The 50,060-nt window shown below is 65.0% G+C and carries 46 protein-coding genes, 1 tRNA gene and 1 pseudogene (1 of these 48 cut by a window edge); 24 read left to right on the top strand and 24 right to left on the bottom strand.

Annotation, left to right across the window (positions count from 1 at the left end):
• Positions 1-525 precede the first annotated feature (525 nt).
• A complete protein-coding gene (locus tag H9639_RS15330) occupies positions 526-1,008 on the top strand; it encodes an SRPBCC domain-containing protein (RefSeq protein WP_191808929.1) in 483 nt (160 codons plus the stop codon).
• Positions 1,009-1,018: 10 nt separating this feature from the next.
• Positions 1,019-2,392 (top strand): FAD-binding oxidoreductase, encoded by a 1,374-nt coding sequence (locus H9639_RS15325; protein ID WP_191808928.1) that lies wholly within the window; start codon positions 1,019-1,021, stop codon positions 2,390-2,392.
• A 29-nt stretch (positions 2,393-2,421) separates the two neighbouring features.
• On the opposite strand, the gene H9639_RS15320 is transcribed toward H9639_RS15325, so the two are convergent.
• Entirely contained in the window at positions 2,422-4,158 is a 1,737-nt protein-coding gene (locus tag H9639_RS15320) for a glycoside hydrolase family 13 protein (RefSeq protein WP_225219687.1), read from the bottom strand.
• Positions 4,159-4,435: 277 nt separating this feature from the next.
• Here H9639_RS15320 and H9639_RS15315 point away from each other — a divergent pair, with 277 nt between their 5' ends.
• Positions 4,436-5,224 carry a DUF4190 domain-containing protein gene (locus tag H9639_RS15315; RefSeq protein WP_191808927.1) on the top strand — a complete coding sequence of 263 codons (789 nt, stop codon included), beginning with the start codon at positions 4,436-4,438 and terminating at the stop codon, positions 5,222-5,224.
• 82 nt (positions 5,225-5,306) lie between these two features.
• Here the strand turns inward: H9639_RS15315 and H9639_RS15310 are convergent, their stop codons facing one another.
• From H9639_RS15310 to H9639_RS15295, 4 genes are all read right to left on the bottom strand, one after another.
• Positions 5,307-6,668 (bottom strand): DUF4032 domain-containing protein, encoded by a 1,362-nt coding sequence (locus H9639_RS15310; protein ID WP_191808926.1) that lies wholly within the window; start codon positions 6,666-6,668, stop codon positions 5,307-5,309.
• A gap of 112 nt (positions 6,669-6,780) precedes the next feature.
• Positions 6,781-7,869 carry an ABC transporter ATP-binding protein gene (locus tag H9639_RS15305; RefSeq protein WP_191808925.1) on the bottom strand — a complete coding sequence of 363 codons (1,089 nt, stop codon included), beginning with the start codon at positions 7,867-7,869 and terminating at the stop codon, positions 6,781-6,783.
• A gap of 156 nt (positions 7,870-8,025) precedes the next feature.
• A complete protein-coding gene (gene otsB / locus H9639_RS15300) occupies positions 8,026-8,799 on the bottom strand; it encodes a trehalose-phosphatase (RefSeq protein ID WP_318242119.1) in 774 nt (257 codons plus the stop codon).
• Complete coding sequence (locus tag H9639_RS15295; protein ID WP_191808924.1) at positions 8,796-10,253, bottom strand: alpha,alpha-trehalose-phosphate synthase (UDP-forming); 1,458 nt, start codon at positions 10,251-10,253, stop codon at positions 8,796-8,798. The genes otsB and H9639_RS15295 overlap by 4 nt, the downstream gene beginning before the upstream one ends.
• 165 nt (positions 10,254-10,418) lie before the next feature.
• Here H9639_RS15295 and H9639_RS15290 point away from each other — a divergent pair, with 165 nt between their 5' ends.
• The 5 genes from H9639_RS15290 to H9639_RS15270 all read left to right on the top strand — a co-directional run bounded on the left by H9639_RS15290 (position 10,419) and on the right by H9639_RS15270 (position 15,415).
• Positions 10,419-11,297 carry a DsbA family protein gene (locus H9639_RS15290; RefSeq protein WP_191808923.1) on the top strand — a complete coding sequence of 293 codons (879 nt, stop codon included), beginning with the start codon at positions 10,419-10,421 and terminating at the stop codon, positions 11,295-11,297.
• A 146-nt stretch (positions 11,298-11,443) separates the two neighbouring features.
• Positions 11,444-11,520: transfer RNA gene (locus H9639_RS15285), tRNA-Thr, on the top strand.
• A gap of 1,675 nt (positions 11,521-13,195) precedes the next feature.
• Complete coding sequence (locus H9639_RS15280; protein ID WP_191808922.1) at positions 13,196-13,564, top strand: hypothetical protein; 369 nt, start codon at positions 13,196-13,198, stop codon at positions 13,562-13,564.
• Positions 13,565-14,236: 672 nt separating this feature from the next.
• Positions 14,237-14,509: a hypothetical protein gene (locus H9639_RS15275; protein WP_191808921.1), complete on the top strand. Its 273-nt coding sequence runs from the start codon at positions 14,237-14,239 to the stop codon at positions 14,507-14,509.
• A gap of 93 nt (positions 14,510-14,602) precedes the next feature.
• Positions 14,603-15,415, top strand: a complete 813-nt coding sequence (locus H9639_RS15270) for a hypothetical protein (protein ID WP_191808920.1) — start codon at positions 14,603-14,605, stop codon at positions 15,413-15,415.
• 328 nt (positions 15,416-15,743) lie between these two features.
• Here the strand turns inward: H9639_RS15270 and H9639_RS15265 are convergent, their stop codons facing one another.
• Positions 15,744-16,625 carry a hypothetical protein gene (locus H9639_RS15265; protein ID WP_191808919.1) on the bottom strand — a complete coding sequence of 294 codons (882 nt, stop codon included), beginning with the start codon at positions 16,623-16,625 and terminating at the stop codon, positions 15,744-15,746.
• 206 nt (positions 16,626-16,831) lie between these two features.
• Between H9639_RS15265 and H9639_RS15260 the strand changes: the two genes are divergently transcribed.
• A complete protein-coding gene (locus tag H9639_RS15260; RefSeq protein WP_191808918.1) occupies positions 16,832-17,452 on the top strand; it encodes a hypothetical protein in 621 nt (206 codons plus the stop codon).
• Positions 17,453-18,074: 622 nt separating this feature from the next.
• Positions 18,075-18,209, top strand: a complete 135-nt coding sequence (locus tag H9639_RS17110) for a hypothetical protein (protein ID WP_263598564.1) — start codon at positions 18,075-18,077, stop codon at positions 18,207-18,209.
• 577 nt (positions 18,210-18,786) lie between these two features.
• Here H9639_RS17110 and H9639_RS15255 read toward each other — a convergent pair.
• From H9639_RS15255 to H9639_RS15230, 6 genes are all read right to left on the bottom strand, one after another.
• Positions 18,787-19,485: an 8-oxoguanine DNA glycosylase OGG fold protein gene (locus H9639_RS15255; RefSeq protein WP_191808917.1), complete on the bottom strand. Its 699-nt coding sequence runs from the start codon at positions 19,483-19,485 to the stop codon at positions 18,787-18,789.
• A gap of 141 nt (positions 19,486-19,626) precedes the next feature.
• Entirely contained in the window at positions 19,627-20,088 is a 462-nt protein-coding gene (locus tag H9639_RS15250) for a ribose-5-phosphate isomerase (RefSeq protein ID WP_191808916.1), read from the bottom strand.
• On the bottom strand, positions 20,085-20,918 hold the full coding sequence (locus H9639_RS15245; RefSeq protein ID WP_318242118.1) for a triose-phosphate isomerase: 834 nt from the start codon (positions 20,916-20,918) through the stop codon (positions 20,085-20,087). Before H9639_RS15245 ends, H9639_RS15250 begins: the two co-directional genes overlap by 4 nt.
• Positions 20,915-22,666 carry a dihydroxyacetone kinase family protein gene (locus tag H9639_RS15240; protein ID WP_191808915.1) on the bottom strand — a complete coding sequence of 584 codons (1,752 nt, stop codon included), beginning with the start codon at positions 22,664-22,666 and terminating at the stop codon, positions 20,915-20,917. Before H9639_RS15240 ends, H9639_RS15245 begins: the two co-directional genes overlap by 4 nt.
• An 89-nt stretch (positions 22,667-22,755) precedes the next feature.
• A complete protein-coding gene (locus tag H9639_RS15235; RefSeq protein ID WP_191808914.1) occupies positions 22,756-23,751 on the bottom strand; it encodes a 3-hydroxyacyl-CoA dehydrogenase family protein in 996 nt (331 codons plus the stop codon).
• A gap of 149 nt (positions 23,752-23,900) precedes the next feature.
• Positions 23,901-24,617, bottom strand: a complete 717-nt coding sequence (locus H9639_RS15230; RefSeq protein ID WP_225219650.1) for a GntR family transcriptional regulator — start codon at positions 24,615-24,617, stop codon at positions 23,901-23,903.
• Positions 24,618-24,850: 233 nt separating this feature from the next.
• On the opposite strand from H9639_RS15230, the gene H9639_RS15225 reads away from it, so the two are divergent.
• From H9639_RS15225 to H9639_RS15205, 5 genes are all read left to right on the top strand, one after another.
• Positions 24,851-26,269 carry a GntP family permease gene (locus H9639_RS15225; RefSeq protein WP_225219684.1) on the top strand — a complete coding sequence of 473 codons (1,419 nt, stop codon included), beginning with the start codon at positions 24,851-24,853 and terminating at the stop codon, positions 26,267-26,269.
• Between the two features lie 41 nt (positions 26,270-26,310).
• Positions 26,311-27,081 carry an SDR family NAD(P)-dependent oxidoreductase gene (locus tag H9639_RS15220; protein ID WP_191808911.1) on the top strand — a complete coding sequence of 257 codons (771 nt, stop codon included), beginning with the start codon at positions 26,311-26,313 and terminating at the stop codon, positions 27,079-27,081.
• A gap of 41 nt (positions 27,082-27,122) precedes the next feature.
• Positions 27,123-28,073, top strand: coding sequence for a sugar phosphate isomerase/epimerase family protein (locus H9639_RS15215; RefSeq protein WP_191808910.1), 951 nt, complete (start codon positions 27,123-27,125; stop codon positions 28,071-28,073).
• A gap of 185 nt (positions 28,074-28,258) precedes the next feature.
• Positions 28,259-28,756 (top strand): DUF2975 domain-containing protein, encoded by a 498-nt coding sequence (locus H9639_RS15210; RefSeq protein ID WP_191808909.1) that lies wholly within the window; start codon positions 28,259-28,261, stop codon positions 28,754-28,756.
• The gene (locus tag H9639_RS15205) at positions 28,756-29,010 is read left to right on the top strand and encodes a helix-turn-helix domain-containing protein (RefSeq protein WP_191808908.1); all 255 of its coding nucleotides are present in this window, start codon (positions 28,756-28,758) and stop codon (positions 29,008-29,010) included. Before H9639_RS15210 ends, H9639_RS15205 begins: the two co-directional genes overlap by 1 nt.
• Positions 29,011-29,020: 10 nt before the next feature.
• On the opposite strand, the gene H9639_RS15200 is transcribed toward H9639_RS15205, so the two are convergent.
• The 6 genes and pseudogenes from H9639_RS15200 to H9639_RS15175 form a co-directional block, all read right to left on the bottom strand.
• Positions 29,021-29,497, bottom strand: coding sequence for a helix-turn-helix domain-containing protein (locus tag H9639_RS15200; RefSeq protein ID WP_191808907.1), 477 nt, complete (start codon positions 29,495-29,497; stop codon positions 29,021-29,023).
• A gap of 76 nt (positions 29,498-29,573) precedes the next feature.
• Entirely contained in the window at positions 29,574-30,833 is a 1,260-nt protein-coding gene (locus H9639_RS17105) for a hypothetical protein (RefSeq protein WP_263598563.1), read from the bottom strand.
• A gap of 539 nt (positions 30,834-31,372) precedes the next feature.
• Positions 31,373-31,774: pseudogene (locus H9639_RS17305) on the bottom strand (ATP-binding protein); the annotation flags it as partial.
• A gap of 209 nt (positions 31,775-31,983) precedes the next feature.
• Positions 31,984-32,826 carry an alpha/beta fold hydrolase gene (locus tag H9639_RS15185; RefSeq protein WP_191808904.1) on the bottom strand — a complete coding sequence of 281 codons (843 nt, stop codon included), beginning with the start codon at positions 32,824-32,826 and terminating at the stop codon, positions 31,984-31,986.
• Between the two features lie 42 nt (positions 32,827-32,868).
• Positions 32,869-33,729: an alpha/beta hydrolase gene (locus tag H9639_RS15180; protein WP_191808903.1), complete on the bottom strand. Its 861-nt coding sequence runs from the start codon at positions 33,727-33,729 to the stop codon at positions 32,869-32,871.
• An 85-nt stretch (positions 33,730-33,814) separates the two neighbouring features.
• Complete coding sequence (locus H9639_RS15175) at positions 33,815-34,759, bottom strand: DMT family transporter (protein WP_404799767.1); 945 nt, start codon at positions 34,757-34,759, stop codon at positions 33,815-33,817.
• Between the two features lie 122 nt (positions 34,760-34,881).
• Between H9639_RS15175 and H9639_RS15170 the strand changes: the two genes are divergently transcribed.
• The gene (locus H9639_RS15170) at positions 34,882-36,324 is read left to right on the top strand and encodes an aminotransferase-like domain-containing protein (RefSeq protein WP_318242117.1); all 1,443 of its coding nucleotides are present in this window, start codon (positions 34,882-34,884) and stop codon (positions 36,322-36,324) included.
• On the opposite strand, the gene H9639_RS15165 is transcribed toward H9639_RS15170, so the two are convergent.
• Positions 36,314-36,796 (bottom strand): hypothetical protein, encoded by a 483-nt coding sequence (locus tag H9639_RS15165; protein ID WP_191808901.1) that lies wholly within the window; start codon positions 36,794-36,796, stop codon positions 36,314-36,316. The two genes, H9639_RS15170 and H9639_RS15165, sit on opposite strands and share 11 nt — an antisense overlap.
• A gap of 32 nt (positions 36,797-36,828) precedes the next feature.
• Positions 36,829-37,515, bottom strand: a complete 687-nt coding sequence (locus H9639_RS15160; protein ID WP_191808900.1) for a TetR/AcrR family transcriptional regulator — start codon at positions 37,513-37,515, stop codon at positions 36,829-36,831.
• A gap of 172 nt (positions 37,516-37,687) precedes the next feature.
• Here H9639_RS15160 and H9639_RS15155 point away from each other — a divergent pair, with 172 nt between their 5' ends.
• The 7 genes from H9639_RS15155 to H9639_RS15125 all read left to right on the top strand — a co-directional run bounded on the left by H9639_RS15155 (position 37,688) and on the right by H9639_RS15125 (position 47,149).
• On the top strand, positions 37,688-39,379 hold the full coding sequence (locus H9639_RS15155; protein WP_318242116.1) for an amidohydrolase: 1,692 nt from the start codon (positions 37,688-37,690) through the stop codon (positions 39,377-39,379).
• Positions 39,376-41,043, top strand: a complete 1,668-nt coding sequence (locus tag H9639_RS15150) for an ABC transporter substrate-binding protein (RefSeq protein ID WP_191808898.1) — start codon at positions 39,376-39,378, stop codon at positions 41,041-41,043. Before H9639_RS15155 ends, H9639_RS15150 begins: the two co-directional genes overlap by 4 nt.
• A gap of 1 nt (position 41,044) precedes the next feature.
• The gene (locus H9639_RS15145; RefSeq protein WP_191808897.1) at positions 41,045-42,076 is read left to right on the top strand and encodes an ABC transporter permease; all 1,032 of its coding nucleotides are present in this window, start codon (positions 41,045-41,047) and stop codon (positions 42,074-42,076) included.
• Entirely contained in the window at positions 42,073-42,933 is an 861-nt protein-coding gene (locus H9639_RS15140) for an ABC transporter permease (RefSeq protein ID WP_191808896.1), read from the top strand. The genes H9639_RS15145 and H9639_RS15140 overlap by 4 nt, the downstream gene beginning before the upstream one ends.
• The gene (locus H9639_RS15135; RefSeq protein ID WP_191808895.1) at positions 42,930-44,537 is read left to right on the top strand and encodes a dipeptide ABC transporter ATP-binding protein; all 1,608 of its coding nucleotides are present in this window, start codon (positions 42,930-42,932) and stop codon (positions 44,535-44,537) included. Before H9639_RS15140 ends, H9639_RS15135 begins: the two co-directional genes overlap by 4 nt.
• A gap of 98 nt (positions 44,538-44,635) precedes the next feature.
• A complete protein-coding gene (locus tag H9639_RS15130) occupies positions 44,636-46,054 on the top strand; it encodes an NAD(P)/FAD-dependent oxidoreductase (protein WP_191808894.1) in 1,419 nt (472 codons plus the stop codon).
• A 93-nt stretch (positions 46,055-46,147) separates the two neighbouring features.
• Positions 46,148-47,149, top strand: a complete 1,002-nt coding sequence (locus H9639_RS15125) for a hypothetical protein (protein WP_191808893.1) — start codon at positions 46,148-46,150, stop codon at positions 47,147-47,149.
• A gap of 9 nt (positions 47,150-47,158) precedes the next feature.
• On the opposite strand, the gene H9639_RS15120 is transcribed toward H9639_RS15125, so the two are convergent.
• Positions 47,159-47,992 (bottom strand): transporter substrate-binding domain-containing protein, encoded by an 834-nt coding sequence (locus H9639_RS15120; RefSeq protein ID WP_318242115.1) that lies wholly within the window; start codon positions 47,990-47,992, stop codon positions 47,159-47,161.
• Between the two features lie 150 nt (positions 47,993-48,142).
• On the bottom strand, positions 48,143-48,781 hold the full coding sequence (locus tag H9639_RS15115) for a LysE family translocator (protein ID WP_191808892.1): 639 nt from the start codon (positions 48,779-48,781) through the stop codon (positions 48,143-48,145).
• 103 nt (positions 48,782-48,884) lie between these two features.
• Between H9639_RS15115 and H9639_RS17225 the strand changes: the two genes are divergently transcribed.
• Positions 48,885-49,523, top strand: a complete 639-nt coding sequence (locus H9639_RS17225; protein WP_318242114.1) for a peptidyl-tRNA hydrolase — start codon at positions 48,885-48,887, stop codon at positions 49,521-49,523.
• Here H9639_RS17225 and H9639_RS15105 read toward each other — a convergent pair.
• Complete coding sequence (locus H9639_RS15105) at positions 49,520-49,966, bottom strand: hypothetical protein (RefSeq protein ID WP_191808890.1); 447 nt, start codon at positions 49,964-49,966, stop codon at positions 49,520-49,522. The genes H9639_RS17225 and H9639_RS15105 overlap by 4 nt on opposite strands.
• Before the next feature lie 89 nt (positions 49,967-50,055).
• Positions 50,056-50,060, bottom strand: partial view of a hypothetical protein gene (locus H9639_RS15100; RefSeq protein ID WP_191808889.1) — the final stretch only. The gene runs 748 nt beyond the window's last position; the window shows 5 of its 753 coding nt (coding positions 749-753); its start codon lies beyond the right edge, outside the window; the stop codon is at positions 50,056-50,058.

Below are 50,060 nucleotides of genomic sequence, written 5' to 3'. Positions count from 1 at the left end.
GGGTGTGGGAGAGTAGGTCACCGCCGGACAATCATTAGAAGACCAGGTTTCTTCCTGGCCCGTTTCAGGCCCCGCACTATTGGTGCGGGGCCTGAAGTGTTTAACACCCGCAACGGTTTCGTGGTTCCTGGGGTGAGTCCGGGACCGGGAATACCCGGCAACACCTGCTGGGCCTGGCGGCTGAGGGCCTGGACGGCTGACGGGCTGGGCAATGGCCTGCGCCTCCGGATCTGGCCCCGGAATCCCACGGCCGCCGACGGTCGATGTGCAGATATGGCGACCTCCGCGCGATCTTGGTCACCATACCTGCACATCCAGCGCGGGCGAGGGCGGGTGAGGTCACCATACCTGCACATCCAGCGCGGGCGAGAGCCGCGGAAGCCGCCATACCTGCACATCCAGCGCGGGCGAGGGCGGGTGAGGTCGCCAGACCTGCACACTCACCGACATGTTGTCAGCCCTGCCCCGCGCTCAGCATCGGAACCGGGTAGATTCGCCGGGCACCGGAGTACTTAGGCTTGAGGTATGACTTCCTCCTTGTTCTCCCACGCCCCGGACCCCGAGCCGCAGCAGGGCACAGCCGCCGTCGCCGACATCGTGGAATCCTGCACCGTTCCCCGTGAAACGGAGGAAGCGTTCAGCGGTTTCCACGAGTACCTGCACCTGTGGTGGCCCGCTGAGTTCAGCACCTTCGGCGAAGGGATGCACCCGGAGTTCGAGGGCGGTTCCCTGACGGAGACGAGCCTCGATGAGGAGCGCGCGCTCTGGGGGACGGTCCGGGAAATCCGCCCGGATGAGCTGTTGACCATGGACTGGTTCCTGGGACACAGCCCAGCAGTCCCAACCACTGTCGAGCTGAGGTTCGAGCCGCAGGAAAACCACACCCGTGTTTCGGTGCAGCACTCGGGCTTCGGCCGGCTCCCCGATGGCTTGGAGGTCCGTGACCGGCTGGCCGGACAATGGCGCAATGTCCTGCAACGTTACGCCCGGTTCATGGGCGCCCGGTAGCCTTCTGCATATGACCACCGATGTTCTGCACGACCTAGCGCTTGCCCTTCCCGGCGTTTCCCTGGCGACCGATTCGACCACCCTGGCAGCGTATGCCAAAGACCAGGGGCCGGTGCAGGAACTCGTAGAACCGCTGGCAGTCGTGTGGGCGGAAACCGTGGCCGATGTACAGAACATCCTGCGCTGGGCCTCGCGCACAAACACGGCCGTGGTGCCGCGCGGAGCCGGCACCGGTGTTTCGGGCGGAGCCCATGCCACCCGCAACTGCATTGTCCTGAGCCTGGAGAAGATGAACCGGATCCTGGACATTCGGGCAGGTGATGAACTCGCCGTCGTCGAACCGGGCGTGATTAATGCCGACCTCAACGAAGCCGTCCGGCCGCACGGTCTGATGTATGCGCCTGATCCGGCCAGCTACCGGATTTCCACCATCGGCGGTAACGTCGCCACCAACGCCGGCGGGCTGCGCTGCACCAAGTACGGAGTGACCCGTGACTCGGTGCTGGCGCTGGACGTGGTGCTGGCGGATGGAACGCTGATCCACACCGGGCACGCAACCTTCAAGGGTGTCGCCGGGTACGACCTGACCGGCCTGTTCACCGGGTCGGAAGGAACCCTCGGCGTCGTTGTGGGAATCACCGTCCGGCTGCGCTACCTGCCGCGGGAGGTACGGACCGTCGCGGCCTTTTTCCCTGACTTCCGGACCGCTGCGGCCGGTGTGCTCGCCGTCGGCGCGGCCAGAGTCCAGCCCGCGATCATGGAACTGCTCGACGGCGCCACGATGGCAGCGCTCGACGGCGCCCATGGCTCGGACCTCGGCACCCGGGGCGGGGCGCTGCTCCTGATCCAGACCGACGGCTTCGGCGCCGAGGCCGAAGCGGACGCCGTCCGTACCGTCCTGTCCGGACTCGGCGGAACGGTCACTTCTGCCGGGTCGGCTGAAGCCGAGCGCCTGGTGGAACTGCGCCGGCACAGCCGCGGAGACGCCGTCGACCACGAGCTGCGGGTTGGAGAAGACGTGGCTGTGCCGCGCTCCCAGCTGGTGCACTACGTGGCGGAACTCGAGCGGATGGCCCGCGATCATGGCGTCCGGCTCAAGGTTGTGGCCCACGCCGGAGACGGCAACCTGCACCCGACCTTCTGGGTCAGCACCGCGGAGGGCGCCGCAGGTGCGGCCCGCCTGGACGCAGCCCTGGACGAATCCATCACTGTTGCCCTGGGGCTGGGCGGAACCATCACCGGCGAACACGGTGTGGGACAGTTCAAGCTCCGCTGGCTGTCCCAGGAACAGCAGGCCGAGGTGCTCGAACTCCAGCGCCGGGTCAAAGCCGTCTTTGACCCGGCGGGAATCCTGAACCCGGGCAAGGCCATCCCCGGCACCTAACCGCTGGCCTCACCCGGAGGAAGCTGCCCCTAGGCTACCCGCATCCAGACCGTCCGGTTGGGGCGGAGCCGGGTGTGCTCCATGGCCCCCGGCGAGCTTTGATGCAGGATCTCGAATTCCGGCAGCTCCACGGGTTCGGTGCCCATGTTCATCGCCACCAGCACCCCGTTGTTCACGAAAGCAACAACGCCCTCGGCATCGTGCTCCGGCCACCAGGCCAGCGACCCGTGGCCCAGGCCGAGTTCCTGCCGCAGCCTGAGGGCTGTCTTATACATGTGCAGTGTGGAATCCGGGTTCCGTTCCTGGATATCCCTGGAATGGGTGCCCCAGACTTCCGGCTGCGGCAGCCAGGACTTGCCGGTGCTGCTGAACCCGTACGACGGCGCGTCCGCCACCCAGGGCAATGGCACCCGCGAGCCGTCCCGGCCCACGCGGACACCATCCGTCCGGTGGAACGTCGGATCCTGCCGGTAGGCGTGCGGAATCATGGTGTGGTCGGGCAGGCCGAGTTCCTCGCCCTGGTAGAGGTAGACCCCGCCGGGCAGGCCGAGCATCAGCAGGGTTGCCGCACGTGCCCGGGACAGTCCGAGGACGTGGTCCGGCTGGGCATCGTCGGGCCCGATCCCGTCGCCGCTGCGCAGATCATGGCTCTGCAGCCCGAACCGGGAGACGTGGCGGACGACGTCGTGGTTGGAGAGCACCCAGGTGGTGGGGGCACCGACCTTGTCGAACGCTTTGAGGGAGGTTTCGATGGTGCTGCGCAGATTCCCGGCGTCCCAGGGGTGGTGGAGGTAGGCGAAGTTAAAGGCCTGGTGCATTTCGTCGGACCGGACCCAGTCGGTGAGCCGGTCCAGCGGGTCGATGGTGGCTTCGGCGCAGAGCACGCGGTCGCCGTCGTAGTCCTCGAGGATTTTGCGCCAGGACCGGTAAATGTCGTGGATTCCGGCTTGGCCGAACATGGGTGCCTCGTGGCCGGGGAAGCCTTCGATGGAGGCGCCGTCGGCGCGGCCGCCCCAGTCCGGGAGACCGGACTTTTTGATCAGGGCGTGCGCGACGTCCACGCGGAAGCCGCCGACGCCGCGGTCGAGCCAGAAGCGCAGGATGCGTTCGAATTCCTTGTGGACGGCGGGGTTGTCCCAGTTGAAGTCGGGCTGGGTGGAGTCGAAGAGGTGCAGGTACCACTGGCCCGGGGTGCCGTCGGGGTTGGTGATGCGGGTCCAGGCGGGACCGCCGAAGTGGGACTGCCAGTTGTTTGGCGGGTTTTCGCCGTTTTCTCCGGTGCCGTCGCGGAAGATGAACATGTCCCGGGCGGGGGAGTTTTCCGGGGCGGCGAGGGCGGCCTGGAAGAGGGGATGCTGGTCGGAGCAGTGGTTGGGGACCAGGTCAACGATCACCCGGATGCTGTGTGCCTTTGCGGTGGCGACGAGGGCATCGAAGTCTTCCAGGGTGCCGAAGAGGGGGTCGACGGAGCAGTAGTCGGCGACGTCGTAGCCGGCGTCTTTCTGGGGGGATTTGTAGAACGGGGAGAGCCAGATGGCGTCGATGTCCAGTTCGGCGAGGGCGGGGATTTCGGCGGTGATGCCGGGAAGGTCACCGATGCCGTCGCCGCGGAGGTCGCGGAAGGAACGGGGGTAGATCTGGTAGATCACGCTGGAGCGCCACCACTGACGGTCGCGTTCAGCGGAAGCCTCATGGACCGGCACCAGCTGGAGCTCTGTTGAAGTTCTTGAGGTTTCGCGGAGGGCATTGTCCATGGACAGAATCATCCTTTTCACGCTGGTCAGGCTGCTTACCTATGGGTTAACGCCGGGTTCCCGGCGCCTGTGCCTAAATATGGTGGTGATTGTTCCCACAGCTGCGCGGCCCCGGTTGCACAGCCGGGCACCCGAGCCCGGAATGCACCTGGACAGGCCGCTGACGTGGGGAAGCACCCTTACGGACCCAGCCTAGCCGGAACGCTGCAGGATAGACTGGCGGCGATTGCCGGAACAGCTGCAGCTGTCCGCCGGCCAGCAACTGACGATGAGCGCCCCAGGGGGAAACATGCCAGAGAACCGCAACGACGACGCCGGTCAGGCGGCCGGCGAGCCGAACGGCTTCGCTGCGCCGGGACAGCCGCCCAACGAATCCACGCCGGGGGAGCGGAACGCCGGGTCTGCCGCACCGGCTCGCCCCAGCGCGCCGACGTCCGGCGACACCCCGACGTCCGGCAGCGCTCAGCCATCCGACAGCACACCGCCCAGCGCTGAGGCACCCACCCAGCCGCTCTACGGACAGTACGGCGAACAGGCCGGGACGCAGGAGTCTTTCGGCCAGCAGGGCCCTTACGGCGAGCCGCCCGCTTATGGTCAGCAACAGCCCTACGGTCAGCAGCAGCCCTTTAGCCAGCAGGCCCCTTATGGGCAGCCTTATGGGCAGCAGGCTCCTTATGGCCAGGGGGCTCCTGGCGGTGCGCCAAACTACGGTTACCCCGGGACGTATCAGACTCCCGCGCAGAAGCCCGGAAGGGTCCTGGGAATCGTTGGGCTGGTGCTGTCCTGCTTGATCTTCATCCCGTATGCCTCACTGGTGGGCCTGATCCTGAGCATCGTGGGCCTGGTCCAGGCACGTAAGGCCAACGAACGCAACGGTGTTGCTCTGGCCGGCATCATCGTGGGTGCCATCGTCTTCCTGATCACCCTGCTGATTACGATTTTCATTTTCGTGTTTGCCGCCGGTGCGGTTGTCAACGTTGTGGAAGTCTGTGCGGAGTACGGCACGGGGACCCACGTCGTCGACGGTATGACCTATGAGTGCAACGTCAATTCCTCGGGATTCGAACAGTCGCTCTAGGGGCTGAGACAGCTGTAACGCTGCACAACCTGTAAATCCCGCGAAAGGCCGGGCCCTCGGGCCCGGCCTTTCGCATAGGCAGCTAGGGCTGGTCCGGCGTTCCGCCGCCCTCGAGGATGCGCATGGTTTTGGTGTCCGGATTGAGCAGGATCGCAGCTTCATCCCGGCGGTGCCGCAGCTCCGTATCGAGGTAGGACTGCACCGCTTCGGCAAGGCCTACGTTCCGGTTTTCCTTTTCAGAGAGGTACCAGCGGTGTTCCAGGACCTCATGGACCACTTCTGCCTGTTCCAGTTTGCTGCCCAGCTCACGCGGCACTGACTTCACGATCGGTTCGAAAACCTGGGTGACCCAGAGGTGCGCACTGAGCTCTTCATCGAGGTCGGGATGGTTGTCCGCGCGGTAGGAGTCCAGGTCGTTCAGCAGCCGGCGGGCCTGGTTTTCCTGGGCGTCCAGCCCGGTGAGGCGGAGCAGACGGCGCTGGTGATGGCCGGCGTCGACCACCTTGGGCTGCAGCTGCACCTGGGAGCCGTCAGGGGTGGTGCGGATGGTGAGTTCGTCGACGTCGAACCCCAGATCATTCAGGCGGCGAATCCGGGCGTTGACCCGCCAGCGGTCACCGAGCTCGAAGGACTCCTGCTCGGTGAGTTCAGCCCAAAGGTTCCGGTAGCTGTCCATGATGCGTTCGCTGGTGGCCAGTGGATCGACGTCTTCCTCGATCAGGCCGCCCTCAGCCAGGTCCATAAGTTCACCGGCAATGTTCACCCGGGCTATCTCAAGGTCGTACTCGCGCTGCCCGGGCGAGAGCTCGGGATACAGTTCACCCGTTTCAGCGTCAACCAGGTAAGCCGCGAACGCCCCGGCATCGCGCCGGAAGAGCGTGTTGGAGAGCGACACATCACCCCAGTAGAAGCCCGCGAGATGCAGGCGGACCAGCAGCAGCGCCTGGGCATCGATCAACCGGGTCAACGTCACCGCGCGCAGGGTCTGTGAGAAGACCGCACGGTAGGGCAGGGAGAAGCGCAGGTGCCGGGTCACCAGCACCGGGGCGAGCTCGTCCCCGTTCAGGTCGGTGCGGCCGGTAATCACCGCCACGGGGGCAACACAGGGAATGTTGAGCCGCCGGAGCTTGCGAAGCATTTCGTACTCCCGCAGAGCCACCCGCTCGCTGGTCTCCTTGATGGCGATCAGGGAATCGCCGAGCTTGGCGAACCGGACAACGTGCCTGGAGATGCCGCGGGGGAGGGCTGCGAGGTTTTCCTTGGGCCAGTCCTCCAGCGGAATGGACCACGGCAGATCCAGCAGCGCCGGGTCCATTGAGGCGGCAGTAATGTGCAGGGAACCCAACGGGGCCTGGGATGCATTGGCCGTCTCCAGCGGGGAGGGTTTCGACTGCTCTTGGTCCGTGGGTACATCGCGCTGGTTGGCGCGCGCAGCTTCAGTCATGGGCGGTATGCCTTCTGTGGACTCTGTCTTAACCGGTTAAACCGGTGCGGTGGCCTCTCCCTGCAGTCTAGTTCAGGGGAAAGACCACCGCACGTGCACAGAGTTGCTGGAGCTACGCCTCGTCCGCGAGCCGCTTACCGGTGCTGGTGTCAAACAGGTGCACGTGGCCCGGCTTGGGGCGGACATACAGGGTGTCGCCCTTGGCCGGCGGCTTCCGGGCATCCACCCGGGCCGTGATGTCGTACTCCTGGCCGTCCAGGAAGGTGTGGCCGTAGACGAAGGCGTCTGCCCCGAGCTCCTCGACTACGTCCACTTCCACCTTCAACCCCTCACCGGGAGCAGCCACGTCCATGTCTTCGGGCCGCACTCCGAACGTGACGGTATTGCCGGCGGCCGCATCGAGGATGCTCCGCGGCACCGGGTAGACAGTGCCGCCGAAGGTGACTCCGCCTTCCGTGACCGGCAGTTCGAGCAGGTTCATAGCGGGCGAGCCCATAAAACCGGCAACGAACACGTTCATCGGCTTGTCGTAGAGGTTGCGCGGGGTATCCACCTGCTGGAGGATCCCGTCCTTGAGCACCGCCACCCGGTCACCCATGGTCATGGCCTCCACCTGGTCGTGGGTGACGTAGACAGTGGTGACACCCAGCCGGCGGGTCAGGGACGCGATCTGCGTGCGGGTCTGGACCCGGAGCTTGGCGTCAAGGTTGGAGAGCGGCTCATCCATCAGGAAGACCTGCGGGTTACGCACGATGGCGCGTCCCATGGCCACCCGCTGGCGCTGGCCACCGGAGAGCGCCTTGGGCTTGCGGTCCAGATATTCCTCGAGGTCCAGCAGCTTTGCCGCCTCGCGGACCCGGTCCAGCCGTTCTTCCTTGGGAACTCCGGCGATCTTCAGCGCGAAGCCCATGTTGTCCGCGACAGACATGTGCGGGTAGAGCGCATAGTTCTGGAACACCATGGCAATGTCGCGGTCTTTGGGCGGGACATCGGTGACGTCACGGTCACCGATGAGGATGCGTCCGGAATCAACGTCTTCCAAGCCGGCCAGCATGCGCAGGGAGGTGGATTTGCCGCAGCCGGAGGGGCCTACGAGGACCAGGAATTCGCCGTCGGCGATCTCGAGGCTGAGATTGTCGACTGCGGGGCGGTCAGTGCCCGGGTACAGCCGTGTAGCTTGGTCGAACGTTACCGTTGCCATGATGTTTCCCTTCACGGGCAGGTACGTGCCCGACGATCCGTTGTGAATGGGTGGATATGTAATTGTGAAGCAGCGTGATGGGCCCCGTGTGGCGCCCATCACGCTCAGTATGCCATGCCTGTCAAGAGGCAGAAGCAAAGGCTGCGGCCGAGAGGGTTAATCCTCCACGGCGCGGCGCAGCTGCAGCAGATGCGCCAGTGCTTCGCCGAATTCCTCGGGCGAGTCCACCCGAAAGCCGGCCGCCGTGGCACCGGGCCCCACCTTAATTCCCACATCACCGTGCTGCAGGGCAGCGAACGCGTCTTCGTCCGTGACGTCGTCGCCGGCGAAGAGCACCGCCGTCGCGCCGGTCAGTTCACGCAGCGCGCGGATCGCTTCGCCCTTGTTCGAATGCACCACCGACGCCTCGAGCACCCGCTTGCCGTCCGTGACCTGCACGCCGTCCAGCTCGCCCAGCCGGAGGCGGGCGGCATCCACCGCTGCGGAGGCGACGTCGTCCGCGGCTTCGCGGGTGTGCAGAACGACGCCGGCGGGCTTGTCCTCGAGCCGGCAGCCGGGAGAGGAATCCACCACGGACGCGACGGCCTGCCGGGCCCGGGCCAGCAGGTCCGCCTGTTCCGGCGTGAGCTGCAGCGGTTCGGCGTTGGGCCCGGTCCAGGTCTCGGCGCCGTGGCTGCCCACCAGCAGAGTTTCCGGTTCCGGGCTGGCGGCGTGGCGCAGGCTCGCCAGCGCACGCCCGGAAATCAGGGCGGTAGCCGTGTGCGGCACCTCGGCCAGGGAGCGCAGGGCGGCCGCGGACTCCGGCAGCGGGCGGGCGTCTTCCGCGCGTTTGACCAGGGGCGCCATCACGCCATCGAAGTCCGTGGCGACCAGCAGTTCATCCGCCGTGGACAGCGTGGCCAGGGCGGTGCGGAGCTCCAGAGGGATCACTGCTGCTCACCTTCCATTCGCAGGGCATTGAGGAAGTTCTGCGACCAGCGTTCGACGTCGTTCTGCAGAACCTGGCGGCGCATCAGCCGCATGCGGCGCTGGGCCTCACGCGGCGGCATGTTGATGGCATTAACAACCGCGTCCTTGAGCCGGTCGATGTCGTGCGGATTGACCAGCACCGCCTGGCGCAGCTGGTCCGCCGCGCCGGCGAATTCGCTGAGCACCAGCACGCCGGTGTTCTCGGTGCGCGCCGCCACGTACTCCTTGGCGACCAGATTCATGCCGTCGCGCAGCGCGGTGACCAGCATGACGTCGGAGGCCAGGTAGAGGGCAACCATTTCCTCCACCGGGTAGGAGTGGTGCAGGTAGCGGATGGCGGTGTTGGACATGGTGTCGTAGGTGCCGTTGATCCGGCCAACGGTGCCTTCGACTTCTTCGCGGAGCAGCCGGTACTGTTCCACGCGCTCGCGGCTGGGGCTGGCGACCTGGATCAGGGCGGCGTCCTCCACACTGATCCGGCCGTCTTCGAGAAGCTCGCCGTAGGCCTTGAGGCGGTGGCTGATGCCCTTGGTGTAGTCCAGGCGGTCCACACCGAGCAGGATGACCTTGGGGTTGCCGAGTTCGCGGCGGATCTGCTTGGACCGCTCAATGACATCCTCGCGCTTGGCGAGTTCGGTGATCTGGCTGACGTCAATGGAAATCGGGAAGGCCTCCGCGCGCGAAACGTAGCTGGACCCGTCCTCTCCGGTGACGTGCACCTGCTGCTGGCGCACGGAGTGTCCCGCGAACCGGCGGACACAGCGGAGGAAGTTCGCGGTGTCGCTGGGGCGCTGGAACCCGATCAGGTCGGCACCCAGCAGGCCGGCGATGATGTCCTTGCGCCAGGGCAGCTGGGCAAAAATCTCCAGCGGGGGGAAGGGAATGTGGTTGAAGAACCCGATCTTGAGATCCGGACGGAGATTGCGCAGCAGCTGCGGCACCAGCTGCAGCTGGTAGTCCTGCACCCAGACGGTGGCCCCTTCAGCGGCGACCTCCGCCGCGGCTTCGGCGAAGCGGCGGTTCACGGTGCGGTAGGAGTCCCACCAGGTTCGGTGGAACTCCGGGGGCGCAATGACGTCGTGGTACAGCGGCCACAGCGTGGCGTTGGAGAAACCTTCGTAGTAGAGCTCCACCTCGGAGGCACTCAGCGGTACGGGACGCAGGTGCATGTTTCCGTGGTCGAAGGGTTCCAGGGTCTCATCGGGCGCGCCATGCCAGCCAACCCAGGCGCCGTCGGCCTTGGCCATCACCGGGGCCAGGGCGGTGACCAGCCCGCCGGGGGAGCGGCGCCAGGAATCTCCGCTGGCGTCCGTGACCCGGTCCACGGGCAACCGGTTGGAGACCACAATGAAGTCGTAATCGCCGTACCCGTCCGTAGAAATCTCGGTGTTCGATTCCGCGGCAACAGCGTTCACTTTTTGCACTCCTAAGTCGACTTGTCTCTTTGCCACTCTATCCAACCCGGGAACCTTTGTACCGCTCCAAACCGTTGAGGATGGCGTGCGGGATATCGTTGTCCCTAGTGCACTGTGTTGCCCGATGCCGCCGGTACGGTGGCCGCCTGAGAGACATGAGGAAATATGAGTGACCGGAACCCCAAGCCGACCAAGGCTGACCGCCAGGCCGCGGCGCGCGAGAAGGCACGCGCCCTGCGTGAGGAGCAGCTGAAGAAGGAACGCCGCAACAAGCTCCTGACCCGCTGGGGCATTGTGGTCGGCATCGTCGCGGTTCTGGTGATCATCGCCGTCGTTGTGATCAACAGCGTCCGCGGCGGGATTCCGGATGCAGGCCCTGCGCCGGCCAACAGCAACATCAACGGCGGCATCACCCTCACCTCGTCTTCCTCGCTGGAACCGACGGAACCGCTGGAGGTGGACGTCAACAACCTGCCCGAGGCAACCACCACCAACGCCGCCGGTGAGACCGTTCCTGCCGGCGTGGAAGCTGCTGCCCCGGGCGAGCCCGTCCAGATCGTCGAATACGTGGACGTTAACTGCGTGCACTGCGCGGACTTCGCCTCCACCTACGGCGCACAGATCGAGTCGTGGCTCGACGCCGGAGAGGTCACGTACGAATACCGCACGGTTGCCTTCCTGGACCGCGGATCTCCCACGAACTACTCTTCGCGCGGCGCCAATGCGGCTGCCTGCGTGGCCGATTCCAGCCCTGAGTCCTACTGGGGCTTTATGAAGGCCATCTTCGCCCAGTACCCGAACGGGGAAATCGACAACGCTGCCCTGGTTGACATGGCCGAATCCGCCGGTGCCTCCGGGGTCGAAGACTGCATCACCGGCGACGGCTTCCGCACCTTTGTGAAGTACGCAGATTCCATGGCCCGTGCGGCCGAGGTGAGCGGCACCCCCACCGTCTACATCAACGGCTCCGAGGGCGACCTGAACACCTTCGTTGAGACGGTCCAGGCAGCGATCGATGCCAACAAGGCAGAGGCTGCGGCGTAGCTGCACCTGAGTGCCGGAGTGTCCTCCGGAACGGAACCTTGTGATGGTTTCGTTCCGGAGGCTGCTCTGGGCTAATCTTGTCTAGCGCTGTTTTGTCGTTTCGGTAAGGGACGACGACGACGGCGCGCGGCCGGTTTGCCGGCCACGCCTCCTTAGCTCAGTTGGCCAGAGCACCTGTCTTGTAAACAGGGGGTCGCCGGTTCGAATCCGGCAGGGGGCTCCACTGCTTCATCCCACACCCCTTCTGATCAGGTGAAACGCCAGATCAGGAGGGGTTTTCTCATGGGACGAAAAGGGCCCACGACACGCTTACGACACGCTTTCGCTGAAAAAGCTGTCAGCCGTCGGGGAGCGGCACGCATAGAAACCACTATGCAGAAACACAAATTAGTGGAACCGGGCTCCGGCGAAAGTCTGCCGGACCAGCTCCTGACCAGAGTTGAAGTTGCAGCCTCTGGCTGCAGGTCTCACCGAAGACGCTTGCTAACTGGAGCTCCAACGGTGTGGGACCGCGCCCACTCAAGTTGCATGGATTCGTCCGCTATGAGCGCGCGACCGTGCACGCTTGGATTTGAACGCGCTGCAAGGGACGCAGCCTGATGTCTAGGGCTGCGCTGCCGACCGCAGGCACTTGATATGGCAGCCCTTGAAGCGATACGGGCGGCCGTCAGGAATTGGCGTTCCGGGGTCTCCCGGGGCCCGCGCCCACGAGTGCTCTCGTGGCGCAGGGCGCAAATCCCGGTGTTCGCCCAGCGAACGGGTCCCCGCTTCTCTCACTGTAGATAAGCGGTTCAATCGGTTTATGTGCGCTGCTTGGACCTCATTCATTCACGTCTGGTCACCGCCGCGGCCTCGATTTGGCTCGTGTGCTGCTCACTTACGGCATCTGCCCACACAATCCTGCTCTCATCCACGACTCTGCTGTCCCCCGACGATGTCACCCTCCGTTCGATCACGCCCACAGCGGGCCTTCACCGCCCTTCGGGCAGACCCTCCCGTTGCTGCCACGCGTGCCATCAACTGCGTACGCGTCATCCATCACCGCACACGGAGGTGCTTGGGCGATGAGGCCTGCGACCGGCGGTTGGGCGCCACCAGGTTTGGGTGCCTGGGTCATGGGGCTCGGGTGGTGGTAGGGGCCGCGCCCGGGAGAGTGCCGGTCATGAGGGAAGGTTGGTGGTCGTTGGTGTGTGGCCGGGAGGAAGGCCTTCGGCCGGTGAAGAGGGATGGGAGTCGTGAACTGATGGCACGGCGAGTTCTTTGGCTCTCGTCCTGTCCGGCACGGGTGGTTCACAACGATCACATCCTGCTGAACGGACCGTTACCCGTCATGGGTTACGCAACCATGACGCCATCCCTTCCCGCCATTAGGCAGGTCAACGTCTCTCCGATGTCGGTCTCACCGCTGCGGCCTGAAGCTGTCATGGCTCGGGTCGGGGTTGTCGTCAACCCAGTTGCACACCTGAGGCAGTCACGGGACTGCCATCCGAGCACACCATCTGTGCGCTGGCGGGAGCTGTAAAGAAGAGCATTGAGGCGTCGAGAACGGCCGAGGCGGCCAGTGTCGCTATGGCCATAGGTCGAATCCTCGTTGCTGACGCGTCAGCCTTATCGTTCCGGGGCCCCCTTTACTCCTGTCCTGACCATACGGCGATCCCGACGCATGCGGGGGAATGTTTTTGCATGTTATCCCTTGTCAGAGCAACATCAGTGCATCAGCTGGGTCGTCTAATTACCCGTTATCGGAAGGCGTGTGCCATGACTGTCGAAATGAGCATCACTTTGCATGTACTAAATCATTGGGTTGAGAATTATGAAAATATGGGTTGCATTAAAAATAAATAGTGATACCGTCGCTTAGGCGTCCGAAAGATAGAGACTATCAATAGGAGGATGTCATGAATAGCATGAAGAAATATCTGGCCACTTTGGTTGCCGGACTGTTCGTCGCAATGGGACTCACATTCATTGCCGCACCGGCTCAGGCCAGCCCCGCGGACGGAAGTTACGCCCAGTGCCAAGTCGGTACGACCGTCCAAGACTGGACAGGGAAAGACCCTCGTGACTGCACGACAGGTACCTATGCACTCCTGGAGAACTGGGAAGTAGTGCTCCAGATCCAGCCCGGCCAGCGTGATGTCTGGGAGGAGATCAAGCAGGGCTATGAAGCAGCCCAGGCGTGGTGCTCTAACAACAGCTTGACATGCACTGTCGTAACTGGGATTGGCGTCGCTCTTGTCTCGCCGCTGCTGATCTCTCAGAGTTAGGCTTGGGAAGATCCTGGAGCCAAGCACACGAGTAGAATCGAGGCAAAATGTTGAATCGTAAAACGATCAATTGGATAGGTCCGTCTGTCTTGTTCCTCGTTGCCGTTTTCATTTATGCGGTAATCCTGAATGGCCCAATCAGTCTCTTGCAACTGCTCATTACCGCTCTCATTATCCTGGTCGTCTGGGCAGTCGCTGCACGTCTTATCAAACCGAAGCAGCACCGAGACACATAGGTATCGAGAACGATTTAGATGCATGCCGATCGCCCGTGCAAATGCGCGGGCGATCGGCATGCATCTAAATCGTACCGACAGGGCCGCCTGTGGTTTACCGGCCATGATCCTGTCCTGGGAGCAGGTCCGATCGACGTCTGCCGCGCTGATGGGCCGGCACCGGCGCTGCGTATGTTGAAGCAAGCAGAATAAGGGGGCCTACTCCTAGGCTGCACCGCCGGCTAGTTGTACTCAGACAGCACGTTAGTTACACGGGGTGATGGGTGCTTTGCCTCCGAGGCTGCCGTGTGGGCGTTGGCCGTTGTAGCCCGTGGGTCATGGCCTGCTGGACGATCTGAGCCGTTGATGATGACACTGAAGACAACTGCCACAGATCCAGTCACGAAGTACCTGCATAAACATATCTCTCTTTAATGACAGGGCTTACAGGCGTGGGGTGTATGCCCAGATTGAAGATCGAGATGGACTCCAACAACACCCCGCCCGCGATCGCAAGACCAAGCAGGATGCGCGTGCCTGGGCAGGATATGTCGGCACGAACCACACGACCGTACTGCGTCAGACTGAGTCACCGCTGGCCCAAAAGCTTCTCGGTGAATGGGTCAGCGCGCGGCAGCTGATCAACACCCTCAATGACCACCCGCTGATCGGTGCGGACGACGGCGACTTCGTCCTTGGCGAATCCGGCTTCAACGCAGATACTCAGTAGAGATTCAACCGGACTAGCGACTTTGTCGAACTGGCTCTGATTACAGATTTCCTGCGGATGTTCACTCCCCTCACACCAGGAGAAACACCTACGGTGAGCAGCTACACGCTGAAGCACACTGCTGAGAAGTTCCTTCGCGCTCAATGCTCCTATGTCTCCAACGGCCGCCTCATTTGGGCGGCGGCAGCGCTGGGGCTTCCGCTGGTCGCAGACGGCGGGCTGAACTTGTTGATTGGAATATCTGAGCAAGAACATGGTTACGTCAGGCGCATCGTCATTTCAGAGAGCCAGCCCAAAGCGCACCACTACCGGCCCGCGGGGTTCACACACTTGAAGACAGCCCTTGAGCAGTGTGCGGCCGGTGAGCTTGTTGTGAGTCGCTTGCAGATGCCAACGCCGTCAACGGAGGTTTATCCGTTCCACGAGTGGCTGATCCAGCCAGCAGATCGCGATGACATAGTAGGCGACCTAGCCGGCGATTACTTCGACGGAATCGAGAGCAGCTCCCACCGCATCGCTGTCAATGCTCAGGATCTGCTGGATATCCTTCGGGAGATTTCAGCCATACCGACAGCGTTTGACGCAGCGTTGGAAGCGATCGTTGAGTGGGCGAGGACCGCGCCGCCGGAGCTGATCGGGGGACATGAGTCTCCCACCGAGGACATGAGCAGTACCGAAGAGGCCGTTCCAGGTTGGGGCGTAGGTGCAGGGACGATCGAGCGTCTTGAATTTCTGTGCCCCTGTGGCCGCGGGTCCATGATCGAAGAGCATGACAACATACCTGGATTCCGCGAGCACGACGTCCACATCGCCTGCGGCAAGTGCAACCAGGCGTGGCGCGGTGTGCCAGGTCTCCCGATAAGGGGCTGGCGCGTCGAGCCGAAGCCCACCGGAGCAGGCGGCTAACACAGCGTCTGAAAGCTCGCCTCAAAACAGAACCCTCACCTGGTGGACGGAGGTGGGATTCTGTTTTGAGGCGGGTATCGCCGCGCTGAAGGCATCGTGATGTCGTTCGAGCTCTACAACGTGCCGCGGCCTCTGATCTAAGTCATCGAGATAGCCCACACCGTTCCTGAGTGCACAGCGGAGGGCCAAAGCTCCTCGTTGAGCGACGCCGCTGCAGGGCTCAGCCTCAACCCCGATGACTACCGCTGATGGCATGCCTTCGGCTAACCGGCCCTCAAACCGACTCAAAAACACGCCGGGCCGCGGGGCGCCTGGGCCAGACGGCTCCCTAGGACTGTCCGTACTCGGTTTCCCCGTAGAACTGGGCTCCTTCGATTTTCATGCTGCCGTCGGCAGTCCTGCCAACCAATGCGGTCCATTCCCCGGAGACCCGGTAGACGCTTTCAGTCTCCGGAATCTCGGAGTCCACTCGGGGGTTCGCGGCGGCGAAGTCCTTGAAAGCCTCCGGGGAGACGCGGTAGAGGACTTCGAATGCTAGGGGGACCTGGAGGTATTCGCCGTTGTCTCCGACGATCGCTGTGCCGATGCTCGGATCCATCTGAACGCGCACGGACGCAGCACGCGGCTTCCCGTCGTGGACGAGCTGGGGAATGATCGGAGGTAGCCCGTCTGCTTCAGAGGCTGTTACGAGAACCGGACTGGGGACCGCGAACAAACCGGGGTCGCCGAGCATAGCCGGACCGAAGTACTTCTCGGGAGCCCCGGATCTGCGCCACTCGTCCACCCCTTCACTGCCGGTTTCCAGGGCAACAGAGTCAAGGAGTTCAGTGACGCCGTACTCCGAAACGAGCCGAAATCCTTCCATGTACTCTTCGCGGGTCCACCCGGCTCCCTCCAAGACCCTGTAGTTCCGGTCCCATTCCGCGGCTGCACCGGTGACGTCTCCAGGTGCCAGGACAATCTTCTGGTAGGTCGACCCGTCCGGCGCCGTGACTTTATCTCCATTGATGATGTCGAAGCCGTTCTTCTCCCATTCCGCTTCCTTGTGGTCGTCGGCCGTCAATGACGGCGGAGCTGACGGAAGATGGGTCGGAATGCCGCTTCCTTCGGCCTCGGCGGGCGTGGAAGTGCACGCGCTCAATACTGCCGTGGAACCGATGAGGACTGTGATGGCCGCAAATTGACGGGCAGCTATTGAGATTTGAGACATGGCGTGGAATGTACCAGAGTTGCCCCGGCGTTCTTCGCTAATATTCGGATAACCCCAAATGTGACGTCGGGTTTGCGAAATGCAGTCGGACTTCACAGAAATAGTTTCGACAGGAACAGAATCAGTGCGGTCCTTGACGACGATCTTGGACTCATCCACGGACATCGAGGCTCAGCCCTCGGGACCGGGACCTTTACCAGTGCGAAGTGGCCATTGCAGCTGCAAGGCCACAAGCCTTCGTCTCCGGATCGGTGGGCAGAACAACCCTCAGAGAACGTCTTCGCATCGGTGTGATCCGGGGGAAAGTAGCAGCAATCGCATCTGAAGTGCTCGCCCTAAAGAACTTCTCTATGGTGTACGCAGAGCCGGCCGCAGTGAGCTTTGCCTTCTCCTCGGCAGCTGCAGCCTTGTCGACTTTGGCAGGCTCATCTGCGCCGCAAGCGGTAGCGCCGAACAGCAGGCCGGCGGACAGCACGATCGTGCTGCAGATCGCCGCGGCTGCGGCGATTGGCGCCTTAACCGGAACCTTCTGGAGCTTCTTCGGATCGCCGTACGCCCAACAGAATCGTTGGGCGATGTTCTCACGCCCCTCGTTGACCTCAACGCTGCCGCGGCCGGAGGCCTGGGGAGGATCTCATCTCTGGATTGAAGGCCAGTTCACCAGCCAGTTGAATTTCAGAGTAACGCCCACAGCGGACCTCATCGTCACCTGTGCTGTCGACGCGGCCCGTTTTGCAGCTGTGGGCTTACTTCGGCAGACGAGTTCAGCAGCCGTCTCGGAGCCACCGGCGTGGCTGTTGCTTACCAGGGACCGATGTACTCCCTAATCCCACAGAAGTGAAGATGCAGGATACCAAGACGGCTGTCGGTCTACTGGTTGCCAGTGGTGCCGCCGGCGGCGCATCCGTTCCTACTGCGGTCTCGTCTCCGCAGGAGGTGAAACTCAAAGCCGGCAGCGACCGGCCGAGGGCGAACCTCTCCATTGGGGAGAGCCCAATAACCGGTTGGCCGGCAGCCCATATCGACGGAGCAGCCATTGGACGAACGAGCAGCGGCGGTCCTTGCATGTTGTATCCAGAGGTACCCCAGGCACGTGATTTGAGATCCCCTGAGAGCCCATCCAATGATGCGGCCGGGGTCATCGACGGCAACGCGATCCTGGTTGCGGGACAGTCTGGGTTCCGGCTGGACACCGCCCCTCAGTGAGGGTCTACCGCAGGGATCCACAGGACAACCGTCGCACTGTCGCGGGATCCGTGGCTGTGACCTCGATTCAGAAGCTTGTGGCCGCGCAGGGCGGGGTGGCACCGCAGGGGCGTCTCCGACTTCAACGCACGCATTGGCGCCGAGGACCACTACGACGACTGCCTGGTCGACTTCCGGGTCAGTTGAACCTCGGCTACGGTGGTGCCTACATGGCCTACCCCAGCTAGACGGAAGGGGGATGATATGGGCGTCATCACCGGATGGCATGTCCTGGTCGTCCTGGTCGTAGCCGCGCTGATTGCCGGCGTTATCTACATCGCACGCAAGGGAGTCCCCAAGCGGTCCGTCCGCAGAGCAGCCCACCGCGACGAAGAATGAAAACGCCCCAGAACACCAATCTCCGGGGCCTTATTCATGCCCGAAGCCAGCCTGCTGAGCGTAGACGGCATCCACCACACTCCTGATGCAACGTTTTCCCGGTAAGGACACGAGACGCACTTGCTTTGCGCGACTGCGCCGGATGGGATGACTGTTGGTGGACGGACAGAGGAGTAAGACAGGCAGGGTAGTTGTGCTCCCTATATGTGTGGAAATCAGAGACCATGCCGAACCCGCAGAACACGGCACACAGGACCAGAGGAGACCAAACCAGCGGTTCTGATGCTCAGACCAACTGAACGCTTCATTCTCAGGAACGGAACTGCGGGCTGAGGCCTGGACTCGCACGAGGGCAGCGGCCCCCGTCACTAGGACACTGCCGCGACCTGCCTATGGATGAACTTTCCACCGGCAACAAACAGGAGCGTCATGAAGCCGGGAAAGACAGTCAGGACGCCTGCCATGAGCAGCCGAGCGGCTATCCGTGGGAGAACGGAGCTTGCTCCGTCCAATCCCGCACAGGCTGCAGCAGCCCAGCACGGGCGTCCGGTGTGTTATCCATAGATCCCGTACAGCCCTACTTGCGGGTGAACAGAGTGAATTCGATTTCGTCGGCCCGCACTTTACGTGCACCGTTGATCTCTTCGGTGGCCAGGTCCGCCCAGCGGCTTATGAAGGAGCAGTACCGGCCGTAGGCGTCCGGGTACCAGCCGGCCTTTGGGGCGCCCGGCCAAGCCTCATGCAGGCTGCCTGCCACCACCTTGTCCAGAATGACGTAGCGGGGCGGGATGTCCGGGCCCTGGGCGAAGTAGAGAAACTTGGTCGAGAATGCCGGACCGAATTGGGGGATCCGGGCCTTGCCTCGTGACGTGGTCAATGTGCTGTAGACGACCTCGGCAGGCTCACCGCTGCGGACTGCCGTCCAGGCTTCCGTGAGCAGCTTCGCAGTATTCTCCTGGTCCTCGGCCAGGCCGTCGAGTCGCTTGTTGAACTTCCGGGCTCTTTTGCCGAGCCCCCAGGCCAGGGAATAGTAGAGGAGCTGGAATGCGTTCTCCGGGGTGATGTCCCTGGCACCGAGCTCGAAGACAACGCGTCGGGACACATGTCTCAACCCCGGGCTCGCCAGGATACCTTCCAGAGAGGGTAGGCCGCGGTCTGCCAAAGCCTTCTGCCATCGGCTGGCGTCTACTTGTATGGACTGACCCATGACGGTTTCTTCGCCGGGCAGGAAACCGGAAACGTAGGACGGCAGAGGGGTATTAGCAGCAATGGGCATGGCGCGACTCTACATCGCGAAACCGGAATGTCAGTGGCACCCGGCACGCAGCTCCCAAGGCAAGACAGACAAGCAGTGCGGAAACATCCCTTGATCGACGTGCGCCTGGTTTACGTGGGTGCCGGAACTTACGTTGCAGGCTCAGTTGCTTTCGTAGCCGCTGATGGCGTCCACCTTGGCAGCAGAGGCGCTGTCCGGGTCGAAGACGTAGCCCAGCCATTCGCTGGCGAGGCGGCGGGCCAGTTCAATGCCGACGACCCGCTGGCCCATGCAAAGCACCTGAGCATTGTTACTCAGCACAGACCGTTCCACAGAGTAAGAATCGTGGGCTGTGACGGCACGGATTCCCGGCACCTTGTTCGCGGAAATAGCCACTCCCAGACCCGTGCCGCAGATCAGCAGGGCGCGGTCGGCTTCCCCGGACGCGACTTTGCGGGCCGCATCGACCGCCACATGCGGGTACGGGGTATTCTCCGTGCCGGAGACGCCGACGTCGATCACGCTTTCCACCCTCTCGTCCGCTTCCAGGTCCCGGCGCAGGACTTCCTTGTAATCGAATCCGGCGTCGTCTCCGCCGATCACAATCCGCAGTTTCTTACTCATAGGGGTTCTCCACTTCCTTGCTGCTGTGTTGTTGTTGTGCCCTGCGCAGTTGTACCTGCGGGCGTTCCGGTGCTCTGCCAGGTCTGCCCGGAGGCGATATCCAGCAGCCGCAGGTACCCCTCGACCTGCCAGGCGGCGCGTCCCACGAACAGCCCGTCCACGTGCTGGATGCCGAGCAGCGCCGCGGCGTTGTCGTGTGAGACTGAACCGCCGAACAGCAGCCCCGCCACCCGGCCGCCATAGTTCCTGGCAAGGGCGGCGAAAGGTTCGTGGAGTTCCTCCGGCTCGGCCGGGCGTCCAGCCGAGCCAATGGCCCAGATAGGTTCGTAGGCGATGAGGACGCGGGCAAGTTGGTCCTCGGATAACCCGGCCAGGGCGCGTTCAGCCTGCGCTGTGATGAAGCTGGCGGAGCCCCCGGCCTGCAGAACCTCAGCCGGCTCGCCGACGCACAGCAGGGGGATAAGTCCGTGCCGCAGAGTCGAAGCGACTTTCAGCCGCACCGTTTCATCGGTCTCGCCGAAATGCTCACGCCGTTCGGAGTGGCCGATTTCCACCAGCCGTGCACCGGCGTCGGCTGCCTGCGGAACCGAAATCTCCCCGGTCCAGGCACCGGCGTCTTCCCAGTGGGCGTTCTGGACCCCCAGAATCACCCTGCTGTCGCCTGCCGCTGCCTCAGCCACGGCAGCGAGCGCAGTGGCCGGCGGGATGACGAAGGGCTGGATGTCACCGAGGGGCCGGTCATTGAGGCCGGCGAGCAAATCTGCTGTGTACCGCCTGGCTTCGGCGATACTCTTGTTCATCTTCCAGCTGGTGCCGATCCAGACGGTCACGTCAGCTCCTGGGCCGCATCAGGAACGGATTGCAGGAAGGTACCCAGCGCCTCCATCAGCACGGAGAAGGACCAGGCACCAGGATCCGGGGTACCAAGGCTTTTTTCGCCCAGGATCCTGGAACGGCCCCGCCGAGAGGTGATGTCCGCAGTGGCTTCAGCGGCTTCCCGTGCCACGGCGGCGGCTTTCAGGACCGACCCGGACAAATCCGACGTCGCGCCAAACTCAGTCTCAAGAGCATTTCGGAAGGGCAATGCCGCATCAACCATGGTTTTGTCGCCCGGCTGCGCCCCGCCCAGCCGAACGATGGCGCCAATGCCCGCGGCCAAGGCCCGGACGACGTCGCCCGCCGTCACGCTTTGGGCGTCATCGAAGACTCCGCCAGCGGCTGTCAGGGCTGCCCCCCACAACGCCCCTGACGTTCCGCCGGCTTCCTCCGCCCAGGCATCCCCGGCATGCAGCAGCACAGTGCGCGCACCGGCACCCTGCGCAGCCGCGTCCCTGCCGGACGCTGCGGCTCCGCGGGTGCCGTAGGCCATCCCCTGGCCGTGGTCCCCGTCGCCGGCGGCCGCATCGAGCCGGCCGAAATGCTCTTCATGGGCCGCGGCAGTGGCCTTAAGGACCTCGAGGGCCTCCACAATCCGCTGCGCGGAGGCACGGGAGCCGGCAGCGGCCTCTGGAATCGGGTCCTCGCCGGGAATATGGATGCCTGACCGGGCCGGAGCTTCCGGCAGAGCTGAGGCGGCACCGCGGCGGAAGGCCGGGGTGTCGGCGGGAGCCAACCAGTATTCTTCGAGTTCTTCGTCGAGGAACATAACAGTCAGGGACAGGCCGGCCATGTTCAGGCTTGTCACATGTTCACCGACTTCCGGTGCCACCACCTGGATGCCCTTCTCGCCGAGACGTTCGGCCACCCGGCCGTACACCACGAAGAGTTCCTCGTATTTGACGGTTCCGAGGCCGTTCAGTATTACGGCCGCCCGGCCGTTGTAGCCGGATCCGCTGCGCTCGGGCTCTTCCGCCAGTACGCCGTCAAGCAGCAGATCGGCGATGTCCGCTGCGGTTCCCATCGGCACCTCCCGGATACCCGGTTCACCGTGAATCCCCAGGCCGACGGCCATTTCGCCCTCCGGCACGTGGAACAGCGCTTCCTCGGCTCCGGGCAGCGTGCAGCCGTCGAAAGCGACGCCGAAGGACCTGGTTGCGTCGTTGGCCTTCCAGGCCACCCGCTCCGCCTCGTCAAGGTCCGCCCCGGCTGCGATCGCAGCCCCGGCAACCTTGAACACGGCCAGATCGCCGGCAATGCCACGGCGGTCCCGATGGCTCCCTGCCGGGCCGGACGCGATGTCGTCGGAGACCCGGATGATTCTCACATCCACTCCCTCGGCACGGAGCTTCTCGGCTGCCTGGCCAAAATGCAGGACGTCGCCGGCGTAGTTTCCGAATCCAAGCAGCACGCCGCCGCCGTTTTCCGCCGAACGGGCCACGGAATAGACCTGGGACGCGGACGGGGAGGAAAAGATGTTGCCGCAGGGTGCGCCGTGTGCCATGCCCGGACCGACCCAGCCGGCAAAGGCGGGGTAATGCCCGGACCCGCCGCCGACCACCAAGGCGGGCTGGTCCTTCGGCGTCTCGGTGGCGCGCACCACTCCGCCGTGCGCAAGCATCACGTGCGCTGGGTACGCGGCGGTGAATCCGCGCAGGGCGTCGACGGCGAAGTCAGTGGGATTGTTCAGTAGGTAAGTCATGGGGTTCCAGCCTCAGTTGTCTGCGGTCCCCGCCGGGCGGCAGTGCTGTCTAACTCCGCCCGCCCGGCGGAACTAAAGGTCAGCGTCGGTCAGCCGGCATGCGGAGCAGTTGGCTCTGCGGCACGGCCGGCCTCTTCGGCAGGGCTGGGGCCGAGTTCCTTGAGCAGACCGGCCATGGCGACGTATGCCTTGTTGCGGTATGCCACGAGGTCCTGGGTTTGATCAGCGGGGATTTGCAGGAAACCGGCGCCGGACTTCGTCCCCAGTTTTCCGGCGTCGACCAGGTCCTTGAGGATGTCAGGGGTCGCGAAGCGCTCCGGGAACGAGGTCTGCAGCGAGGCATAGCAGAAGGAATAAACATCGAGACCTGCCATGTCGGCGATGGCAAACGGGCCGAAGAAGGGCAACCGGAATCCGAAGGTGGTGCGGACGAGGGTGTCAACGTCCTCCGCGGACGCAATGCCTTCCTCAACAACCTGCGCCGCCTCGTGGAACAGCGCATACTGCAGCCGGTTGAGAACGAAACCGGTGACATCCTTGACCACAGCGGCCTGTTTGCCGGTAAGGGCGACGATCTCCCGGGCCGTCTGCACAGTGTCCTCCGAAGTGCCCGCGTGCGGAATGACCTCAACACCAGGGATGAAGGGTGCCGGATTCGAGAAATGCACGCCGAGGAAGCGTTCAGGATGGTCCACGGCTTCGGCCAGGGTGGCGATCAGAATCGTCGAGGTGTTGGACCCGATGACCGCTTCGGCCGAAGCGGCGTCGCTGATCCGGCGGAGCGTGGCGTGTTTGATGTCAAGGACCTCGGGCACGGCTTCTTCGATGTAACCGGCATCGGCGACGGCCGCTTCGATGCTCGGAGCGGCCCAGAGGTTCGCGCGCAGCAGGTCCACGGCGTCCGCCGGGAACAGGCCGTCGGCCACGAACTGTTCCGCCTCGCCGAGGAGACGGTCAAGGTTTTTTTCGGCGACTTCCTGGGAGACATCGGCCAGGGCGACGCGCGCCCCGCCGAGGGCAAGCACCTGAGCGATGCCTCCGCCCATGTATCCGGATCCGACTACGGCCACTGTTCGCTGGGTCATGGATTTCCTCCGAGGCAGGCATTGGCAGTCCCGGACGAAACGACGACCGGGCTGATTCGTGTTTCCTATAGGATCATCCATGCGTCAGTGTGTGATGTCAACCACAGCTGCCGGTTGGAGCGTCGCAGCCCGCGCTGCGGATGCGTTCCCTAGTTGTGCCCGTGTGGGCTGTCGGTAACCACTTCATGTTCCCGTTCGCGGGCCGCCCGCTCTCTGACGCCGGCGATGTGTCCTGCCATCGCCCGGCGGGCGGCGATGGCGTCACCGGCGCGCATGGCTGCCAGGATGGCACTGTGCTCCTCGATGGCGATCCGGGCGTCACGTACGCCGGTGCCGCCGAACAGCCGGAACCGATGGGCGTGGCCGCCCAAGGAATTGTAGGCTCCGAGCAGGAAGCGGTTGCGCGTCTGTTCGACAATGAGCCGGTGGAAGCGTTCGTCCGCCTCCCAGTAAGAGCTGTAATCGGAGAACTGCGGTCCGTTCGGCGCGCGGCGGAGGTCATCTATCGACCGTTCGAGCTGCCCAAGGAAGGCATCATCTGCGCGGACACAGGCAACTTCGGCATTGTGCGGCTCGATCAGCAACCGGGCCTCCATGAGGTCCATAAGCTCCGCCTGGCTCAGCATGGGGGCAACCCGGTAGCCCCGCAGGGCCGCCCGGACCACCATTCCGGTAGCTTCCAGTCTGGCCAGGGCCTCCCGGACGGGGGTGGGGGAGACGCCGAGTTCGCGGGCGGTCCCGTCGATGCTTAGCGGGTCTCCGGACTCGAGCTTGCCGTCCATGAGGCGGGCAAGGATTTCCTTATAGACCTGATCTGCCAGGACGCTGCGCTCAACCCATTGCCCGCCCGTACCTTGCCTGTCCATGCTGCTCCCACCGCTCGCGTCCGCCATGCCTCAAATTCTCCCACAGGGGTGCCAAGCCCATGCCCTGGACAGGGCTGGTACCGGAGGCCGCAGGGGCGCCGCGGGGCTCGGTGCTCCGCTGGACAGGCAAAAAATATCCTATAGGGTTTAGTCAGATCTGTTCATTGTGGCCTGCAGCACACTGCCGCACGCCAAGAGCTTTCCGCGCGATCAAAGGTGTTCACGCTATGCACATGCTTCCTGCCGCCGTTCCGGCGGAAACACTCGTTCTGGCCGACCGTCCGTCCTGGGCGCTGCTCATCATCGCTGTGGTGGCGATCGCGGCCCTGCTGTTTATGATCATCAAACTTCGGGTCCATGCATTCTTTGCGCTGATCATCATCAGCGTCCTGACCGCGCTTGCCGCCGGCATCGGCGTCGGCGACGTGGTAACCGTGGTGGTTGCCGGGTTCAGCACCACGGTGGGCACCGTCGCCCTGCTCGTGGGTTTCGGCGCCGTCCTTGGGCGGCTGGTGGAGGTTTCCGGTGGCGCCCAGGTGCTCGCGGATGCCATGCTGCGCCGCTTCGGAGAGAAACGCGCCCCCCTGGCCCTCGCCGTCGCGTCATTGTTCTATGCCTTCCCGATTTTCCTCGACGCCGGCTTCATCGTGATGCTTCCCATCATCTACACCGTGGCACGGCGCCTTGGCGGCTCTTTCATGCTGTACGTGCTCCCATCAATCGGCTCGTTCCTGATGATGCACGCACTGACTCCGCCCCACCCGGGTCCCACGGCTGCAGCAACCGTCATGGGCGCCGACGTCGGGACAGTGATCCTGGTGGCGTTGCTGGTTGGCCTGCCCGCCTGGTACCTCGCCGGTTACCGCCTGGCCCTGCTCATCGCCAAGCGCTACCCCAACATGCCCGTTCCGAACCTGCTCGGTGAGGCGGAACTGGATGACGACACTCCCCGTCCGGGTTTCTGGACCATCATTTTCGTACTCCTGCTGCCGCTGTTCCTGATTTTCTTCAACACTCTCTTCAGCACGCTCGAAGTGGGCGGCACGGTCGACGCCGAGAACTTCCTGTTCCAGCTCTCGCGTCTGATTGGCAGTACCCCCATTGCCCTGCTGATCGCGACCCTGGCCGCGATGTACCTGCTTTACATCCGCCCGCGCCGGGGCCGCGGGACCATTGGCAGCGCACTCGAAGATCTGGTCGACCATGCCCTTGCGCCGGTCTGCTCCATCATCCTGATTACCGGCGCCGGCGGTGCCTTCGGCCGCGTCCTGACCGAAACCGGGATCGGCGGCACCATCGCATCCGGACTCGATGCCATGGGCCTGCCCGTCATCCTCGCCGGGTTCCTCGTTGCCGTTGCCTTCCGGGTGGCACAGGGCTCGGCAACCGTAGCCGCCACCACGGCGGGATCCATCATGGCGCCCGCGGTCATGGAACTCGGGGTGTCAGGGGTTGGACTGGCCGCCGTCGTCGTGGCGATCGCGGCCGGATCGATCACCTTCTCCCACGTCAACGACTCCGGGTTCTGGCTCATTGGCAAGTTCTGCGGGTTCGACACCCTCACCACCCTGAAGACCTGGACGGTGGTCGGTACAGCGATCGGCTTCCTGTCCTTTGGCCTGGCCTGGGTGGTCTACGCCATCGCGGCGTAGCCCCGGCCCTCATCCCCGCTTCCCCTACTGGAGGAGTCCCCATGCACCACTTTCCCGACCAACGGACCGCCGTCGTAACCGGAGCCGGCGGCGAACGCGGAATCGGCCGCCACGTTGCCCGCCGCCTCGCCCAGGAAGGATGGGCGCTGGCCGTCCTGGACGTTGATGCCCCCGCCGTGATGGCGTTCGCGAAGGAGCTCAGCGCACACTCAGCGCAGCCCGTCCTCGGCCTGGCCGCCGACGTTGCGGACCCCGCAGCCGTGGATGCCGCTTTCGCCCGGATCGACGCCGACCTGCCGCCGGTGCTGGCACAGGTCAACCTGGCAGGGATCGCCAGCCCCCACACCCTTTTCGAGCTGACCAAGGATGTCTGGACCCGGGTGATCGACGTCAACGCCACCGGCACGCTGCTGATGATGCAGGCCGCTGCACGCCGGATGATCGACGGCGGACATGGCGGGAGGATTGTGAATACGTCATCGATCACTGCCTATGACGGGGGCGGAACGTTCTCGAAAGCCGGGTATGCCGGGGCAAAGGCGGCCGTGCTGGGACTGACCCGGGGAGCCGCACGTGAACTCGGCCCCCATGGAATCACCTGCAACGCGATCGTTCCCGGTCCGATCGACACCGACATCATGGGCGGTCCACTCAGTGATGCGCGCAAGGCCGCACTGTCCGGGGACATTCCCGTACAACGTGTCGGACATCCGTACGAAGTCGCCGGCCTGGTCAACTTCCTGGTCAGCGCGGAAGCCGGCTTCATCAGCGGCGGCTCCTACTTTATCGACGGCGGCAAACACATGGTTTGATCCGAACCGCCGCCAACAACCCCCACCCGAGGAGAAGATACATGACATACACACCTGAGACCTGGCCCATCGGAGCCGCCCTGTTGAATTTCACCGGCGTGACAGCGGACGGCCGCGACCGCACCCTGGCAGGTCCCGGCGCGTGGCGCCAGACCCTGCGCGAGGTTCGTCTTGCCGGATTCGACCATGTCGACCTGACTGACTCCTGGGTCCGTGCCGCAGACCTGGACGCCTCGGGCCGGCGGGAACTGCTGAACACAGCACGGTCCTACGACCTGTCCTTCTCCGACCTGGCCGTCACGCGCAAGAGCGTGATCACCCCGGATGAAGAACAGGCCCGGCGGAACATGGACTACACCAAACGCGCCATCGACGCCGCCGCCGATCTGGAGGCCCCCATGGTGTGCGTTGGGCTGCATGATCCGTTTACCCCGGCGCAGAAGGAGGTAACGTGGTTCTGGCTGGCCGAGGGCGCCGAGGACGTGGAGACGCCCGAAAACCGGGACAAAGCCGCCACGCGCTTCCGGGAACTCGGCGAGTATGCAGCCGAACGAGGCGTGAGCCTGTCTCTGGAGATGTACGAGGGCACCTTTCTCGGCACCGCGGACAGCTCCGTGCAGCTCGTCACAGCGGTCGACCTGCCCAATGTCGGACTGTGCCCGGACATCGGCAACATCGTCCGCCTGCACCGGGAGGTGGAGGACTGGCGGGAAATGCTGACCAAAATGCTGCCCTATACGAACTACTGGCAGCTGAAAAACTACTTCCGTGACTACGACCCGGCCACCGGGTCCTACGCCTCCGCCCCGGCGCCACTGGCCTTGGGGTTCATCAACTACCGCGAGGCCATCGGTATGGCGATCGAGGCCGGGTTCGGCGGACCGATGTGCGTGGAGCACTACGGAGGTGACGGGCTGACCGTTACCGCAGCCAACCGGGACTACATCCGGGACATCCTGCGGGCAAAGCTGCCGGAAGATCAGCCTGCTTAACCGCAGGAGTGCAAGAGCGCGGCCAGATCCATCTGGCCGCGCTCTTTCTTTATCCCGGCAGGCCTGCCCTGCTGCGGAACGCAAGCCGTGATGCCCAGCGGCCTGATCGCCGCTGGGATCTGCGCCCACCGCCCCATCTCTCGAGAATCGATCTATCCTGATTGTTATTCGAGAAGGAGATCGACATGGGAAACCCGACAATCCTTGTGCTGCGCATCCTGATGTCGGGTGTGCTGGCCGGAACGGTGTTCGTCCAAGCGGTTATGGTGCCGCTGCTGGGAGTTGACCTGAGCGAGGCGGGGCCGGACTTTGCGGCCATCCGGGTGCCGGTGCTCCTCGTGGTGCTGCTGGGCATCGTCACCTTCCAGGTAACGCTGATCTGCGTCTGGCGGCTGCTGACCATGGTGCGGCGGGGAACCGTGTTCTCCGCCGCTGCCTTCCGTTGGGTGGACATCATTATCGGCGCCGTTGCGGCAGCCGCCGTCCTGACAGTGGTCCTCGGCTGCCTCCTGGCACCCGGGGAGACAGTAGCCCCCGGAATCGTCCTGTTGATTGGCGGGATTGCCGTGACGATCGCCGGCGTCGCGCTGGTCGTCGTCGTGATGCGGGCCCTGCTGGCCCAGGCCGTGGCCACCGACGCCAGGGCCAGGGATCTGCGCAGCCAGCTCGACGAGGTGATCTGATGCCGATCATCGTGGACATTGATGTGATGCTTGCCCGCCGCAAGATGCCGGTTGGTGTTCTGGCGGAACGGATCGGCATCACCCCGGCCAACCTCGCCGTGCTGAAGAACGGGCGGGCCAAAGCCGTACGCTTTACCACGCTGGCAGCGCTCTGCGAAGTGCTCGACTGCCAGCCGGGTGACCTGCTCCGCTGGGTTCCCGACGACGGCGAGGACGCTGCCTTCCACGGTGAGGCGCGCTCGCAGGCCGGATAGCGTGCCCTGATTAGGGGACGGAACCGGTGGGTTCGCCGCCCAGCTCAGCAGTCTGCAGCTGCCGGCGTGAAACAACCCCGAGTTTCCGGAACACCTTTCGGAGATGGTAATCCACCGTGCTGGAACTGACGAACAAACGAGCCCCGATGCCGGCGTTGGTAAGGCCGGCCGCCGCCAGCCTGGCAACGGAGAGTTCCTGCGGAGTCAGGGAAGCTGCCGGCGCGGATGCGCTGCGGTCACGGCTGTCTCCGAGTGCCGCGAGCTCCCTGCGGGCACGATCCGACCAGACCGGGACACCGAGCCGCCGGAAGATCTCCAGCGCCTCGCCCAGCTGCAGTGCCGCTGCGTTCCGGCGGCGCCGGCGGCGCAGCCACTCCCCGTAAAGCAGACGAGTCCGGGCGGTGTCCATTTCCAGTGCAGGTTCGCCGAATAGCTCCAGCGCCCGCTCGAAGTGGGCGGCGGTTCCGTCCTCCGCAAGGAGCGCCATGGCGCGTTCCACACAGCCCGCAGCCCACCTGCTGGTGGAATGCCGGGTTTCGGCCTGGAGATGTTGAAAAAGCCGGTCAGCGGCCTGCTGGTCTCCTGCGCGCTGCGCTTTCCAACAGGTCAGGCACAAAGAGCGCCCCGGAAAACAAGGGATCGCCGTACCCTATGTGCTGGGCGGCATCCCAGGCTTCAACGTAGCGGCCCTGGGCCTCCCGCAGCAGCACGGTGCCTATTCGGCGTGAGGTAACGCGGATCCCGTACCCGGCGGCTCTCGCATCCGCCGTCAGGGCATCCTCACGCGCGACAACTTCGCTCCCGAGCCATCCGGACAATGCCGGCGTCGAGAGCACCATCCGGGCATACGGATCCGGCAGTCCCATGCTGGACATCAGTTCAGCCAAGTCGTTGAGCTGCTCACTGGCCTCCCGGATCTTCCCCTGCAGGGTGTCAAAGTGCGCTCGGAGGAGGCCGATGCGGCACCGGGGCAGCACGGCACCGCTGTTTAAGGCGGTGCGCTCGGCACGCGCGAGGACTGCGGCCGCTGCCACTGGTTCGCGGAGAAGGAAAGCAGCATAGGCAATATGCATACAGGACTGCAGCACGTCTTCAACAGGTGTCTGGGGTGCCGCTGACTCCTGGACGGCGCTGCGTACCAAGGGCGCGGCGGCTGCGTGTCCGTCCAGAATAAGCGTGCTGAGGGCATTCAGGCCGCGAGTGGGAAGGTCCGTGCCCGGGTGCAGCTGGCAAATCAGCCGGGCCTCGGCAGCAGCCTCCTGTGACGAGGTCTGCTTCACCAGGTCATCGGCCTGAACCAGAGCCCAGAAAACCATGCCGACGGCTTGTTTTGCACGTGCAGGGGCAGCTGTCCGGAGAATTCTGGCCGCAGCCAGCAACTGCGGAGCGCGGTCGGCGAATCCGGCGCCAGGCACCAGAATGTCCAGCTCACCCTGGACCAGCAGGAACCGTCCCCTCGCGACGTCGTCGAACCCCTGAAGCCGGAGGGCCCGCAGCAGGGCCCCAGCCTGCGCACCCGAACCGGCGGCGACTGCGGATTCGGCGGCCGCCAGCAGCCGAAGGTTCTTGTCCGTGCCGGCGGAGGAGAGGGCGGCAGCTCGAAGCAGGATCTCTGTCCGTGCTGGATATCCGCCGTGCCGTGTCGCCAGATCTGCAGCTTTCTCGAGTTCGCCGGCAACCTCGTCGTCGGGTCCGATGGTCGCCGCTGCCCGGTGCAACACCCGCCGGTACGTGTCCCCGCGGCGCTCTGCCGCCTCTGCCAGATGCCCGTGGACACCGCGGATGTCGTGGCTGGAGGCACTGTTATGGATAGCCGAGCGCACCAGGGGATGGTCGAAGGAGACGGCTGCGCGCCGACACGGGCCAGTCCAGCCAATTCGGCCGCACGCGAGGCATCTTCCCGCAGGCCCATGGACTTCCCCGCGGCCGCGATCGCTTCCAGGTCCCCGTCGGGTTCCGTGGCGGCCGTCAGGAGCCACTTCCGGGTTTCGGAGGGAAGGCAGCCGTCTTGCCGGAGATAGTAGCCGGCCAGTCGCTGACCCACCGGAACGGGATCAGGCAGGAGCTCCTCCCCGCGCAGTTGCTGCGCGCTGAGATCCGCCAACAGGTCCAACATGGCCAGCGGATTTCCTCCCGTGGCCGTGATGAGGCGGTCAGCGACCCGCCGGTCGAGTGGTGTCGGTGAGGCGCCGGCGAGCAGCTTGAATGCAGCCTCGCGGCTGAGGCCCGTGAGGGTGCGGCCGGGCAGATCATCCAGCGTCCCCGGCTCCCTGCCATTGGCGCGTACAGCAAACAGCAGCGCGATCCGTTCAGCTGTGAGGCGCCGCGCGGCGAACGCCAAGACCTGAAGGGAATCAGGATCCACCCACTGTGCATCATCGATGAAGTACAGCAGCGGTGCTTCGCGGCAGAGCACGCCAAAAAGATCCAGCAGCCCAAGGCCGATGAGGGACCTGGACGCCGCTGGGAGGCCGGGCCCCTCGTCAATCCCGCAGGCTGTAACGAGCGCGGCGCGATGAGCCTCAGCCAGCTGATCAAGTGCGCCCCGGTGAGCCAGAATTATTCTCTGCAAAGCCGCGTAGGGGAGATTCGCTTCAGCTTCAGCTCCGCGGACCAGCCGCATTCGGAGGTGCGGATTTTCAGCGGCAACAGAGGAGACCAGGAACGTCTTTCCGACGCCGGCGTCGCCACGCAGGACACCCGCTTCTCCCCGCCCTGCCTGCGCTGAGCTTAACAATGCAGTGAGCCAGGCTCTGTCCCCCATCAGATCTGAGGAGGTCTCCGGCGGCCCTAGGCCGTCCACGAAATCTGTCCGTCCATGAAATCCCGATTTCTGCGGCCCCCGGAAACACCGTCCGGGGCGACGATAGCAACCGTAATTCACAGAGGACAGAGAATACCCCCGAATTCCTCGGTTCCTTTTTTCCCCGGTCCGCGGCAGCGGCCGTGCGGACCGGGGAAGAGGGACGGGGCCTACCGTGCCGCTTTCTTGATCAGCGATGTGACGGCAGCCGGATTGCTCAGCATCGGGACGTGTGAGCTTTTCACCTCCACCGTCGTCGCACCCGCCCGCTTGGCCATAGCCCGTTCGGCCTCCGGCGGGATGATGCGGTCCCGGGAGGCGACCATGTACCAGCTGGGAATGGTCTTCCAGGCCGGTTCGCCGGAAGGCGTTACCAGGGTTGCCAGTGCTGCCGGCCGCTGGGAGGCTGCCATGAACCTGGCCTCCGCCCGCGGCAGGTCCTGGGCAAAAAGCTGCGGAAAGTAGGCCGGATCAATGTAGGCGTCACCGTTGCCTTCGGCGGCCCCGGGGAAGGGGCGGACGATGAGGTGATCGACCACTTCCGTGTGACCGCCGCCCAGCGAGAGTGCTGCCTGTACCGTCTCGCCTTCGTCGAGGGCGAAGGCGGCGATGTAGACGAGCGACTTTACATTCGGGTTGCCGGTGGCGGCATTGGTGATGAGGGCCCCGCCGTAGGAATGACCCACCAGGACCACCGGCCCTTGGATAGTGCCGAGGAAACTGCGCAGGTACTCGCTGTCATATTGGACGTCGCGGAGGGGATTGGAGAAAGCGAGGACCGGATAGCCATCCTCCTGGAGTGCCTTTCCCACCTGGGACCACCCGCTGGAATCCGCGAACGCCCCGTGGACAAGGACCACCGTTGGTTTGGGTCCGCCGGCTCCGCCCCCATGCCTGCCGTTTTGTGTGTCCGCGGTAGACGCCGGTGAAACACCCAGGATCAAGGCGAGGACTAAGGCCGAGGCGGCGGCGAGGGCGGGTGCCCATCGTCTTTTGTTCCAGGGACGCGTCATGGCAGTTTCCTTTCGTTGGTTCCTGCAGCCGGGCAGGGCGACTTACGCCGGCCGTTCCTCGCTCTCGGTTTCAGGCGGAGTCGGGCGGGTTCCGGATTCCGCATTTTTAAGCGCCCAGTCCAGGGCATAGTCTGCAACCGCTTCCCAGCCCGGCTCTGCGCAGGTCCAGTGGGATCGGCCGGCAAACTCGTGGTAATCGGTGAGGGACGGGGATTTCGCCCAGTGCTTGGCATTGGACTTGTTGACGGACGGCGGCATGATGTGGTCCTCACCGCCTCCGATGAACAGCAGCGGAGCCCTGTCGCCGGAGTAGTCCACCCACGTCTCCTGGTGCCCGGGCTGAAAATTGGCAAGCAGGCCGTAGGCCCATACCCAGTGCCCGGGAGCCGGGATTGCGTACCGCTCGTATGCTCGGTCCGATTCTTCCCGGCTGATTGTGTTGGTGAAGGCGTAATGCCATTCCTCCGGCGTGAATCCGACAGCCTTATGGAAGTTGGCGGGGTTCTTCAGTGCCGGGAAAAGTGAGCGCGCCTGGGACAGCGGGGTAACCCGGACACCCTCGGTGGGGGCGGAGTTAATCGCGGCCCCTGCGGCGCCCAGCCCCCGGGAAAGGAGCATCTGGGTCAGCAGCCCGCCGAAAGAGTGGCCCATAATGATGGGCGGGCGGGGCAGAGCTTCGACGACGGAGGCCAGATAGTCGATGGTTTCCGGCACGGTGGCGTCTGCAATGACTTCGGGGTGTTCGCGCAGAGCCTCGACCTCGATCTCGAACCCCGGGTATGCGGGGGTGAGGACGGTGAACCCCCGCGCTTCATAGTGGGTTTTCCAGGCTTCCCAGCTGCGCGGTGTGACCCACAGTCCGTGGACCAGCACGATGGTGTCGGGGTTGGGAGAACTATTCATGACGGCAAGCATGGCGGCAGGCCGGCCGGAACACATCACGCGGAATGCGTAGTCCCCGGTGCGGCAACCGTCCCGTCAACTACGTTTACGTAGTCGCCGGATGACGGACCGCCGGACGGCGGCCCACCCGGCTCCGGACGGCGGCGCCCGCACAAGCCACGATCACCACGGCGCCGATCCCGTTCGCCAGGGTAAACGCCTCGCCGAGCAGGAGCGCGGCCCACGCCAGCGTCAGGAAGGGCTGCAGCAGCTGAATCTGGGAAATCGCGGAGATCGGTCCGATTCCCAAACCCCGGTACCAGGCGAAGAATCCCAGGAACATACTGATCACGGCCAGATAGCCGAAGGCCAGCCAGGCGGCGGGTGAAGCATGAGGGAATCCGGATGCCAGGCCCATTCCGGTGGGAATCAACATGAGCGGAAACGCCAGAACCAGTGCCCAGCAGATGGTCTGCCAGGCGCCGAGCTCCCTGGCCAGCAGCCCGCCCTCGGCATAGCCGAAAGCGGCGAGCACCACGGCGCCCAGCAGCAGGAGATCGCCGGGGCCCAGCCCGCTGAATCCACCCGCATCGAGCAGCACAAAACCCACGGCAGCGCCGGCGCCGGCCAGCGAGGCTACCCAAAACCGTGCGGAAGGGCGCTCCCCGGCGCGCAGGACAGCGGCCACTGCAGTAGCAGCGGGCAGCAAACCGATGACCACCGCGCCGTGGGAGGCCGGTACGGACTGCAGCGCGAAGGATGTCAGCAGCGGAAAACCGGCCACCACGCCCGCCGCAACAACGGCCAGACGCACCCACTGGGATGCGCCGGGGCGGGCCGAACGGGTTATCAGGAGCACGGCGGCCGCGAGGACCGCTGCTATGACCCCGCGGCCCCCACCGACCAGCAGCGGATCCAGGTCTTCCACCGCAACCCTGGTGAACGGGAGCGTAAAGGAGAAGGCGAGCACGCCCAGGAAGCCAAACAGCGGCCCCCGTGGGAGGAGCGGGCGGCCCGCGGCACGGTCCTGAGCGGATAACGGTGGTGTCAGAATGCGAGTAGCGCTATTGTTGGTCTTCACTACTCAGAGTAGCAATGTGAACCCGGGTTGAAAATCCTTTAAATAAATCCGCAATAATCCCATGGATAATCCAGAAATTTGAGGCGTAGACCGTGACATTGGACCCGGAGCCGGCCTCGCCGGCTCGGCTGGAAGCCGAACTGCGTCTGTTCGCCGGTTCACACCCGGCAGGAAGCCGGCTGCCGACCACCCGCGAACTGGTTTCCCGGCACTCCGCCAGCCCGGTGACCGTGCAGCGGGTGATCCGCAGGCTGGCCTCGGAGGGGCTGGTGGAAACCCGGCCAGGTGCCGGGAATTTCGTCGCCCGCCGCACCGCAGTGCGGCACGCGGACTTCGCCTGGCAGACGACGGCGCTGGGCCCGGCACGCACGCCGCCCAACCCCGTCGGGGCCACCCTCCAGGCAACCCCGGAAGGCAGCGTCGCCCTGCACAGCGGCTATCCGATGGAGGATCTGCTGCCAGCCAGGCTTGTCCGCTCGGCCATGGTGCGTGCGGCCCGCGGCGGGGAAGCGGTGGAGCGGGTTGACCCGGCGGGACTGCCCGCGCTCCGGCGCTGGTTTGCCGGTGAACTGACTCGGTCCCGGGCCGAGGCTGCGCCGGTCAGTGCGGAGGATGTGCTCATCACCCCGGGCGGCCAGAGCGCACTGGCCTCGGTCTTCCGGGCACTCGCCGGACCGGGCGACGCTGTCGTGATGGAATCCCCCACCTACTGGGGTGCCATCGCCGCAGCCCGCCAGGCCGGGCTGCGGATCATTCCCGTGGCACGCGGTGCAAGGGCTCCGCTGTCCGGCGACCTGGAGGAGGCGTTGGCCACCAGCGGTGCCCGGATCTTTTATGCGCAGCCGCACTTCGCCAACCCCACCGGAACCCTCTGGACCGCAGAAGACCGCGCCGCCGTCCTGGACCTGATGCGTGCCCGCGGCACGTATCTGGTCGAAGACGACTGGGCCCGGGACTTCTGCATCGACGCCGACCTCGCCCCGCTGGCCGCGGACGACCCGGACGGTCACGTGGTCTACGTGCGGTCGCTGACCAAGAGTGTGTCGCCCGCGGTCCGGGTGGCTGCGCTGGTGGCCCGCGGGCCGGCACGGGCGCGTCTGCAAACGGACCGCACCGTGGATGACCTGTACGTCAGCGGGCTGCTCCAGGCCACCGCCGTCGACGTGCTGTCTTCCACCGGCTGGGACAGCCACCGGTCCCGGCTGCGGGCTGAGCTGCGGACCCGCAGGGATGAACTCGCCCGGCAGGTCAGCACACATCTGGGGGCCGGTGCGCTGACGCTCCTTCCCAAGGGAGGCCTCAACCTCTGGGTCCAGCTTCCCGACGGCACGGACACCAGTGCGCTCGCCGCCCGCGCCCGTACAGCAGGCGTCCTGGTGGCACCGGGCGCTGACTGGTTTCCCACGGAATCGGCGGGATCATTCCTCCGCCTGAACTACGCCGGTGCGCCCCCGCACCAGTTTGGTCCGGCTTTGGCGGCTTTGGCCTCGGTGCTCGACGACGGCACTTCGGCAGTGGGCGAAGCTATGCCGTAGCCAGCGTCCAGGCCAAAGCCGTATGAGCGGTGTGGACCGCGGTGAAGGCCGCTGCCGCAGCCAGATACATCCAGGGGCGGTAGCCGGAGACAAAGCGCAAAGTGGAACCCAGTCCAACTCCGCACAGCCAGACGAGCGGCACCCAGGCAGGGGCAGTGAAGCCAATCAGCGACGTGCTCCAGGTGCTCGCCGGAGCCCAGATCACGGCCGCCCAGGCACCCGCGTACAGCAGGACTCCGGCTGTATACACGGCCAGCGCCAAACGTGGGGCCGGCAGCGGCATCAGGACAGGAAGCACCACCACCACGGTCCGGAGCAGGACCTCACTGACTAAAAGCGCAGCCGGAATGCCCTCATTAAAACTCTCCGGGAGGTAGGCGGGCGGAAGTAGCGGGGTCAGCGCGGCATTCAGGAGCAGTGCAACCAGGACCAGCCAGAACCGGTTCCGGACCCAGGGTAGCAATGCCGCCATGCCTGGGCCCTTCTGCCAGTCGTTCCGTGACGTCAACGGCGGACGTCCTGCTGGCTCTCACGTTCAGCGCTGTCCAGAATGGCGGCGAGGCCGGCGTCAAAAGCCATCAGTGAGTCCAGCCGGCCCAGCCCGGCATGGTGCCGTTCGAGCAGCGGGAAGTCCGAGAGCCGGGCGAAGACCCCCGGGCTCAGCCAGGGATCGTGCCCGCCGGAATCAGGCAGCCGCTGAACTTCCGCGGAAATCCCCGTCCCGAGCGCCAGGTTGAAGCTCTCCAATGCCGCGTAATAGTGCACCACCCGGTCCGGCGGCAGTCCGGCATCCGTAAGGCATTGCAGCACGAACTCGATCGACTGGAGCTCGCCGGGGCCGTAGGTGTCGGTGGCGAAGGATTCGCGGCCCAGTGCGGGATGCTCCAGGAAGGTCTTGAGGAGTTCGCTGCTGTAGGTCTCCAGCCGGGTGCGCCAGTGCTGACCGGGCCCGGCGGCAAGGGTCCGCTGCAGGGACTGGTCGAACAATCGGTCCAGCGCGGCCCGGATAATCGCGTCCCGGTTCTTGAAGTGCCGGTAAACGGCGGTGGCGTCGGCGTCGAGTTCCTGCCCCAGCCGGCGGACGGTAAGCCGTTCACCCGGTTCCTGGCGTGCCAGGCGGAGCACGGCGTCAAGAATAGCCCCGGGGTCCAGCCGGTTGCGGCGGTCCGGTGGCTGGGCGGGCTGGGCCATGTGCGGCTGCCTTTCGTCCTGGGCACGGTGACTCTCACGCTACATGATGCCGACCTGTCCCGGACTACGGTCAACGCCGTAGTCTGCTGTGATGTCAACACTGTTGACCAAATGTGATCCGCGCCATATCGTGACTGGCAGGGCTCGATATTTGCTACGAAAGGACACCTTGGTGCACGCGGAGATTCTCCTTGAGAACGGCTGGGTATACAGCGGCAATGATGCCGCCCCTGTCCAGGCCAGCCTGGCCATTGCTGGCGGGCGCATTCTCGCCGTCGGCACCGGGGACGTCATTGACGCCACCGTGGGAGCCGGAACGCAGCGCGTCGATCTGCGGGGACAGCTGGTGGTCCCGGGATTCCAGGACGCCCACATCCACCCCATTTTCGCCGGGATCGAAATGCTCCAGTGCGATCTGACGGGTGTTGGATCAGCGGAGGAAGCACTGGCCGCCATCGGAGCGTACGCAGAGGAGAACCCGGATGAACCGTGGATCCTGGGCGCCGGCTGGTCCATGGACCTCTTCCCGGGCGGAACACCGCTGAGGCAGCAGCTCGACGCTGTGGTCCCCGACCGCCCGGTCTTCCTCCAGAACCGAGACCATCACGGGGCCTGGGCAAATACGGCAGCCTTCGAGGCCGCCGGGATCACCGCCAAGACCCCCGATCCGGACGGCGGCCGTTTCGAGCGCGAGGCAGACGGCACTCCCGCCGGTACCGTCCACGAGGGCGCGGTGGACCTGTTCAACCACGCTAAGCCCGCCGTGCCCTACGAACTCGCCTACCGTGGCCTGCTTGCTGCGCAGGAGCTTCTGCTCGCACAGGGAATCACCGCCTGGCAGGATGCCTGGGTCCCCATTCCTGAAGGAGAGCACGCGGACAATCTCCAGGTCTACATGGACGCGGCCGCGGCCGGGGACCTACGGGTGCGCGTCACGGCCTGCCAGTGGTGGGACCGGACCGCCGGAATTTCCCAGCTGGAAGCCATCAAGAGCCGCCGGGACACCGTCGCGGCAGCAATCGATCCGCTCCAGCTGGATGCCAACTCGGTCAAGGTCATGGTGGATGGGGTTGCCGAAAACTACACCGCGGCGATGCACCACGTGTATCTGGATCACCACGGGCAGCACACGGAGAACCGGGGGATCGAGTTCTTCGACCCGGCCGAGATGAAGGAATTCGTCACCGCGATCGATGCCGCCGGTATGCAGGTCCACTTCCATGCGCTCGGCGACCGGGCCGTTACCGACGCGCTGGACGCCGTGGAGGCGGCCCGCGAGGTCAACGGACCCAACGACAACCGGCACCATCTGGCACACCTGCAAGTGGTCCGGCCCGAGGACACCCGGCGTTTCGCGCCCCTGGAAGCCGCTGCAAACCTTCAGGCGCTCTGGGCCTGCCACGAAGACCAGATGGACACCCTCACCCTGCCCTTCCTGGAGCCGGGGGCAGAGCAGCGCCACTATCCATTCGGCGAGCTGGCGGCCCACGGTGCGCGTCTGGTAGCCGGCAGCGACTGGCCGGTCTCCACCGCGGACCCGGTGGCTGCCATCCATGTGGCCGTCAACCGGAGGTCGCCGGGCTCGGACGCTCCGCCGCTCGGACCGGAATCCCAGCAGCTTACTCTGAAGCAGATCCTGGATGCCTACACCCAGGGCTCGGCCTGGATCAACCACCGGGAGGCCCAGACCGGCACACTCGAACCCGGAAAGCTGGCTGACCTGGCTGTCCTGGACATCAATCTTTTCGAGCTGCCCCTGGAGGACCTGCACCGGGCCTCCGTCACCCAGACCTGGATCGGCGGGGAATGCGTGTACCAGCGCCCGGCCACAGCAGCCCTCCCCGAAACTGAGGCAGCACAATGACTCCCGTGCCGGGCTCCACCCGGCAGGCACCGTTCCGCCTCGCCGCAGCGGGAGCCGCCGTCGTCGCCGTCAGCCTGGTCCTGGGCGGCTGCTCCGCCGGTGCGCAGGGCCTCGGGGAGACCTCGGACGGGGAAAAGTTCACGCTCAGCACGTCGAGCCCGGAACCGGGCTCGGAAATCGAGAACTTTAACTGGGCTATGTACGCGGAGCCCTACTCCCTGGACTATGCCTACTCCTTTGACTATCCGGACAACACGGTGCTCTCCAACGTCTGCGAGTCGCTGTTCCGCTGGAACGAGGACCTCACCACCTCTCCGGGGCTCGCCACCGGTTTCGCGAATCCGGACCCGCTGACCTGGGTTTACACCATCCGGGAAGGCGTGAAGTTCCACGACGGCACCGAGATGACAGCAAAGGACGTCGCGGCGTCGCTCTCGCGCCACATCGAGCCGGAGGTGGGATCCTTCTGGGCTTCCTCCTACCAGAATGTGGAATCGATCGAGCAGACGGGCGAGTACGAGGTCACGGTGCGGACCACCCGCCCGGATTATGTGTTCAACTCGGCCCTGGTGGGCGCCCCCGGAGTGGTGGAATCGGCCGCAACCCTGGAAGAAGCAGGTCCGGACTACGGCAACTCCACCACGGGCGTGAACTGCACCGGTCCCTTCCAGTTCGAAAGCTGGGAACCGGGGGAGAGCATCACCCTGCAGCGGTTTGCGGACTACTGGGACCAGGATCTCCGGGCTAAGTCAGAGCGGGTCACCTTCCGGATGCTTCCGGATGCGAACGCCCGGACCAACGCGCTCCAGACCGGGGAGATCGACGGCGGCTTTATGATCCCGTCGAACGCCATCGACCTGCTCAAAGCCAACGAAGATGCCGGCACGCTGTATTTCGGCACGGACACCTCGGTTCAAAGCATGGTGTTCACTGACCTCGAAGGCACCTTCAAAGACGTCCGGGTCCGGCAGGCGCTCATGATGGCGTTGAACCGGGATGCCCTGATCAACGCCGCCGAACAGGGTTACGCCACCGGGACGGATGCCCTCACCACCCGGAACGTCTGGAACGAAGCGTCACCGGAGACCGTGGACGCGGCGTTCGAAGCCCTGCCGTCCCTGCCCTATGACCTGGAAGAAGCCAAACGGCTCATCCGGGAGGCCGGAGCCGAAGGCAGCAAGTTCGTCTTCGCCACCGCTTCCCTGAACGCCGCGTTCGACATCACGGCACGAGCCATCGCCTCTGCGGCAAAGGAAATCGGCCTGGACCCGGAAATCCAGACCATGTCCAACGACAAATACACCACCCTGTTTTCCGATCCGGAGGCCCGGGAGGGCGTGGATCTGCTGGTGACCTCCTGGTACCTCTCCGCGAATGAGCCTTTGGAAATGTACAGCGTGCTCCGGACCGGGGACTTCAGCAACTACGGCGGCTGGAGCAACCCTGAATTCGACGGCCTGGTCAACGCCGCCTTCGAAGCCAAGGACCCGGACGAGCGGGCAGGGCTCACCGCCCAGGCCGCCCAGCTGGCCGCCGAGGAAGTTGTCTGGGGTCCGCTCTACGAAAGCGTCACCACCATGTGGCTGGGCAACCGCATCACCGGGGCCGCCCCGTCCATCAACTACATGTATTTCCCATGGGCAGCCAAGATTGGGGGTCGCTGACATGACCACTGCAGTACAGGCACCAACCGCAGCGGGCGCGCCGGGACCGGCTCCCGGAAAAAGGGCCAAAGTCCGGGCACGCGGTCCCGCCGTCTTTATCCTGCAGAAACTCGCGGTCCTTGCGGCAACGCTGTTCGTTGCCTCCCTGGCCGTCTTTTTCTCCCGTTTCCTGGTCCCTGGGGATCCGGCACGCTTCCTGCTCCGCGGACGCAGCCCGAACCCCGACGCGCTGGCGGAGATCACCCGCCAGTACGGACTGGATAAACCCGCCTGGGAGCAGTACCTCAACTGGATTACCGGCATCTTCCAGGGTGACTGGGGCCGCTCCCTGACCTACCGCCAGGACGTCACGGAAGTGCTCCTGAGCCGGCTGCCCACCACGCTGCAGCTGGTGGCCCTGGCCGCCGTCTTCATCACCGTCCTGGGGTTGCTCGCCGGCATCCTGGCCAGCCTGAACAAGGGGTTCGGCGACAAGTTCATCCTCATCACCCTGACCGCTGCCGGGGCCGTACCACCCTTCGTGGCGGCCATCGCCCTGGTGGCGCTGTTCTCGGTGGGCCTGGGCTGGTTTCCGTCCTTCGGCAGCGGCGACGCCGGCTGGGACCGGATCTGGCACCTCACGCTGCCCGCATTCGCCCTGGGCATCACCTACATCGCCATGGTCGCGAGGGTGACCCGCTCCTCCATGAACGAACAGCTGGTCCGCGAACATGTGGAGGTGGCAACCAGCCGCGGGCTTAACCGCGGGGCGGTGGTGCTCCGGCATGTCCTGCGCAACGCCCTGGGGCCCATCCTCACCGTCAGCGGTGTGCTGGTTGCCGGGCTGCTGGTCTCCAGTGCCATCATCGAGCGGACCTTCGGGCTGGCCGGAATCGGGCAGCTGCTGGTGACTTCGATCGACCGGCTGGATTTCGCCGTCGTACAGGCGATCGTCATGGTGGTCGTGGCCGCCTTTGTCCTGGTCAACACCCTCGTCGACCTTATCCAGCCCCTCATCGATCCGCGTATCGCGGCCGGAACGGAGACCCGATGACCCTGACGCTCCGCCTTCCGCAGCAGGCCGGACTGCGCCGCTACGGACAGCTCCTCTCACCTCTGGGCTGGGCAGCCCTGCTGTTCACCGCCCTGGTGGTGTTCCTTGCGGTGTTCGCTCCGGTCCTTGCACCTTATGACCCGGACTACGTGGACCTGAACAACGTGCTGGCCGGCCCCGGTGCCGGACATCTGCTGGGCACAGACGCACTCGGCCGGGACCTGCTCAGCCGGCTGATGCACGGCGGACGGACCGCACTGCTCGGCCCTACCCTCGTGATGATCGGGTCCACTGTGCTGGGCCTGCTCCTGGGACTGGCAGCGGGCTGGTCCCAGGGACTGCTGGGCCGGCTGCTCAGCCGGTTCTTCGACCTGCTCTTCGCCTTCCCGGCACTGCTGCTGGCGATGCTGGCCATCGCCCTGTTTGGCAAGGGACTTACCGCGCCGATCATCGCCATGACCATCGCCTACGTCCCATATGTGGCCCGCCTGACCCAGTCCCTGGTGGCTGCGGAACGCGGACGCCCCTATGTCCAGGCCTACCAGGTGCTCGGATTCCGGACCCCCTGGGTGGTCCTGAGCCGGGTGCTGCCAAACCTCATGCCCACCGTCGGCGCGCAGTCCACGCTCAACTTTGGCTACGTGCTGGCGGACCTCGCTGCGCTCTCCTTCATCGGACTGGGCGTCCAGCCACCCACCAGTGACTGGGGCGCCATGATCGAGGAATCCCGCGGCGCGCTGCTGGGCGGTCACCTGCTGCCGGCGTTCTGGCCCGCCCTGGTGATCGTCCTGGTGGTGGTGGCCGTGAACATCCTCGGCGAGGAACTTTCAGATCGAATCGGAGGAAAACTCGCATGAGCCGGCTATTGCAGATCCAGGACCTGACCCTGGGCTTCCCGGACAAAGCACCGCTGCTGGACACCGTCTCGCTGCATGTGGACGACGGCGAGGCCGTTGCCCTGGTGGGCGAGTCCGGGTCCGGGAAATCCCTGACCATCCGGGCCGCGATTGGACTCCTGCCGGAGCGGGCCGGTGTGTCCGGAACGGTTTCCGTCCGCGGACTGGACACCCTGACGGCCAGCCGGCAGCGCCTGATGGACCTGCGCCGTAAGGACGTCTCCATGATCTTCCAGGACCCCCGGGCCGGGATTAATCCCGTCCGCACCGTCGGCGATTTCCTGGGGGAGACGCTGCGGTTCCAGGGGCTCTCCCGGGCCGAGGCCATGGAGCGTTCGATTACGGCCCTGGAGCAGGTGGGGCTGCGGCGGGCCAAGGAACTCACCGGCCAGCACCCCCATCAGCTGTCCGGCGGTATGCTCCAGCGCGTGATGATCGCGGCGGCTTTGCTGAACTCGCCGAAGCTCCTGCTCTGCGATGAGCCGACCACCGCACTGGACGTCACCACGCAGGCAGGCATCGTGAGCCTGCTGCGGGATCAGCAGCAGGCCCGGGGCATGGGCATGCTGTTTATTACCCATGACCTGAACCTGGCGGCCAGCCTCTGCGAACGCGTTTACGTGCTCCGGAACGGCCGGGTAGTGGAGCAGGGAGCCACCAGGGACGTGTTCCTTGCCCCGCAGCAGGATTACACCCGCCAGCTGGTCAACGCGACGCCTGCCATTGAACTGGATCAGGTTCCGGAACGGGTGGACGTCCCGGGCGGGCAGCCGCTGCTGGCGGCAGCGGGCCTTTCCAAACGCTACGAGCTGGCCCGCGGTGAAGTGCTTACGGCCCTGGACGACGCCGGTTTCACCCTCCCCGAGGGCGGATCCCTTGGCGTGGTGGGCGAGTCGGGTTCGGGTAAATCCACGCTGGCCCGCCTGGTCGTAGCGCTGGAAACCGCCACCGAGGGGGAACTCACCCTCGGCGGGAACCGCAGGCCGCAGCGCCGGCTGGCGGCTGCCGAGCGCAAAATCCTTGCCAAGGACGTCCAGATCGTTTTCCAGGACCCCTACCTCTCCCTTGACCCGCGCATTCCCGTGGGCAAAGCCGTGGCCGACGTCTTCCGCCTGCACCAGCACCAAGGGCGCAGCGAAGCCCTGGACAGTGCCCGGGAACTGCTGGGACGGGTGGGGATCGCCGAGGACCGCTGCGACGCCCTGCCGCGGGCACTCTCCGGCGGGCAGCGCCAGCGCGTGGCCCTGGCGAAGGCGCTCGCGGCCCGTCCGCGGCTGCTGGTCCTGGATGAGGCAACCAGCGCCCTGGACGTTTCGGTCCAGGCTCAGGTGCTCGACCTGGTGGAGGAACTCCGCGACCAGTTCGGCCTCACCATCCTGTTCGTCACCCACGACCTGGCCGTTGTCTCCCGGCTCTGTTCCGAAGTGCTGGTGATGCACCAGGGCAGGATCGTGGAACAGGGCCCAACCGTCCGCATCCTGGCAGACCCTGCAGAGGAATACACCCGCAACCTCATCGGCTCCCGTCCCCGCCCGCTGTGGGACGAGGAACCTGCCCCGGCCTGATCCCGCCAGGATCCAGGACCAGGCCATAAGCTGGCGGCAGCTGCTGCCAGATCGCCCGGGTGCGGCAGCAACGCACCCTGAAACAGGAGAACAACCCCGTGAATACGACCGTTTTCGAACGGAATGTCCCCCAACCCGCCGTCGTCGCCAAGGCACTGGAGGACGCCGTTCACCGCCCGTTCTGGACCGACGAACTGCAGGACACCGCTCCCCGCCATCCCCGTTTGGAGGGAAGCACCGGGGCAGACCTGGTGATTGTTGGCGGCGGATACACCGGACTGTGGACGGCCCTGCGTGCCAAGGAACGGAACCCGGAACGGTCTGTGATCCTGCTTGAAGCGCAGCGCATCGCCTGGGCAGCCTCAGGACGCAACGGAGGCTTTTGCGAGTCAAGCCTCACGCACGGCTACGAAAACGGAAAAAACCGCTGGCCGGACGAACTCGACACCCTGGAACGCCTGGGCCTGGAGAATCTGGAACGTATGCAGGCTGCTGTGGAGAAGTACGGCATGGACTGCGACTGGGAGCGCAGCGGGGAACTCAACGTCGCCGTCGAACCGCATCAGGTGGAGTGGCTCGCTGAAGACGAGGTACCCGGCAGCGTCTTCCTCGATCAGGAGGCGGTGCGCGCCCAGGTGAATTCGCCTACCTATCTGGCGGGCCGCTGGTACCAGGATTCCGTGGCGATGGTCCATCCCTACAAGCTGGGGCTGGAGCTGGCCCGGGTAGTGGTTGAGCTGGGCGTGGAGATTTACGAGGAAACCCGGGTGCTGGGTTTGAAAGACCACGACGGCGGCGTCACCGTACTGACCGACGGCGGGCAGGTGGAAGCGGGCCAGGTGGTGCTGGGCACGAACGCCTATCCGTCACTGCTCAAGCGCAACAAGCTGATGACCGTCACGGTGTACGACTACGCACTGATGACGGAGCCCCTCACTGCGCTGCAGCTTGACGCGATTGGCTGGAATAACCGGCAGGGCATCGGGGACATGGCCAACCAGTTCCACTATTACCGGCTCAGCAAGGACAACCGGATCCTGTTCGGCGGGTATGACGCGCTGTATTTCCGCGGGGGACGCGTGAATCCCCGGCACGAGGACCGTCCCGCGACCTGGGAAAAACTCGCCGCCCATTTCTTCACCACGTTCCCTCAGCTCGAAGGGCTGAAATTCAGCCACAAATGGGCTGGTCCAATCGATTCCAGCACCCAGTTCTGTGCCTTTTTTGGTACGGCACGCAAAGGAAAAGTGGCCTACGCCGCCGGGTTCACCGGGCTCGGTGTCGGAGCAACGGCCTTTGCCGCTGACGTCCTGCTGGATCTCCTGGCGGGGGAGGAAACCGAGCGCACGCGGGTGGAAATGGTGCGGAAGCGGCCCCTCCCGTTCCCGCCGGAACCCCTGGCTTCGGTGGGGATCAACTTGACCCGGTGGTCCATGGACCGGGCAGACCACAACGGCGGAAAGCGGAACATCATCCTCAAGACGCTCGACGCCGTGGGACTCGGCTTCGACTCCTAAGCCGGAACTGAGGTGCCGGCGCCGTGGCCGCAGCGGAGGGCGGCGGGCGTAATCCTGCCGCCCTCCGCTGCGGCAACGGATAAGGTAAACCACATGGGGAATCAGCACTTTGGGGGAGCGCCGCACGCCGCGGCGGAACTAATCGCCGCAGTCCGGGGGATGGAAGCAGCCGGGATACCGCATCCGAAGGTTTATGTCATGACGGTGCTGCAGGCAGCCAAGACGCTGCTGGCCGCCGGTGACCGGGAACAGGGATCGGCCCTGTGCGAGCGGGCCTGGGCGTTCACCGAATCGGTGCCGGCCCTGAACCACGACCGCGAAGTCGCCGTCCACGTTTATGACGCGGGATGGGACCACCGCCGTCCGCGGGACGTGAACTATCTGACCGGAGCGTTTTCCCTGGCTCTCGAGGAATTCGGTCCCGCCAGCGGCTGGATACCGCACCTGATGCGGGAACTTCACGGGTACGTTCAGGATCAGGGCGGATGGCGTGGTTTCGGTTCCCTCCAGGATCCCGGACTGGCCGCGCAGGTGATTCAGGTGGCCGAAGCCGGCCTGCGGGAGTTCGCGCCCGGGACGGATCTGGAGGAACGCCGGCTGCGCGGCGAGGTCGCCGGTTACGCCACGGCCCTGCTGTTTTCTGCCGGTGACGAGCAGTGGCCCGCTGCCCTGCAGGAATGGTTCTCCACCCCGGTCAGTGAGTTCGAACCGAGCACCGCGCTGTTCACTTTCCTCCTTGATCAGCAGGCCTATGACCCGGCCCGTGAACTGGCGGAGCGCACACTGCAGGCCGTGGAAGCTGATCCGGCTTCCTCCGACGCGCAGCGGGCCGGCGCGGTCCTGGATGCAGCTTTCAGCATCGTCATGGCGCCGGATGCCGCCGGCCTTGCCCGCCTGCCGGAACTGGAGGAGCGGGCCGGCGCCCTGGCCCATGGCACCTTCAGCGACGAGGAAGCGCTCCTGCTGCAGGAAAAACTCTCCCGCTATATCCACGGCCGCATGGCCGGGGGCGGAGCCGCGCAGCCGGATCAACAGGCCATGTTCGACCGGCTGCGCTTCAACCCCTTCACCGCTGGCAGCGACGCGGGGAACTAGCTTCGGGGCCTAGCCCCACCAAGGCTGCTTGGCGGCGTCGTACGTGCCGTCATGGGCGGCCAGGTTCAGCCACTGGTTGACGTACTCCTGGAACACCGTGTCACCCAGCGGAAGCAGGTAGGCCTTCTGGGAGAAGTTAAACGGGTTGTCCGGATCCACCGCGCACAGTTCCGGGTATTCGTTGGCCACCCACTTCACCTCGGCGGCGTCGGTGGTCATCACGTCCGCCCGGCCGGCGACGATCTCATCGAAGATGGTGTTGTTGTCCTTGAAGCGGATGATCTCCCCGTTGGGGTAGTGCTTGTCCGCGAAGATCTCGTTGGTGCCGCCGATCGGGGTGATCGACCGGACACCCGGTGCATTGATTTCCTCCACGGTGTCGTAAAGGTCTTCCTTGCCGCACAGGGTGATCGGGGTTTTACCGTCGTCCAGGACCGGGTCGCTGTAGAACGCCTGCTCGGCCCGGGCCAGCGAAACGGACACCCCGCCTACTCCGATGTCACAGCCGGCCAGGAAATCGGGCATCAGGTTCTTCCACGAGGTCTGCACGTAGTCGACCTCCACCTCCAGCCGGGAAGCCAGGTCCTGGACCATGGCGATGTCGATTCCGGAGAACTCTCCGGTGTCCGGGTCCTTGTAGGTGAAGGGCCGGTAGTCGCCCGTGGTGCAGACCTTCAGGGCGCCCCGGGACTCGATGAGGTCCAGCCGTGATTCCGCCGGGGTGTCGCCACCGGCGGCATGGCCCTTCGTTTCACCGGCAGTTTCAGCAGCAGTGGGTTCGGTGCAGCCGGTGGCAAGCAGGACTGTCAGGGCAAGAACGGACATCAGGGGTTTGGCGGGCACAGCTAAATCTCCTAGGCAGTGGGGTGCGGAGTGAATCTCCGTTCCCTCAGTCCTAACAGTCGCGTTTGATGGTGTCTGCCCTAGTCAGACGGCAGTAAAGCCGGGATGCTGAAACGTTACCGGCCGGAGGCTTTCCAGCGGAGCGCGGGCCTAGTGCCGCACCGCGAGGGAGGTGCCGAAGCCCAGCAGCGCGACGCCGGTCAGCCGGTCGGTGAGTCTGACCGACCGGGGAGCCTGGAGAGTTTTCCGGGCCAGGTGGGCCGCCCCAATGATGAACCCGAACCAAGCCACGCTGAGCAGGTTATGGATGCCAGCCAGGGCCAGACCCATCAGGAGGGGGGAGGCGCCCTCGGGAATGAACTGCGGAATCATGGCGATGTAGAAGACTCCAACCTTGGGATTGAGCAGGTTTGTGCCCAGTCCTTTCGCCCACGCCGTGACCAGCCGTTCTCCGCTCGGCGCTGGCGCTTGATCGAGATCCGCTGTGGCCTGCCTCCGCCGGAAGGATTTCCACAGCAGGGACCCGCCCAGCCACAGCATGTAGGCCGCTCCGGCGAGCTTCAGCGCCGTGTATGCAGTCTCCGACGCCGTCAGCAGCGCTGAAATACCTACGGCGGCTGCGGCGCCCCACAGGAAGGCGCCGGTGTTGATACCCAGGCCCGTTACGACGGCGTGGCATGGGCTCTGGCTGATTGCTGAGCGAAGCACCATGGCTGAGTCCAGCCCCGGCATGATGGTCAGCAGCACGGCAACGGCGGTGAAACCCAGCAGGGCCTGTTCGATGCTCACGGGGAAATTGTATCCGGGCTCGGGACCCCGGCCCGGCACCGGCTGCCGCCCAAGGCCCGGCTCCGGAACCGGCTGCCGGCCAAGGTCATGGCAAGCTGGAGGAGTGCACCCCAGCGATACCGTTCAGCCCATCATCCTACGCGTCGACAAGGAAGAGCCCGCCGCGCACTGCGACGCGATAGCTGCGGCCGCTGTTGCCGGAGTGCTGGCGTACGCGAACCGGACCGGCGACGAGGCCTGGGAGGACTGGGTGTCCGGCCGCTTTACCAAAACCGTCCGCCGGGCCGGGCCCAAGCCCTTCGCGAAGCTCTGCGCCCAGGCTCCCTCCGGCGTCGTGAAGATCGGCCGGGCGGAAGCCGCCGCGTTCGAGCCGCAGCGTTATGAGGACATGCCGCGGGCACTGCGGGCGCTGCAGGTCTCTGGAACTGTGTTGCCACATACAGATCCGGCGTCGGTTACGCCGGGATCCCCCGTGATCGTGCTGAACGCGGACCTGTCCATGTCCACCGGCAAGGCAGCTGCGCAGGCCGCCCACGCTCTGCTGGCCTGGTTCCTGGAACTGGATCCCGCGCAGCAGCAGCAATGGGCGGCCCGGCCGGGGACTGGCGTACAGGAAGTTCCGCAGCGCAGCTTTGTCACGCTGCACGGCCGGCCGGGTTCGGGGCCGCTGATTGTCGATGCCGGGCTGACCGAAATCGACCCGGGAACTGCCACGGCTTTTGTCGCAGCGCCGGTCAGCTAACTGTCCCGCGGGGAACCGCCGCCGGGGAAGTCCGCTTCTGCCGCCCTGAGGATTGCTTCCTCGTCGCCAAGAACATCAACCGGCCGCTTCCCCTTGAGTATTTTGCTCGGGCGGCAGAACCACAGCACCAGTTCCTCGTCCGTCCAGCCGGCCAGCCGGCCCTGCCGGACAATGTCCTTGACCACCGGGACCATCCGGGCGCCGTCGGCATCGAACTGGAACCCCGGGTAGAGGAACGTTCCGTTGTCCGCCACGGCCAGGACGCGGGCCTTGCCCGTAAGGTGCTTGGCCCGCAGGTTATCCGGTGCGCCAAACCGCAGCCGGTCGGCGAGTTCGCTGACCGTATACAGGCCGAATTCCCTGCCGATTGACCGCCACCGATCGTCCGCCGGGCGCTGTTGCCCGCCGGAGGGGCGGGGCTGTTTTGGTCCCTGTGCAGTCATGGGGGCTACCGTACGCCCCCGCCCGCGGCAGGGGCAGACCCGGGCCGGAATCCGGCCGGTAGAGAGTCTTTATCGTGCGAGAGAAGGTTTCAGA

The sequence above is a fragment of the Arthrobacter gallicola genome (assembly GCF_014836775.1).
Classification (GTDB): domain Bacteria; phylum Actinomycetota; class Actinomycetes; order Actinomycetales; family Micrococcaceae; genus Arthrobacter_B; species Arthrobacter_B gallicola.
The sequence above is the reverse complement of the archived record's forward strand: the minus strand, read 5'-3'. Positions and strand labels throughout refer to the sequence as shown.

Excerpts from the sequence above, each read along its gene's own strand:
- H9639_RS15330 (WP_191808929.1), top strand. The coding sequence starts at position 526 with ATGACTTCCTCCTTGTTCTCCCACGCCCCGGACCCCGAGCCGCAGCAG.
- H9639_RS15325 (WP_191808928.1), top strand. The coding sequence starts at position 1,019 with ATGACCACCGATGTTCTGCACGACCTAGCGCTTGCCCTTCCCGGCGTT.
- H9639_RS15320 (WP_225219687.1), bottom strand. The coding sequence starts at position 4,158 with ATGATTCTGTCCATGGACAATGCCCTCCGCGAAACCTCAAGAACTTCA.
- H9639_RS15315 (WP_191808927.1), top strand. The coding sequence starts at position 4,436 with ATGCCAGAGAACCGCAACGACGACGCCGGTCAGGCGGCCGGCGAGCCG.
- H9639_RS15310 (WP_191808926.1), bottom strand. The coding sequence starts at position 6,668 with ATGACTGAAGCTGCGCGCGCCAACCAGCGCGATGTACCCACGGACCAA.
- H9639_RS15305 (WP_191808925.1), bottom strand. The coding sequence starts at position 7,869 with ATGGCAACGGTAACGTTCGACCAAGCTACACGGCTGTACCCGGGCACT.
- H9639_RS15290 (WP_191808923.1), top strand. The coding sequence starts at position 10,419 with ATGAGTGACCGGAACCCCAAGCCGACCAAGGCTGACCGCCAGGCCGCG.
- H9639_RS15280 (WP_191808922.1), top strand. The coding sequence starts at position 13,196 with ATGAATAGCATGAAGAAATATCTGGCCACTTTGGTTGCCGGACTGTTC.
- H9639_RS15265 (WP_191808919.1), bottom strand. The coding sequence starts at position 16,625 with ATGTCTCAAATCTCAATAGCTGCCCGTCAATTTGCGGCCATCACAGTC.
- H9639_RS17110 (WP_263598564.1), top strand. The coding sequence starts at position 18,075 with ATGGGCGTCATCACCGGATGGCATGTCCTGGTCGTCCTGGTCGTAGCC.
- H9639_RS15255 (WP_191808917.1), bottom strand. The coding sequence starts at position 19,485 with ATGCCCATTGCTGCTAATACCCCTCTGCCGTCCTACGTTTCCGGTTTC.
- H9639_RS15250 (WP_191808916.1), bottom strand. The coding sequence starts at position 20,088 with ATGAGTAAGAAACTGCGGATTGTGATCGGCGGAGACGACGCCGGATTC.
- H9639_RS15240 (WP_191808915.1), bottom strand. The coding sequence starts at position 22,666 with ATGACTTACCTACTGAACAATCCCACTGACTTCGCCGTCGACGCCCTG.
- H9639_RS15235 (WP_191808914.1), bottom strand. The coding sequence starts at position 23,751 with ATGACCCAGCGAACAGTGGCCGTAGTCGGATCCGGATACATGGGCGGA.
- H9639_RS15230 (WP_225219650.1), bottom strand. The coding sequence starts at position 24,617 with ATGGACAGGCAAGGTACGGGCGGGCAATGGGTTGAGCGCAGCGTCCTG.
- H9639_RS15225 (WP_225219684.1), top strand. The coding sequence starts at position 24,851 with ATGCTTCCTGCCGCCGTTCCGGCGGAAACACTCGTTCTGGCCGACCGT.
- H9639_RS15220 (WP_191808911.1), top strand. The coding sequence starts at position 26,311 with ATGCACCACTTTCCCGACCAACGGACCGCCGTCGTAACCGGAGCCGGC.
- H9639_RS15215 (WP_191808910.1), top strand. The coding sequence starts at position 27,123 with ATGACATACACACCTGAGACCTGGCCCATCGGAGCCGCCCTGTTGAAT.
- H9639_RS15210 (WP_191808909.1), top strand. The coding sequence starts at position 28,259 with ATGGGAAACCCGACAATCCTTGTGCTGCGCATCCTGATGTCGGGTGTG.
- H9639_RS15205 (WP_191808908.1), top strand. The coding sequence starts at position 28,756 with ATGCCGATCATCGTGGACATTGATGTGATGCTTGCCCGCCGCAAGATG.
- H9639_RS15200 (WP_191808907.1), bottom strand. The coding sequence starts at position 29,497 with ATGGCGCTCCTTGCGGAGGACGGAACCGCCGCCCACTTCGAGCGGGCG.
- H9639_RS15185 (WP_191808904.1), bottom strand. The coding sequence starts at position 32,826 with ATGACGCGTCCCTGGAACAAAAGACGATGGGCACCCGCCCTCGCCGCC.
- H9639_RS15180 (WP_191808903.1), bottom strand. The coding sequence starts at position 33,729 with ATGAATAGTTCTCCCAACCCCGACACCATCGTGCTGGTCCACGGACTG.
- H9639_RS15165 (WP_191808901.1), bottom strand. The coding sequence starts at position 36,796 with ATGGCGGCATTGCTACCCTGGGTCCGGAACCGGTTCTGGCTGGTCCTG.
- H9639_RS15160 (WP_191808900.1), bottom strand. The coding sequence starts at position 37,515 with ATGGCCCAGCCCGCCCAGCCACCGGACCGCCGCAACCGGCTGGACCCC.
- H9639_RS15150 (WP_191808898.1), top strand. The coding sequence starts at position 39,376 with ATGACTCCCGTGCCGGGCTCCACCCGGCAGGCACCGTTCCGCCTCGCC.
- H9639_RS15145 (WP_191808897.1), top strand. The coding sequence starts at position 41,045 with ATGACCACTGCAGTACAGGCACCAACCGCAGCGGGCGCGCCGGGACCG.
- H9639_RS15140 (WP_191808896.1), top strand. The coding sequence starts at position 42,073 with ATGACCCTGACGCTCCGCCTTCCGCAGCAGGCCGGACTGCGCCGCTAC.
- H9639_RS15135 (WP_191808895.1), top strand. The coding sequence starts at position 42,930 with ATGAGCCGGCTATTGCAGATCCAGGACCTGACCCTGGGCTTCCCGGAC.
- H9639_RS15125 (WP_191808893.1), top strand. The coding sequence starts at position 46,148 with ATGGGGAATCAGCACTTTGGGGGAGCGCCGCACGCCGCGGCGGAACTA.
- H9639_RS15105 (WP_191808890.1), bottom strand. The coding sequence starts at position 49,966 with ATGACTGCACAGGGACCAAAACAGCCCCGCCCCTCCGGCGGGCAACAG.